We start from the raw sequence: 57,671 nt of genomic DNA on the forward strand, positions 1-57,671 counted from the left end.
CGTACAGGGCGATCGCCAGCCAGGTGACGGGCAGTTGGAGAAGGGCGAGGAGCAGGCCGGCGGGTACGCCGTCGGCGACGGTGCTCGTCATCACGCGCGGGGCGAACGCGGACAGCACCAGGAACAGGGTGAAGTAGCCGAGCGCGGTGAGGGTCGCGGTGCGCCGCTGGAGGCGGTAGGCGCCGCGCAGCACCCGCAGGTCGCTGTGGTGGCCGACCGGCTCCCGGTGCGGCACATGACGGGGTGCCGGCGGCTCCGGCGGCAGCGGCTGCCAGGGGTAGGTGAGGTACGACGGATCGCGCGGGGAAGGGTCCTGGGACATCCCGGTGCTCCTTGCGTGGCTCGGGTCCGTGGCGGCGGACCGCAGGGAGAGGAGGGAGCGGGGTCACGCACCCTACTCGCAAGTAGCCGGGGCTCGCGGTGTTTTTCGCCAACTGGCCGACCGGTATGCGCTTACTGGCCGAGAGGGTCTCTGACCTCGGGTGTTACCCGCGTTAACCGGGAGAGGGGAGTCGGTTCTCGGGGACCGTGTTGACGCAGGGTCAGGTGTCAGTCCGTGAGGACCGGGAAGCGTCGCGGTGCCACGAACAGCAGGACCAGGAACGCCAGTGCGGCAGCGCACGCCGCTCCGAGGTACACCGCGTGGACCGCGTCCGCGATCGCGTGACGGGTGGACTCGGGGGCGGTTCCGTCGTCCAGCGCGCGCGTGACGGAGTCGAGGTCGCCCGCGCCGCCCAGGTGGGCCGCGAGCACCCCGTTGGCGATCGCGCCGAACACCGAGGCGCCGATGGTCTGTCCGGTCTGCCGGCAGAAGAGCACCGACGCGGTGGTCGTGCCCCGCTCCTCCCAGCCCACCGTCGACTGCACGCCGACGATCAGCGGCAGCTGGAACAGGCCGAGCGCGCCGCCCAGCACGAGCATGAGCAGCGTCGGCTGCCAGGCGGCGCCGGGGTAGGGCAGGAAGGGGAAGGCGAACAGGATCAGCGCGGCCGCGCCGATGCCGAGCAGCGCGGTGTCGCGGAAGCCGATGCGCCGGTACACGTGCTGGCTGAACGCCGCCGAGATCGGCCAGCTCAGCGTCCACACCGACAGTACGAATCCGGCGGCCACCGGCGCGAGACCGAGGACCGACTGCGCGTAGGTGGGCAGGAACACCGTCGGCGCCACCATCAGCAGGCCCAGCGCGCCGAGCGCGAGGTTGACCGCCGCGATCGTACGGCGGCGCCACACCCAGCCCGGGATGATCGGTTCCGCGGCCCGGCGCTCGATCCACATCACGAGCCCCACCAGCGCGAGCCCGGTGGCGAACAGCGCGCACGACGGCGCGGACCACCATGCCCACGCCACCCCGCCCTGCACGAGCGCCGTCAGCAGCACGCCCCCGCACGCGAAGACCGCCAGCGCGCCCGCCCAGTCCACCCGCGGGGGCGTGCGCGGCGCGCGCTCCGGCTCGTGCAGATGACGCACTATCAGCCAGAGCGCCGCCGCGCCGATCGGCAGATTGACGAGGAAGATCCACCGCCAGTCCGCGTACGTGGCCAGCACCCCGCCGAGCCCCGGCCCCGCGACCGCGGAGACCGCCCACACCGTGGACAGCTTGGACTGGATCTTGGGGCGCTCCTTGAGCGGGTACAGGTCGGCCGCCAGGGTCTGCACGGTGCCCTGCAACGCGCCCCCGCCGAGGCCCTGCACGATCCGGAACGCGATCAGCGCGGCCATGTTCCAGGCGGCCGCGCACAGCAGCGACCCCAGCAGGAACACCACGGCCCCCGCGACCAGTACCGGCTTGCGGCCGAAGGTGTCGGAGAGCTTGCCGTACACCGGCAGCGTCACCGTCACGGCCAGCAGATAGCCGGAGAACAGCCAGGAGAAGACGGAGAACCCGCCGAGGTCGCCGACGATCTGCGGTACGGCGGTGGAGACGACGGTGGAGTCGAGCGCCGCCAGCGCCATCGCGAGCATCAGGGCGGCCACCACGGCTCCCCGCCGGCCCGTCCCGGCGTCGCGCCCGGCCGCGCGTATCGCGGGTCTCGTGTTCTCCACGCCGGATCCCCTCCTCATGCGTTCCCCTTGCATCTATGTCGCGTGCGACAGCTTCCCATCCGCTCCGACCTGGCGGGAGTGCGCATCCACTTGACCCTCACGCGAGGAGAGGGAGGAGGCTGACCGCACCGGAGGGTGGAGCCGGACCCCGAGAAGGGCTCCACCCGGCGGTGGACTTCCCCTAGGGGGTTCTCCGTACTACGGCTCGGGGAGGGTTCGTACCGCCGGAGGAGGAGACGGCACCCCTGTCGTCCTTAACCTGGCTTTACGCCGCCGGGGGGCGGTTGACCGAACCGGCGGGGGTGGGGTTTTCCCCCGGGAAAGACGGGGCTTCGCACCAGCGCGGAGCGACCCCGCGCACCGCGAGACTCATCGTCGTACCAAACGCTTCGCGGCAGAACGCGGCACCAAGCCGTCCGTTCGCTGACCGACTTAGGAGACATACCGTGACATCGGCTGTGACCATTCCCAGGCACGGGGGTACTGGAGGGCGTACGGCCGTTGCCGCGCGGGCGCGGCAGGTCGTCAAGGCGTACGGGTCCGGAGAGACCCGTGTCGTCGCTCTCGACCACGTCGACGTGGACATCTCGCGGGGGCAGTTCACCGCGATCATGGGCCCCTCGGGGTCCGGCAAGTCCACCCTGATGCACTGCCTCGCCGGACTCGACACCGTGACGAGCGGTCAGATCTACCTGGACGAGACCGAGATAACCGGCCTGAAGGACAAGAAGCTCACCAAGCTGCGCCGGGACCGGATCGGGTTCATCTTCCAGGCGTTCAACCTGCTGCCGACGCTGAACGCGCTGGAGAACATCACGCTCCCCATGGACATCGCCGGGCGCAAGCCCGACAGGGAGTGGCTGGGGCGCGTGGTCGACACCGTGGGGCTCGCGGACCGGCTCAAGCACCGCCCCACGCAGCTCTCGGGCGGTCAGCAGCAGCGCGTGGCCGTGGCGCGCGCCCTCGCCGCGCGCCCCGAGATCATCTTCGGTGACGAGCCGACCGGAAACCTCGACTCCCGCGCGGGCGCGGAGGTCCTCGGCTTCCTGCGCAGCTCCGTCGACGACCTGGGGCAGACGATCGTGATGGTCACGCACGACCCGGTGGCCGCCTCCTACGCGGACCGTGTGCTCTACCTCGCCGACGGCCGGATCGTGGACGAGATGTTCAAGCCGACCGCGGACACCGTCCTGGACCGCATGAAGGACTTCGACGCGCGGGGGCGTACGTCATGACCGTCATGAAGACCTCGATGCGCAACTTCTTCGCGCACAAGGGGCGCATGGCCCTGTCGGCCGTCGCCGTGCTGCTGTCGGTGGCGTTCGTGTGCGGCACGCTGGTGTTCACCGACACGATGAACACGACGTTCGACAAGCTGTTCGCGGCGACCTCGTCCGATGTGACGGTCAGCGCCAAGGGCGCCTCCGACACCGGTGAGACGACCTCCGACAACGGCAAACCGCCGGTCATGCCGGCCTCGGTGGTCAGAAAGGTCCGCGCGGCGAACGGCGTCAAGGCGGCCGAGGGGACGGTCTTCTCGACGTCCGTGACCGTCGTCGACGCCAAGAAGGACAGTCTGTCGCCGTCCAGCGGGGCACCGACCATCGTCGGCAGCTGGAACTCCAACGACGCCCGCACGATGAAGATCACCTCCGGTGCGGCGCCGGAGAACTCCGGCCAGATCATGGTGGACGCCGACACCGCCGACAAGCACCACCTCGGACTCGGCGACGAGATCGGCGTGATCAGCGCGGTCGGCACGCACACCGCGAAGATCTCCGGCATCGCCGACTTCACCGTCACCAACCCCGGTGCCGCGATCTTCTACCTGGACACGAAGACCGCGCAGCGCACGCTCGTCGGGCAGAGCGGTGTCTTCACGAACGTCAACGTGACGGCCGCCTCCGGTGTCACCGACGCGCAGCTGAAGAAGAACGTGACCGGCGAACTCGGCGCCGGCTACCAGGTGCAGACCGCCAAGGAGACCGCCGACGCCAACCAGAAGGACGTCGAGGGCTTCATGAACGTCATGAGGTACGCGATGCTCGGCTTCGCCGGGATCGCCTTCCTGGTCGGCATCTTCCTGATCATCAACACCTTCTCGATGCTGGTGGCCCAGCGCACCCGCGAGATCGGCCTGATGCGGGCCATCGGCTCCAGCCGCGGCCAGGTCAACCGGTCCGTGCTCGTCGAGGCGCTGCTGCTCGGCGTGGTCGGCTCGGTCCTCGGGGTCGGCGCGGGCGTCGGCATCGCGGTCGGGCTGATGAAGCTCATGGGCTCGATAGGCATGCACCTGTCGACCAGCGACCTGACGGTCGCCTGGACGACCCCGGTGCTCGGCCTGGTCCTCGGCGTCGTCGTCACCGTCCTCGCCGCCTACCTGCCCGCGCGGCGGGCCGGCAAGGTCTCCCCGATGGCCGCGCTGCGCGACGCGGGCGCCCCCGCCGACGCCAGGGCGGGCCTCGTACGCGCCCTGCTGGGCCTCCTGCTGACCGTCGGCGGCGGCTACGGCCTCTACCTGGCCGCGGAAGCCGACAAGGCGTCGCAGGGCGCCGCCTGGCTGGGCCTGGGCATCGTGCTCTCGCTGATTGGGTTCGTCGTCATCGGCCCGCTGCTCGCGGGCGCCGTCGTGCGGGTCCTGGGCGCCGTCCTGCTGCGGATGTTCGGCCCCGTGGGGCGGATGGCCGAACGCAACGCGCTGCGCAACCCGCGCCGTACCGGTGCGACGGGCGCCGCCCTGATGATCGGGCTCGCGCTGGTCGCCTGCCTCTCGGTGGTCGGCTCCTCCATGGTCGCCTCCGCCAGCGACCAGCTCGACAAGACCGTCGGCACGGACTTCATCATCCAGTCCGACAGCGGCCAGCGGATCACCCCGCAGGCCGTCAAGGCGGTGAAGGACACGCCGGGGCTCGCGAGGGTCACCGAGTACCGGGTCACCTCGGCCGACTACACCACCCCCGACGGCAAGACGCTCAAGGACACCGACATCACGGCGGCCGACCCGACGTACGCGACCGACCTGCGGACCAAGACCGTCGCCGGTGACCTCAAGGACGCCTACCTTCCCGACTCGATGTCCGTGCACGAGAAGTTCGCCGAGGCGCACGACATCCACCTCGGCTCGAAGATCACCGTCCGGTTCAAGGAGGGGCGCACGGCCCACCTGACCGTCCGCGCGATCACCAGCAGTGACGTCGTCATCGACGCGGGCGCCAAGTACACGTCCATCGCGACGCTCGCCAAGTACGTGCCGGCCGCCAAGATGCCCCTCGACGACCTGGTCTTCGCCACCGCCAAGGACGGGCGGCAGGACAGCGCGTACAAGGCGCTCAAGAGCGCGCTGCACGACTACCCGCAGTACACCGTGCGCGACCAGACCGACTACAAGCAGGCGCTCAAGGACCAGATCGGCCAGCTGCTGAACCTGATCTACGGGCTGCTCGCACTCGCGATCATCGTCGCGGTCCTCGGTGTCGTGAACACGCTGGCGCTGTCGGTGGTCGAGCGGACGAGGGAGATCGGCCTGATGCGGGCGATCGGTCTGTCGCGGCGGCAGCTGCGCCGGATGATCCGCATGGAGTCCGTGGTCATCGCCCTCTTCGGCGCCCTGCTGGGCCTGGGGCTGGGCATGGGCTGGGGCGCGACCGCCCAGAAGCTGCTCGCCCTGCAGGGTCTGAAGGTCCTGGAGATCCCCTGGCCGACGATCATCGGCGTCTTCATCGGCTCGGCCTTCGTGGGCCTGTTCGCCGCGCTGATCCCGGCGTTCCGGGCGGGCCGCATGAACGTCCTGAAGGCGATCGCGACGGACTGACGGGACCTACCGAGAGACCACCGCATACGGGGGTTGCGGGGGAAAGCCCGGCGCCGGAGAGTCCTGGAGACTCTCCGGCGCCGGGCACACGCGTCCCGTGCGTGACTCCCCGGGGCGCGCGAAACGCCGCACAGGTCGTCCACAGGCGGTTGTCCACAGCCCCGGCGCACGTCCACGCGGCGACGTACGCTGGAGACCCCCCGGTCGCAGCCCGCGCCGGGCACTTCGCGTTGCCCACCCCCGGACGAAAGCCGCCTGAATGAGCCTGCACGGTCTGCTCGACGCCGTCGTCAAGGACGCCGCACTCGCGGAAGCGATCAAGGCGGCCGCGGACGGCAACCGCATGCACGTCGACCTGGTCGGCCCCCCTGCGGCCCGCCCCTTCGCGATCGCCGCCCTGGCCCGTGAGGCCGGCCGCCCCGTGCTCGCGGTCACCGCCACCGGCCGCGAGGCCGAGGACCTGGCCGCCGCCCTGCGTACGCTGCTGCCGTCCGAGGGCGTCGTGGAGTACCCCTCCTGGGAGACGCTCCCGCACGAGCGGCTCAGCCCCCGCAGCGACACCGTCGGCCGCCGCCTCGCCGTGCTGCGCCGCCTCGCCCACCCGAGCTCCGACGACCCCGAGACCGGCCCGGTCTCCGTCGTCGTCTCGCCCGTACGGTCCGTGCTCCAGCCGCAGGTCAAGGGCCTGGGTGACCTGGAGCCGGTGGCACTGCGCACCGGGCAGAGCGCCGATCTGAACGACGTCGTGGAAGCCCTCGCGGCCGCCGCCTACGCGCGCGTGGAGCTCGTCGAGAAGCGCGGCGAGTTCGCCGTGCGCGGCGGCATCCTGGACGTGTTCCCGCCCACCGAGGAACACCCCCTGCGCGTCGAGTTCTGGGGCGACGACGTCGAGGAGATCCGCTACTTCAAGGTCGCCGACCAGCGCTCCCTGGAGGTCGCCGAGCACGGACTGTGGGCGCCGCCCTGCCGCGAGCTGCTGCTGACCGACGTCGTCCGCGCACGCGCGCGTGCCCTCGCCGAACAGCACCCGGAGCTGGGCGAGCTGCTGAACAAGATCGCCGAGGGGATCGCGGTCGAGGGCATGGAGTCCCTCGCCCCCGTCCTGGTCGACGACATGGAGCTGCTGCTCGACGTGCTGCCCAAGGGCGCGATGGCCGTCGTGTGCGATCCGGAGCGGGTCCGTACGCGCGCCGCCGACCTGGTGGCCACGAGCCAGGAGTTCCTGCAGGCCTCCTGGGCGGCCACCGCGGGCGGCGGCGAGGCGCCCATCGACGTCGGCGCGGCCTCCCTGTGGTCGATCGCGGACGTCCGTGACCGCGCGCGCGAGCGGGACATGATGTGGTGGTCGGTGTCGCCGTTCGCCGCCGACGAAGAGCTTTCCGCAGACACCCTCAAGCTGGGCATGCACGCCACGGAGACCTACCGCGGCGACACCGCGAAGGCCCTCGCCGACACCAAGGGCTGGCTCGCCGACGGCTGGCGCACGGTGTACGTGACCGAGGGCCACGGCCCCGCCTCCCGCACCGCCGAGGTGCTCGGCGGCGAGGGCATCGCGGCCCGGCTGGACGTCGACCTGGGCGAGCTGAGCCCCTCGGTCGTGCACGTGGCGTGCGGCTCGATCGACTACGGCTTCGTCGACCCGGCGCTCAGACTCGCCGTGCTCACCGAGACCGACCTGTCCGGCCAGAAGGCGGCCGGCAAGGACGGCGCCCGGATGCCGGCCCGGCGCCGCAAGACCATCGACCCGCTCACCCTGGAGGCGGGCGACTACATCGTCCACGAGCAGCACGGCGTCGGCCGCTACATCGAGATGGTGCAGCGCACCGTCCAGGGCGCCACCCGCGAGTACCTGGTCGTCGAGTACGCCCCCGCCAAGCGCGGCCAGCCGGGCGACCGGCTGTACATCCCCACCGACCAGCTGGAGCAGATCACCAAGTACGTCGGCGGCGAGGCGCCCACCCTGCACCGTCTGGGCGGCGCGGACTGGACGAAGACCAAGGCGCGCGCCAAGAAGGCCGTCAAGGAGATCGCCGCCGACCTGATCAAGCTCTACAGCGCGCGCATGGCGGCCCCCGGCCATTCCTTCGCCGGCGACTCGCCCTGGCAGCGCGAGCTGGAGGACGCGTTCCCGTACGCGGAGACCCCTGACCAGCTCACCACCATCGCCGAGGTCAAGGAGGACATGGAGAAGTCGGTCCCCATGGACCGTCTGATCTGCGGCGACGTCGGCTACGGCAAGACCGAGATCGCGGTCCGGGCCGCCTTCAAGGCCGTCCAGGACGGCAAGCAGGTCGCCGTCCTCGTGCCCACCACCCTGCTGGTGCAGCAGCACTTCGGCACGTTCTCCGAGCGGTACTCGCAGTTCCCGGTGAGCGTGAAGGCGCTCTCCCGCTTCCAGACCGACACCGAGGCCAAGGCCACCCTGGAGGGCCTCAAGGACGGCGCGGTCGACGTCGTCATCGGCACCCACCGGCTGTTCTCCTCGGAGACCAAGTTCAAGGACCTCGGCCTGGTCATCGTCGACGAGGAGCAGCGCTTCGGCGTCGAGCACAAGGAGCAGCTGAAGAAGCTGCGCGCCAACGTCGACGTGCTGACCATGTCCGCGACCCCGATCCCGCGCACCCTGGAGATGGCGGTCACCGGCATCCGCGAGATGTCCACGATCACCACCCCGCCGGAGGAACGGCACCCGGTGCTCACCTTCGTCGGCCCCTACGAGGAGAAGCAGATCGGCGCCGCCATCCGCCGCGAACTGCTGCGCGAGGGCCAGGTCTTCTACATCCACAACCGGGTCGAGTCCATCGACCGCGCGGCCTCCCGCCTCCGCGAGATCGTCCCCGAGGCGCGGATCGCCACCGCCCACGGCCAGATGTCGGAATCGGCGCTGGAACAGGTCGTCGTCGACTTCTGGGAGAAGAAGTTCGACGTCCTCGTCTCCACGACGATCGTCGAGTCGGGCATCGACATCTCCAACGCCAACACGCTCATCGTGGAACGCGGCGACACCTTCGGTCTGTCCCAGCTGCACCAGCTGCGCGGCCGCGTCGGCCGCGGGCGGGAACGCGGGTACTCGTACTTCCTGTACCCGCCGGAGAAGCCGCTGACCGAGACCGCGCACGAACGGCTCGCCACCATCGCCCAGCACACCGAGATGGGCGCCGGCATGTACGTGGCGATGAAGGACCTGGAGATCCGCGGCGCCGGCAACCTGCTCGGCGGCGAGCAGTCCGGGCACATCGCGGGCGTCGGCTTCGACCTGTACGTCCGCATGGTCGGCGAGGCGGTCGCGGACTACCGGCGGCAGCTGGAGACCGGGGCGATCGAGGAGGAGCCGCCGCTGGAGGTCAAGATCGAGCTGCCCGTCGACGCGCACGTCCCGCACGACTACGCGCCCGGCGAGCGGCTGCGCCTCCAGGCCTACCGGTCCATCGCCTCCGCCAACTCCGAGGAGGACATCAAGGCGGTCCGCGAGGAACTCACCGACCGCTACGGCAAGTTGCCCGAACCGGTGGAGAACCTGCTCCTGGTCGCCGGGCTGCGGATGCTCGCCCGCGCGTGCGGGGTCGGTGAGATCGTCCTCCAGGGCACCAACATCCGCTTCGCTCCGGTCGAGTTGCGTGAATCGCAGGAGCTGCGGCTCAAGCGTCTGTACCCGGGGACGGTCATCAAGCCGGCCGTCCACCAGGTGCTGGTGCCCCGCCCGAAGACCGCGAAGGTGGGCGGAAAGCCGCTGGTGGGACGGGAGTTGCTGGGCTGGGTCGGTGAGTTCCTGGCGTCGGTGCTGGGGTCGTAGGGCGGCCAGTGCTGGGGCCGTAGGGCGGCCGGTGCCGGGGGCGTGGGACCCTCGGTGCCGGGGTGGTGGGACCGTCGGTCCGCAGGTCGCGGATGGCCGAGGCGCGGCTTATGCCGGATTCCTCGACACCGGCCGCGCCCATTCCCCACCGTTGACGCATGGGCGCCTGCCAGGCGCCCCGTTCATTCCCAGGGGGAGGAATGAACAGCGTCGTCTGACCGCTGACCGCTGACCGGCGCTCGTCCCCGGCGGTTTGGCGCGCCGCGAACCGGCAAGGCGTGCGGTACGGCGTGCGACCGTGGCGTGGTGTGAGCGGGCGCGAAGGCGTACCGCCCGGGCTTCTCCCGGTGCGTCAAAGAGGTTCCGATAAGGGCGAGTTGGTTGTGATCTGCCCTTTTGGGCACCGTTCGGCGCGAACCGTGCGGCGGCTACCGTGAGCCAGGAGAGATCCGCCCGCGTGGAGGCGGAAAGAGGGACGGAAGAGGGGGGCGCACGTGACGCGTCTGAGGGGCGGGGCGGTCATCGCTGTCGTCATGATCTTCGCCGTGGCCGGCTGCAAGGACCTGCAGGAGAAGGGGAGCCCGGGAGCCCAGGGCACGGGCGGCGGGGGCGCGGCGCTGACCGCCGCCGACGCGCTGACCGTCAAGGGCCGGGCGCCGAAGACCGGTTACACCCGGGAGAAGTTCGGCTCCGCCTGGGCGGACACCGACTCCAACTCCTGTGACACCAGGGACGACATACTCAAGCGGGACCTCAAGGAGGTGAAGTTCACCGACGGCGACTGCAAGGTCTCCTCCGGCGTGCTGGACCCGGACCCCTACTCCGGCAAGGACGTCACCTACAAGCGCGGCCGCAGCCTGGTCGACATCGACCACCTCGTCGCCCTCTCGGACGCCTGGCAGACGGGCGCCAAGTACTGGGACGCCAGCAAGCGCATAGCCCTGGCCAACGACCCGCTCAACCTGCTGGCCGTCGACGCGAGCGCCAACCGCGGCAAGGGCGACGGCGACACGGCCACCTGGCTGCCGCCCGAGAAGGCCTACCGCTGCACCTATGTCGCCGCTCAGGTGGCCGTGAAGAAGAAGTACGGGCTGTGGGCCACCGCCGCGGAGAAGGCCGCGATGAAGAAGGTCCTCGCCGGCTGCCCCGGCCAGAAGCTTCCCGCGGGCGGCAACCCGACCAAGGCGCCGTCCCGGTTCAAGGCCCACTGACGCGACGGCGCACGCCCGCCCCTGTGGCGCGCGTCCGCGCCCGCGTGCGCCATCCGTCCGCGCAACCCCGTTCAGCGGCCCGCGCCGGGGTGTGGGCGGCCGCGCCCCGGCGATCGCCACACAACGGTTCGATACAACCCGGACCGCGCGTCGGTGTCGGGCCATATGCTCGAAGCGACCACCGCACGACCGGTGCTGTCCGTCAGCGGACGCACCGGGCGGGCACGTACGCCCTTTTCAGGCAATACAGGAGCGATCATGCAAGGCCAGGGCCATGCGCAGCCGGTGCAGCGGCCGCCGCACGACGCGGTACTGGTCCTGTTGCGCGTGGTGTTCGTGGCGATGGGGGTGTTCAGCGTCGGCTTCCTGGCCTGGGCGATGATGCTGCGGCTGGCGGTGGTGACCCGTAGATCGGCGGACTACGGCCTGCTGGTGGCGGTCGCCGCGGCCGACATCCTCAGCATCGTGCTGCTGGCCACCGAACCCGGTGACGACGTGCACACGGCCGGCGGCTACCTGGGAATCACGCTGCTGTTCGGCACGCTCCTGGCCACGGTCGTCTACTACCTCGCCGCCGACGTACGTCACTTCCAGCGGCAGCGCGAGGCGTACGCGGCGCAGACCACGGCGCACACGTACGGCTACCCGCCCCCCGCGTCCCCGTACACCACGACGACGACGCCCCTGGGCGCGCAGCCGCCGCACACCCCGCCCCCGCACACCGTGCCCCCGGTCCCCGGGCCGGCGCTGTCCCAGCCCCCGATACCCGCGCCGCCCCAGCGTCCGGCGCCCGCACGGATCGAGCAGGTGCGTGCCGAGCTCGACGAGCTCAGCGACTATCTGCGCAAGCACGACGGCCGCGACGAGGGCGGAAGGTGACCGTGGCGACAGGGAGAGTCGTCGCCGACCGCTACCAGCTGTCCACGCTCATCGGGCAGGGCGGCATGGGCCAGGTCTGGACGGCGTACGACCAGCGGCTCGACCGGCGGGTGGGAGTGAAGCTGCTGCGCCCCGACAAGGTGGCGGGCGCGGACGCCGACGAACTGCGCCGCCGGTTCCTGCGGGAGTGCCGGGTGACCGCGCAGGTCGACCACCCCGGCCTGGTCACCGTGCACGACGCGGGCACCGAGGGCGAGGAACTGTTCCTCGTCATGCAGTACGTGGACGGCACCGACCTCGCCGGCCACCTCGCGGAGCACGATCCGTACCCCTGGCCGTGGGCGGTCGCGGTGGCCGCGCAACTGTGCGCCGTGCTGAGCGCCGTGCACGCCGTGCCGATCGTCCACCGCGACCTCAAGCCGCGCAACCTGATGGTCAAGCAGGACGGCACCATCACCGTCCTGGACCTCGGTATCGCCTCCGTGATGGAAACCGACAGCACCCGCCTCACCCACACCGGCACCCCCATCGGCTCGCCCGCCTACATGGCGCCCGAGCAGGCGATGGGCGGCGCGGTGGGCCCGTACACGGACCTGTACGCGCTCGGGGTGCTGCTGCACGAACTGCTCAGCGGAGAGGTGCCGTTCGCCGGCTCCACCTCGCTCGGCGTGCTGCACCGCCATCTGTACGAGCAGCCGGTGCCGGTACGCCGGATCCGCCCCGAGGTGCCCGAGCCGCTGGAGGCGCTGGTGCTGCGGCTGCTCGCCAAGGACCCGCAGCACCGGCCCGCCTCGGCGCAGGAGGTGTACGAGAACCTCGTCCCGCTCCTGCCCGCGCGCGGCATGCACACCGGGGCGCCCCTGGACCCCACGCGCCCCTTCCTGCGCCCGCACGCCCCCTGGCCGGACCGCGCGCGGTTGCCCGCGCCCCAGCCCGCCGCCCCCGTGGCCGCCGTACCGGCAAGACCCGATGTCGTCACCGCCGTCGACGAGGTCAAGCGGCTGCTCGGGGAGGGGCGTATCACCCAGGCCGTCGACATCCTGGGCGCGATCCTGCCGGTCGCCGCCGACCAGCACGGCGAGCGCTCCACGGTCGTCCGCACGCTGCGCAAGCAGTACGCGGCCACCCTGATGGACGACGGCCAGTACCGGCGCGCGCTGCCCGAACTGCGCCGGCTCGCCGACGAACGCGCCGCCGAGGCCGGCCAGGCCGACCCGCAGTCCCTGCGCTTCCGTTACGAGACCGCCCAGTGCCTGGAACAGCTCGGCGAACCGGCCGCGGCGCTCGCCGAGTACCGCGCGCTGCTGCCGTACTACGAGAACCAGTACGTGGCCGGTGATCCGCAGCTCGCGCACGACGTGCGCCGCCGGATCGGGCACCTGCTGCTCGCGCTCGGCGACCGGCCGGCCGGCCAGGACACGCTCACCCGGCTGCTGTTCGACGTGGAACGGCTGCACGGGCCCGGCCATCCGATGGCGGGAGAGGTCCGGCGGACGCTGCAGTGGCTGGGGCAGGTGCGCGGCTAGCTCCCGCGCAGTTCATACTGCACCTACTTCTCGTACGGCTTTTCGCACAGTACAGATACAGACAACAGGGGTGGGGTTCCGGCATGTCCAGCCATCGGCAGTCGAAGAAGCGCAGATACGTCACCTGGGGCGTCGCGGGAACCGCGGTCGTCGCCGGCGCCGGGATCGCCGCGCAGACCTCCATGGCGGCCACCACGTGGCCCGCCCAGAAGACGTACACCGGCCGCGCCTTCGACACCTGCACCGCGCCCTCGCTGGCCGCGATGAAGGCCTGGCACGGCGGCCTCTACGGCGCCGCCGCCGTCTACATCGGCGGCAAGAACCGCGGCTGCGCCCAGCCCAACCTCACCGCCTCCTGGGTCAAGTCCGTCTCCGCGGTCGGCTGGAAGCTCGTCCCGCTCTACGTCGGCGCCCAGCCGTCGTGCCAGAGCGGCTCCAACCCGGAGAAGATGACCACCGCCAACGCCGCCTCCCTCGGCACCAGCGACGCCACCGACGCGGTCGCCAAGGCCGCCGCCCTCGGCATGAAGGCGGGCAGCCCGATCTACCTCGACATGGAGGCGTACGACACGACGAACACCGCGTGCAACAACGCTGTGCTCACCTATGTGCGCGCCTTCGACAAGCAGCTGCGTCTGAAGACGTACCGTGCGGGCTTCTACGGCTTCACCAGCTCCAGCGCCAAGGCCATCGCGAACGCCACGGACAAGACGGACCTGCCGGGCAACCTCTGGTACGCGCTGTGGGACAAGAAGAACACCACCACGGCGGACTGGCCGTTCGGCGCGACCCAGTTCACCGGACACAGCCGGGCGCACCAGTACATGGTGAACAGCAAGGAGACGCGCGGCGGTTACACGATCACCGTGGACCGTGACGCGTGGGACGCCCCGGTGGCGATCACGGGCTGAGCGCGGACCGAGGGCGGCTGGAGGTTCGGGCCGCCTGGCGAATCCCGCGAACCGACCCGCAAACCCTTGCGGAGGGTGGCGCGGCGGTGCCGGATGCGCGTGTGAATCGTTGGTCGAATGGGTTGGCCAGAGCTTGCCCACTGCCTACCATCGATCACCGCAAGACTTTGTGCACCGTCGCACAATCTCCTCGGGAGGCATCCTTGCACCGCCGCCGTCGCACCGCGCTCGTCCTGTCCGCCGCGATCGCCACCGCGGCCCCCTTCCTCACCGCCTGCGGAAGCGACGCGCACCCGGGCGCGGCGGCCGTCGTCGGCGGCCAGCGCATCTCCGTCGCCCAGCTGGAGACCCGGGTGAACGAGGTGCGCCAGGCGCAGCGGGCCGCGGTGCCGGACCAGCAGCAGTACCAGCAGGTTCTCGCCGCCACCAGCAGCCTCACCCGGGACACGCTGCACAACATGGTCCTCGACCAGGTGCTGCACCGGGCCGCCCAGGACGCGGGCATCAGCGTCAGCCGCAAGGAGATCCAGCAGATGCGCACCGGCCTCGAACAGCAGGCCGGCGGCTCCAAGGCGCTCCAGAACGCGTGGCTCCAGAAGTACGGCATCGCCCCCAAGCGTCTGGACGACAACCTCCGCCTCCAGCTGGAGGCCCAGAAACTCGCCCAGCTCCTCGGCACCGACACCACCCAGCCCGCCTTCTGGAAGGCCCTGTCCAAGGCGTCCCAGGAACTCCACGTCGACCTCAACCCCCGCTACGGAGCCTGGGACGTCCAGAAGAGCAGCCGGGTGGATGCCAAGACGCCGTGGGTACGGGAGGTCACGTCGTCGGGGACACCGGTGACGGCGTAGGGCAGGCCGGATCGGCCGGCCGGCGGAAGGAGGCCGGCGAGTGGAGTCGTGCGAGTGGAGGCCGGCGGGTGGAGCCGTGCGGGTGGAGGGCGGCGGGTGTGACGCGAGCGGTCTTACGATCACTTGATCATCCCCGCCCTGTGGACAACGCCCGAGGCCGGCGGCGCGGGTGCGTTACGTTCGGATGGTGAACACCACCAGCTCGGAAGCTCCCGTTCCCACCGTCTTCGACCCCGGCCGGGTCGTCCTGCTCACCACCAGCCACCGGGTCGCCCCAGGCCTGCTGTCCTGGCCCGCCTGGCAGGCGTTGCGCTCGGCGGACCGTGTGCTGTGCGCGGACGGCGCGCACCCGCAGCTGCCCTATCTGCGGGAGGCCGGGACAACCGTGGACGAGGCCGCCCCCACCGCCCAGGAGCTGGTCGACGCCTGCGCCGGCGGTCGGACGGTGGTGGTCGTGGCGACGGGCGAGGGCGAGTCGGCCCTCACCGACGGCCTGGCCCGCCTCGCCGGCTCGGGCCGGGTGTCGATGCCCCAGCTGGAGCTGCTCCCCGCCTCCTACGACCTGCCCGGCGCCCGCCTCCTCGACCTCGTCCAGGTCATGGACCGGATCCGCGCGGAGTGCCCCTGGTCGTCGCGGAAGACCCACGAGGGACTGGCGAAGTACGCCATCGAGGAGGCGTACGAACTCGTCGAGGCGATCGAGACCGGCGACCGCGACGAACTGCGCGAGGAACTGGGCGACGTGCTCCTCCAGGTCATCTTCCACGCGCGCATCGCCGAGGAGGACCCGGACGCCCCCTTCTCGGTCGACGACGTGGCCGGGGGCATCGTCGCGAAACTCATCCACCGCCACCCGCACGTCTTCGGCGACGAGACCGCCTCGACACCGGAGGAGGTCAAGGAGCACTGGCTGCGCACGAAGGCGATCGAGAAGCGGCGCGAGTCGGTGACGGACGGGATACCCCTCGCCCAGCCCGGTCTCGCGCTGGCGTCGAAGCTCGCCTCCCGGGTGCGGACGGCGGGGCTGGAGGTGCCGCTGCCGCAGGCGCAGGGCATCGGGTACGAACTGCTCGCGCTCGCGGTCCGGGCCGAGGCGGAGGGAACCGACCCGGAGGCGGCCCTACGGGCGGCGGCCCGGGCGTACCGGGACGCGGTACGGGTCGCGGAAGGGGTCGGGAACAGGCGGTGATGGACGGTAGGTGAGCGCGTTCCGGCACGAATGGGTGCTGATCGTCGGGTGGGTGACGGAATTCGGCGGCACCGGGGGGTGCGGGCGTTGAGCGGGCTGTGGGAGGCGGCGGCGCCGTTCGTGGCGGCCGGTCCTTCGGGGGGCGTGGTCCGTACCCGGCTCAAGGGTCTGACCGGTGAGGACGAGAGTGCTGTGCCAGGTCGGTGACCACCTCGGGTCACTCGCCAGAACGGTGGATGCGTAGGGACTGCCCAGGATCCCTCCGCCGCCGGCCGCCGGATACCGTCGACAGGTGACCAACCAGCCCACCCCCGATGACACCACCGCTCCCGAGCTGTTCACCTGGGAGTTCGCCGCCGACCCGTACCCCGCCTACGCCTGGCTCCGGGAGCATGCGCCCGTGCACCGGACCCGACTCCCCAGCGGGGTCGAGGCATGGCTGGTCACCCGCTATGCCGACGCCAGGCAGGCGCTCGCCGACCCCCGGTTGTCCAAGAACCCGGCGCATCACGACGAGCCCGCGCACGCCAAGGGGAAGACCGGGATCCCCGGGGAGCGCAAGGCCGAGCTGATGACGCATCTGCTGAACATCGACCCGCCGGACCACACCCGGCTGCGCCGGCTGGTCAGCAAGGCGTTCACGCCGCGCCGGGTGGCCGAGTTCGCGCCCCGTGTGCAGGAGCTGACCGACCGGCTCATCGACGGGTTCGCGGACCGGGGCGAGGCCGACCTCATCCATGAGTTCGCCTTCCCGCTGCCCATCTACGCCATCTGCGACCTGCTGGGCGTCCCGCGCGAGGACCAGGACGACTTCCGGGACTGGGCCGGCATGATGATCCGGCACGGCGGAGGGCCGCGGGGCGGGGTCGCGCGCTCCGTGAAGAAGATGCGCGGATATCTGGCCGAGCTGATCCACCGGAAGCGGGAGGCGCTGACCGCCGAGCCGGCCCCCGGCGAGGACCTCATCTCCGGACTCATCCGCGCCTCCGACCACGGCGAGCACCTCACCGAGAACGAGGCCGCCGCCATGGCCTTCATCCTGCTGTTCGCCGGCTTCGAGACGACGGTCAACCTTATCGGGAACGGCACGTACGCCCTGCTCACCCACCCGGAACAGCGCCGCCGCCTCCAGGACTCCCTGGCAGCCGGCGAGCGCGGACTGCTGGAGACCGGGGTGGAGGAACTCCTTCGCTACGACGGGCCGGTGGAACTCGCCACCTGGCGGTTCGCCACCGAGCCGCTCGGCATCGGCGGGCAGCGCATCGCCCCCGGCGACCCGGTCCTCGTCGTACTCGCCGCCGCGGACCGGGACCCGGAGCGGTTCGCCGAGCCGGACACGCTCGACCTGGCACGGCGGGACAACCAGCACCTCGGGTACGGCCACGGCATCCACTACTGCCTCGGCGCCCCGCTCGCCCGCCTCGAAGGGCAGAGCGCGCTCGCGACCCTGCTCACCCGCCTCCCGGACCTGCGACTCGCGGCGCCGGAGAGCGAGTTGCGCTGGCGCGGCGGCCTCATCATGCGCGGACTGCGCACGCTCCCCGTGAAGTTCACCCCCGACGGCCGATGAGCCCCACAGGCGCCCGCCAGGCCCCGCCGGCGCCCCACCGGCCCTCCACCTTGCCCCCCCGTCGGCGCCCCGCCGGGCCCTCGTCGGCCCTCCACCACGCCCCCGACCACGGCCCGACCGTGCCTCCACCGGCGCCCCACGAATCCCCCCACCTGGCCCTCCACCCGTGAAGATGACCAGCGTTCAACTCTGTGATCTTCACGTGATCTACGCGGCATTAACTTGTGACAAGTGATCGTCTGCCTATACGTTCACCCATCAGTGCGGCGCCCCGGCGGGACCCGTCGCGCCGGTCACCGCTGTCGCTCGAAAGGTTTCCGCATGCTCTCCGGGAACGGTCGTCACCGTCGCCCCCGTCAGGCTCCGGCTCTCCTCGTCGCGGCCGGCGTGACCGGCTCGGCCATCGCCATCCCACTCCTGGGTGCGGCGAGCGCCAACGCGGCCGACGGCAGCACCTGGGACAGGGTGGCCGAGTGCGAGAGCGGCGGCTCCTGGAGCATGGACGCCGGCACCGGCTACTACGGCGGTCTGCAGATGTCCCAGGACGACTGGGACGAGTACGGCGGCCAGGAGTACGCCGCCACGCCGGACCAGGCGAGCCGTTCGCAGCAGATCTCCGTCGCCGAGAGGATCCTCGCGGACCAGGGCACCAAGCCCTGGCGGACCTGTGCCCTGATCGCCGGGCTCTCCTCGGACGACGCCTCGGTGAACGTCGACACGGGCCTCGACGGATCGGGCGACACGTCCGGCTCCTCCGACTCGTCCTCCGGGTTGTCGGATTCATCCTCTTCATCTGGTTCTTCGGATTCATCCGGTTCATCGGATTCCGGCTCGTCCGACTCCTCGTCGGATTCCTCGGGTGTCACGGACTCCGACTCCGCCACCCCGTCCCCGAGTGCGAGTGGCGACTCCGGCAAGGGCGCCCCTGCCGACTCCACGAAGGTGGACAAGTCGGGATCTAAGGGGTCCAGCGCCTCGAAGGCGAGCGAGAGCCCCGTCGTGCCCGAAGCCGATGAGTCGGACAATTCATGGCAGACGGGCAGCTCTTGGGATCTGGTCGACACGGGGGCCGTCGGTAGCGGCGGCAAGCATCGTGGCGGCTCGGCGGACGAAAGCGTGACAAACGGTCAGAGTGTGACTTCTTCCGGCCGTCACGCCTCCCGGGACGCCGGCACCTACACCGTCCGGGACGGCGACACTCTCGCCTCCATCGCCGACTCCCTTGACCTCGACGGCGGATGGCGTGCGCTCTATGCCGCGAACAAGGCGGACATCGGCGCCGACCCGAACGACATCGCCCCCGGTCAGACCCTGAAACTCAGCAGCGAAACGGTCGAAAAGTAGCGGGAGTTGGCACTTCGGACCGCCCTACTTCGAAGTTAAATGTCCGGTTTGGTGAAAGTGTGGGATGAGTCTCAGAAGCCCTGATCATCTTTGAAATTCACCTGATCGCCTGTTTACGGTCAAGGCCGCTCGTCACCACGAGCCCCGGCCGTCGCAACGCCGAGTCCTGCCAGCGGCTGCCCGGGAACAGTCGTCGCGTCAAGCGCCGTAGGCAGGAGCGGGGGACCCAAGGTAAGTGCCGGGACCGGTAGTTGAGACTGCCGTGTCCGGCTCGGGGTGAAGCCGCGCACCGTGAGGTGTGCGGCCGGGCAACTCAACCGGCCCGAACCCGACAGCTCACCTCGCAGGCGTCGGTGAGGGGATCCTTCATGCTGTTTTCCGGCAAGGGCAAGCACCGTCGTCCGTCCAGGGCCACCCGCGCCGCCGCGCTCGCCGGCGTCACCGGTGTCGCCATCGCCGCTCCGCTGATGGCCTCCGGCACCGCCTCCGCCGCCACCGCCTCCGAGTGGGACACCGTCGCCCAGTGCGAGTCCGGCGGCAACTGGGCCATCAACACCGGCAACGGTTACTACGGCGGTCTGCAGTTCTCCGCCTCCACCTGGGCCGCGTACGGCGGTACGCAGTACGCCGCACAGGCCAACCAGGCCACCAAGGCGCAGCAGATCGAGACCGCCGAGAAGGTCCTCGCCGCGCAGGGCAAGGGCGCCTGGCCGGTCTGCGGCACGGGCCTGTCCGGCGCCACCTACACCGGCAGCAGCACCAGCTCCTCCTCTTCCTCCTCCGGCTCCAGCTCCGCGAACAGCGGCACGAGCAGCCGTACGACCGACACTCAGGCCGCCTCCCGCTCCGCCGAGCGTCCGGCCGCCAAGAAGACCGTCACCACCCCGACCGGCAAGAAGGTCAAGAAGGGTGATGGCGAGTACAAGGTCGTCAAGGGCGACACGCTCAGCTCCATCGCCGAGAAGCACCAGGTCAAGGGCGGCTGGCAGGCGCTGTTCAAGCTGAACAAGGACATCGTCGACGACGCCGACTTCATCTACCCGGGCCAGCAGCTGCACCTGAAGTAGGGCGCCCGAAGCGAGCCGAAGCAAGCCGAAGCAATACGAGGGCGCCAGCTGAACCACAGCGCCCGCACAGCCGTGGTCCCCATAGTGGAGACCACGTGAGGGTCACCCCCGTCCCCCACGAGCCCCCGCCCCGGTGCGTTCTCCCCCGTACGCACCGGGGCGGGGTTTCTCTTTGCCGCCCTCGCGCCGCCCTCGCGCCGTCCTCTCGCGGTCCTCGCGCCGTCCTCTCGTGGTCGTCTCGCGATCCTCCCGCGGTCTTCTTCTTGACCCGCTCTTCTTCCGTTCTTCATCGGACCCCCCTTTGTTCCGCACATGAACAATGAGTACCGTCTGTGTGTCCACGGGCCGGTCGGTCGACCGATTGACGGGCCCGGGGCGGTTAGGCTCTAGTCGCAAGGCTGAGCAAGGGCCGACAAGGCCCGCGTGCGCCCGCACAACCAGCGTCAGATCCCAAGAAGGAGATGCTCGTGCCGTCCATCGACGTCGTCGTAGCCCGGGAAATCCTGGACTCCCGAGGCAACCCCACGGTCGAGGTCGAGGTCGGCCTCGACGACGGCAGCACGGGTCGTGCCGCCGTCCCCTCCGGCGCCTCCACCGGCGCCTTCGAGGCCATCGAGCTCCGTGACGGCGACCCCAACCGCTACCTCGGCAAGGGTGTCGAGAAGGCCGTCCTCGCCGTGATCGAGCAGATCGGCCCGGAGCTGGTCGGCTACGACGCCACCGAGCAGCGCCTGATCGACCAGGCGATGTTCGACCTGGACGCCACCGACAACAAGGGCTCGCTCGGCGCCAACGCCATCCTCGGCGTCTCCCTCGCCGTCGCCCACGCCGCCTCCGAGGCCAGCGACCTGCCGCTGTTCCGCTACCTGGGCGGCCCCAACGCGCACCTGCTGCCGGTGCCGATGATGAACATCCTCAACGGCGGCTCGCACGCGGACTCCAACGTGGACATCCAGGAGTTCATGATCGCCCCGATCGGCGCGGAGTCCTTCTCCGAGGCGCTGCGCTGGGGTGCCGAGGTCTACCACACCCTGAAGAAGGTCCTGAAGAACAAGGGCCTGTCCACCGGCCTCGGCGACGAGGGCGGCTTCGCCCCGAACCTGGAGTCCAACCGCGCCGCGCTCGACCTCATCCTCGAGGCGATCAAGCAGGCCGGCTACGTCCCCGGCGAGCAGATCGCGCTCGCGCTCGACGTCGCCGCGTCCGAGTTCTACAAGGACGGCAAGTACGAGTTCGAGGGCAAGTCCCGCTCGGCCGCCGAGATGACCGAGTACTACGAGGAACTCGTCGCCGCGTACCCGCTGGTCTCCATCGAGGACCCGCTGTTCGAGGACGACTGGGCCGGCTGGAAGGTCCTCACCGACAAGCTCGGTGACAAGGTCCAGATCGTCGGCGACGACCTCTTCGTCACCAACCCGGAGCGCCTGGCCCGCGGCATCGAGGACGGCGCCGCCAACGCCCTGCTCGTCAAGGTGAACCAGATCGGCTCGCTCACCGAGACCCTGGACGCCGTCGAGCTGGCCCAGCGCAACGGCTTCAAGTGCATGATGTCCCACCGCTCCGGCGAGACCGAGGACGTCACCATCGCCGACCTCGCCGTCGCCACCAACTGCGGCCAGATCAAGACCGGCGCCCCGGCCCGCTCCGAGCGCGTCGCCAAGTACAACCAGCTGCTGCGCATCGAGGAGATCCTCGACGACGCCGCGGTGTACGCCGGCCGCAGCGCCTTCCCGCGCTTCAAGGGCTGACCCGTCAGGGGCGGCCGGCCCGCTGGGGGCCGACGGTCCGTCAGGGGTCGCTGACCCGTTAAGGGTCAAGGCTGCGCCAGTCGTACGTACGTCCCCGTACCGGTCCCGTACCGTGTGCGGGGACGTACGCGCGTGTGAACGGGAGGCGGGGACATGGCCGTGAAGGACCGGGACCGGTTCTCCACCGCGACCAGGCTGAAGCTGCTCGGCGAGCAGACGGCGGCCCGGGTCTACCGCTCCCAGACCAAGCGGCAGGCCCGCCGCTCCCGGCTGACCGGCCGTGCCGCGCTGCTCGCGATCGTGCTGTGCACGATGATCGTCGCGCTCGCCTATCCGATGCGGCAGTACGTCTCCCAGCGTGCCGAGATCGCCGACCAGGAACGCCAGCAGCAGCAGGCCCGGCAGCGGGTCGAACAGCTGCGGGACGTCAAGGCCCGGTGGCAGGACGACGCGTACGCCGAGCAGCAGATCCGGCAGCGGCTGCACTATGTGATGCCGGGGGAGACCGGCTACATCGTGATCGACCCCGCTGCCGCCAGGCAGGCGCACGCCTACCTCGGGGCGGCCGACCGCCCCTGGTACGCGAACGTCTGGGACGGCGTCGACAAGTCCGACGCGTCCGACCAGTGAACCGACAGAAAGCCACACAGAACACAGTCATGCAAACGCCTCCGCCCTCCACTCCGCGCACCGAGCCGACCGACGCCGACGTCGAGGCCTTCAAGCAGCAGCTCGGGCGGCCGCCGCGCGGGCTGCGGGCGATCGCGCACCGGTGCCCGTGCGGGCAGCCGGACGTCGTGGAGACCGCGCCGCGGCTGCCGGACGGCACGCCGTTCCCGACGCTGTACTACCTGACGTGCCCCAAGGCCGCGTCCGCCATCGGCACCCTGGAGGCCAACGGCGTGATGAAGGAGATGACGGCGCGGCTGGAGAGCGATCCGGAGCTGGCGGCGGCGTACCGGGCCGCGCACGAGGACTACATCCGGCGCCGGGACGAGATCGAGGAGCTGACGGGGTTCCCGAGCGCCGGCGGGATGCCGGACCGGGTGAAGTGCCTCCACGTGCTGGTGGCACACTCGCTGGCGGCGGGGCCGGGCGTGAACCCGCTCGGCGACGAGGCGATCGCCATGCTGCCCGAGTGGTGGGCCAAGGGCGCCTGCGTGATCACCGGCGAGTGACGTCCGCCAAGGGTCTCTGTCCCCTGGACGGTTCCCTCAAGGGTCTCCGTCCCCTGGACGGTTCCCCCAAGGGGCTCCGCCCCCGGACCGCCGAGACCTTTGCACACCCACCAGCCGACTCGGTCCGTCACACGGTCACGTACAGAGTGAGGAACACCCAGCCATGACGCGCGTCGCCGCCATCGATTGCGGTACCAACTCCATCCGGCTGCTCGTCGCCGACGCGAACCCGGAGACCGGGGAACTCGTCGATCTGGACCGGCGGATGGTGATCGTGCGGCTCGGGCAGGGGGTCGACCGGACCGGGCGGCTCGCTCCGGAGGCGCTGGAGCGGACCTTCGCCGCCTGCCGGGAGTACGCGGCCGTCATCAAGGAGTACGGGGCGCAGCGGCTGCGGTTCGTGGCCACCTCCGCCTCCCGGGACGCCGAGAACCGGGACGAGTTCGTGCGCGGGGTGCTGGACATCCTCGGCGTCGAGCCGGAGGTCATCAGCGGTGACCAGGAGGCCGAGTTCTCCTTCACGGGTGCGACGAAGGAGCTGACGGGCCGCGACGACCTCGCCAAGCCCTTCCTCGTCGTGGACATCGGCGGCGGTTCCACCGAGTTCGTCGTCGGGGACGAGGGGGTGCGGGCCGCGCGGTCCGTGGACGTCGGCTGTGTGCGGATGACCGAGCGCCACCTGGTGCACGGGGGACAGGTCAGCGACCCGCCGACCGACACGGAGATCGCCGCCATGCGGGCCGACATCGAGCGCGCCCTCGACCTCGCGGAGCGGACCGTGCCGCTGCGCGAGGCCCACACCCTGGTCGGACTGGCCGGATCGGTCACCACCCTCTCCGCCATCCACCAGGACCTGCCGGAGTACGACTCCGCCGCCATCCACCACTCCCGCATCCCCTACGCCCGGGTCCGGGAGATCACCGAGCGGCTGCTGGGCTCCACCCACGCCGAGCGGGCCGCGATCCCCTCCATGCACCCCGGGCGCGTCGACGTCATCGGCGCCGGCGCTCTCGTACTGCTGTCGATCATGGAGCGGGTGGGCGCGGCGGAGGTCGTGGTGAGCGAGCACGACATCCTGGACGGCATCGCCTGGTCCATCGCCTGACCCTTCCGACCGGCCTTTTCGGAACCGGCCTTCCGACAGGACTCTCCGGCCGCCTCGCCGACCCTCTCCGAATGCCTTGCCCGACCCTTCCGACCTCCTCGGATGAGCGTGTGGGGTGGCGGGTGAGCGTCCCGGACGGCCCGTGACACGCCGTGCCACGACACCCCCTCGGAAAACTTCGTGAAGTTCTTCACAAGGATTTCGGTGCAGGTGAGGGGTCCAACGGGTCCCGTTGGCCCGTTCGGGGGCTCAGTGGCCCCGAGTGCGTGCTCAGGAGAGCGTTCCGGGGGTGTTTCCGGAGGTGCTCGCGTGGGTGACATCCGGTGCCCCCGCGGTGCCCCCGGAAGCCCGGAGGAGCAGCTCACGCGGCATTGACAACGGGTCGTATCGGAAGTGGGTTCCCACTGTTGACCATGACCTGTGTCACGTGGGCCGCGGAGTGTAGCACGACCCCTGTGGAACCTTGTGAAGGGGCGCACGAGCGGCCCCCCTGGGGCGGGTGGATACTCGATGCCATGAGCACCACGGAGCGTCCCAGGATCCTCGTAGTAGGCGGTGGGTACGTAGGCCTGTACGCAGCTCGGCGCATTCTCAAGAAGATGCGCTACGGCGAGGCGACCGTCACGGTCGTCGACCCCCGGTCGTACATGACCTACCAGCCCTTCCTCCCCGAAGCCGCCGCCGGCAGCATCTCCCCTCGGCATGTCGTCGTCCCGTTGCGACGCGTGCTGCCGAAGGCGGAGGTCCTCACCGGCCGGGTCACCACCATCGACCAGGACCGCAAGGTCGCCACGATCGCCCCCCTCGTGGGCGAGGCGTACGAGCTGCCCTTCGACTACCTGGTCATCGCACTCGGCGCGGTCTCCCGTACCTTCCCGATCCCCGGCCTCGCCGAACAGGGCATCGGTATGAAGGGCATCGAGGAGTCCATCGGTCTGCGCAACCACGTCCTGGAGCAGCTGGACAAGGCCGACTCCACGACCGACGAGGACATCCGCCGCAAGGCGCTCACCTTCGTCTTCATCGGTGGCGGCTTCGCGGGCGCGGAGACCATCGGCGAGGTCGAGGACATGGCCCGCGACGCGGCGAAGTACTACAAGAACGTGTCCCGTGAGGACATGCGCTTCGTTCTCGTCGACGCCGCCGACAAGATCCTTCCCGAGGTCGGTCCCAAGCTCGGCCTGTACGGCAAGGAGCACCTGGAGAGCCGCGGTGTGGAGATCTACCTCTCCACCTCGATGGACTCCTGCGTCGACGGCCACGTCGTGCTGAAGAACGGCCTTGAGGTCGACTCCAACACGATCGTGTGGACCGCCGGCGTCAAGCCGAACCCGGCGCTCGCCCGCTTCGGTCTGCCGCTCGGCCCGCGCGGCCACGTGGACACCGCCCCCACCCTCCAGGTCCAGGGCACCGACTACATCTGGGCCGCGGGCGACAACGCCCAGGTGCCGGACGTCGCCGCCCGCAAGGCCGGTGTCGAGAACGCCTGGTGCCCGCCGAACGCGCAGCACGCGCTCCGTCAGGCCAAGGTCCTCGGCGACAACGTGGTCTCCGGCATGCGGGGCTTCCCGCAGAAGGAGTACAGCCACGCCAACAAGGGCGCGGTCGCCGGTCTGGGTCTGCACAAGGGCGTCGCGATGATCGTCCTGGGCAAGACGAAGATCAAGGTCAAGGGCCGTCTCGCCTGGTACATGCACCGCGGCTACCACGGTATGGCGATGCCTACCTGGAACCGGAAGATCCGCATCTTCGCCGACTGGACGCTGGGCATGTTCCTCAAGCGCGAGGTCGTGTCCCTGGGCGCCATGGAGAACCCCCGCGAGGAGTTCTACGAGGCCGCCAAGCCGGCTCCGGTCGCCGCCCCGAAGGCCGAGGAGAAGGCCAAGGCCTCTTAGCCGAAGCCTTCTGGGCCAGGGCCTCCCGGGCCGAGGCCCGCGGGCCTCGGCCGCCGGAGCACCTCGAGGATCTCCCGCGACACCACCCGAAGGACCTCCCGCCATCCGTGGTGCGGGAGGTCCTTCGGCGTTCCCGGGCCCACCCGTAACTGCATGGCCACTACAGCTGTTTTGCCCAGTCGTAACTCCTTTGCGGGACTGCGATGCTGACCTCACGGTGTTTACGTGGTAACCGGCATCCGGGATCGTCGTCTTGGAGGTGTACGCCATGGCCGACGCCGCGTCGCGGCTGAGGAGTGTTGCCGAGCAGGTGCTGGGAGTTCCGCTCCCGGTACGGCTGCGGGCCTGGGACGGATCACAGGCCGGACCGCCGGACGCCCCGGCGATCGTGATCCGCAACCGTCGTGCCCTGCGTTATCTGCTGTTCAAACCAGGTGAACTGGGCCTGGCCCGGGCCTGGGTCGCCGGCGACCTGGACATCGAGGGCGACCTGTACAGCGCCCTGGCGGTGATGTCCGGACTGATCTGGGAGCGCGGGGAGGACGACCGTACCCTCGCCCAGGCCCTGCGCGACCCCGAGGTGCGGGCGGCCGCCCGGGAGCTGCTGAAGCTCGCCGGACCGCCCGTCCCGCCGGCCCCGCCCCGCGAGGAGGTGCGCAGACGCCGCCATCTGCACACCCGTCGCAGTGACAAGCAGGCCATCAGTCACCACTACGACGTGGGGAACGACTTCTACGAGATCGTCCTCGGGCCGTCGATGGTCTACTCCTGCGCGTATTGGGGGGCCGTCGAAAATGCGGACACCCTGGAGACCGCCCAGCGCGACAAGCTGGAACTCGTCTGCCGCAAGCTCGGCCTGAGGCCCGGTCAGCGGCTGCTCGACGTCGGCTGCGGCTGGGGCTCGATGGCGATCCACGCGGCCCGTGAGCACGGCGTGAGCGTCGTCGGGGTCACCCTCTCCCAGGAGCAGGCCGCGTACGCCCGTAAGCGGGTCGCGGACGAGGGTCTGACCGACCGGGTGGAGATCAGGGTCCAGGACTACCGGGACGTCAGGGACGGGCCGTACGACGCGATCTCGTCGATCGGGATGGCCGAGCACGTGGGAGCGGAGAAGTACCTGGCGTACGCGAGTGATCTGCACGCGCTGCTGAAGCCGGGCGGGCGGCTGCTCAACCACCAGATCGCGCGGCGCCCGCAGCGCGACGAGGCGGCTTACCACGTCGACCCGTTCATCGACGCCTACGTCTTCCCGGACGGGGAACTCGCCCCGGTCGGCACCACCGTCACCCAGCTGGAACGGGCCGGGTTCGAGGTGCGGGACGTGGAGTCGATCCGCGAGCACTACGCCCACACGCTGCGCCGCTGGGTGGTCAACCTGGAGGCCGACTGGGCGCGGGCGGTACGGCTCACCACCCCCGGCCGGGCCCGCGTCTGGCGGCTGTACATGGCCGCCTCGGCCCTCGCCTTCGAACACAACCGGATCGGCGTCAACCAGGTGCTGGCCGTCAGGACCCCCGAGTCGGGGGTGTCGGGACTGCCGCTGCGCGCCCGTACCTGGAACCGGTAGGCCGGCAGGACGGCGAAGGGGCCCCGCACGCGTGGTGCGGGGCCCCTTCGCCGTGTCGGCGACTGCTCGGGCCCGGACTGCTCGGGCCCGGGCTACTCGGACTTGATCGCCGACAGCATGTTCAGCCGTGCCGCGCGCCGGGCCGGCCACAGGGCCGCCAGGATGCCGACCAGGCCGGCCAGGACCAGGAAGAGCGCCATCCTGGACCACGGCAGGACCAGTTCGTACGTCGGCATCCTCGCGCCGACCAGCCGGCCCGCCGCCCAGCCGAAGAACACGCCCAGGCCGAGGCCCAGCACTCCGCCGAAGAGCGAGATGACCAGGGACTCCAGCCGGACCATCCGCTTGACCGCCGTGCGGTCCAGGCCGATCGCGCGGAGCATGCCGATCTCCTGCTGCCGTTCGAAGACCGACATGGCCAGGGTGTTGACGACACCGAGGACCGCGACGATCACCGCCATCGCGAGCAGGCCGTAGACCATGTTCAGGATCAGCGTGAACGCCTGGGCGATGGAGTCGGACAGGTCCTGCTTGTCCTGGACCTTGATCGCCGGGTTGGAGCCGAGGACCTTCTCCAGCTTGTCCTTGGCCGCGCCCGACGCGCCGTCCGTCGTCTTGACCATGACCTGCATGTCGGCGGGGTCGGTCTGGTGCGGCGTGAGGGCGGTGTTGTCGAGCATGATCCCGTGGATCACCTCGTTGCCCTCGTAGATGCCGGCGACGGTCATCTTCTGCGCCTTGCCGTCCTCGTAGTGGACGGTGAAGCTCGAACCCGCCTTCCAGCCCTGCGACTTGGCCTTCTCGGCGTCCACGACGACGTCCGAGCCGCCGACCTTGAAGGAACCGCTGTCCACTGTGAGGTCGGTCAGCTTGCCGATCGCCGAGCCGTTGACGCCGGTCAGGAACTCGGTCTTGCCGTCGATCCGGGAGATCGCGTTGCGCAGCGGGCTGCTCGCGGTGACACCGTCCGTGGCCGCGACCTTCTTCGCCACGTCGGGGGAGAGCGCGTTTCCGTTGGCCATCGAGACGATGTAGTCCGCGCGGATCGCCGAACTCGCCATCTTGTCGATCGACTTCTGCAGGCTGCCCGCCATCACCGTCATGCCGGTGATCAGGGTCAGTCCGATCATCAGCGCCGAGGCGGTCGCGGCGGTACGGCGCGGGTTGCGCACCGAGTTCTGCCGGGCCAGCTTCCCGGCGACCCCGAACCCGCGCAGCAGCGGCGCGGCGGCCGCGATCAGCGGACGGGACAGGAGCGGGGTGAGCACGAAGACGCCGATGATCAGGAGGACCGCGCCCAGGCCCATCGGCGCCTGCCCGTCGGAGCCGCTCATCGTGGTCGCCGCCAGGATCACCGCGACGCCCGCCGCCGAGAACAGCGCGCCGATCGTGTTGCGCAGCACCAGCGACTTGGTGGTCGGCGCCGAGTGCAGCGCGCTCATCGCGGCGACCGGCGGGATCTTCGCGGCCCGGCGGCCGGGCAGCCAGGCGGCCAGCATGGTGATGACGACGCCGACGGCGAGCGCGGCGGCCACCGTGCCGGGGCTGACGACCAGCGGGCCGTCCGGGACGCTCGCGCCGAACGAGCCCATCAGCGCGCGCAGTCCGGCGCCGATGCCGATACCGGCGACCAGACCGGCCACCCCGGCCACCGCGCCGACCACGAACGCCTCGATCAGTACCGAGCGGGTCACCTGGCGACGGGAGGCGCCCACCGCGCGCAGCAGCGCCAGCTCCTTGGTGCGCTGGGCGACCAGCATGGTGAAGGTGTTGGCGATGATGAACGTGCCGACGAACAGGGCGATGCCGGCGAAGACCAGCAGGCCCTGACGCAGGCCGCTCATGCCGGCGGCGATGGCCTTCGCCTGGTCGTCGGCGAGCCGGTGGCCGGTGGTGGTCTCCACGAGCTTCTTCGGCAGCGCCCGGTCCAGCTGGGCCTTGAGGGCGGCCTGGCCGGTGCCGGACTTCGCGGTCACGTCGATCTCGTCGTACGCGCCCTTCTTGCCGAACAGCCGCTGCGCGGTCGCCGTGTCGAACAGGGCGAGGCTGCCGCCGGCCGTGACATTGCCGTCGTCGGTGGTGAAGATGCCGGCGACGGTGGGCGTGAGGACCGGGCCGTTCACCGAGATACGCACGGTGTCGCCGACCTTGTAGCCGGCCCGCTCGGCGGTCTTGGAGTCGATCAGCACCTCGTTGGCACCACTCGGCGCGTGGCCGCCGGTCAGCGGGTATCGGGCGTCCTTGGTGCCCCAGTAGTTGCCGCCCTCGGACTGCCAGCCGCCGCCGATCAGCTTGCCGTCCTTGTCGGCGATCGCGGTGAAGCCGGAGACGACCCCGGTGGCGGAGGCGGCCCCGGGGACCTTCGCGGCCCTGTCGAGCAGCGCCTGGGTGAGGTCGGGGGTCTTGCCGACCTGATCGCCCTTGGAGTCCTGGTACTTGGCCTGTACGGCCACGTCGACGCCGTCGAAGCCCTTGGCGGAGCTGTTCTGGTAGGCGTCCGAGATGGTGTTGGTGAAGACCAGGGTGCCGGAGACGAACGCGACGCCGAGCATGACGGCGAGCACGGTCATCAGCAGCCGTGCCTTGTGCGCGAGGACGTTGCGCAGGGCGGTGCGGAACATCAGCTGGTCCGGCCCTTCGCGTCGAACTCGGGGGTCAGGGGCCGCGCGGCGGAGCCGCTGGTGTCAGCGCCCCCGGGGAACTGGCGCATGAAGTCCAGGACCGTTTCGGCCGTCGGGCGGTACATCTCGTCGACGATCCGGCCGTCGGCGAGGAAGACGACACGGTCCGCGTACGCCGCCGCCACCGGGTCGTGGGTGACCATGACGACCGTCTGGCCCAGCTCCCGCACGGAGTTGCGCAGGAAGCCCAGCACCTCGGCGCCGGAACGGGAGTCCAGGTTCCCGGTCGGCTCGTCACCGAAGATGATCTCCGGCCGGGAGGCGAGGGCGCGGGCGACGGCGACGCGCTGCTGCTGGCCGCCGGAGAGCTGCGCGGGCCGGTGGCTCAGCCGGTCCTTCAGGCCGACCATCTGGATGACGCTGTCGAGCCACTGCGGGTCCGGCTTGCGGCCCGCGATGTCCATCGGGAGCGTGATGTTCTCCAGCGCGGTCAGCGTCGGCAGCAGGTTGAACGCCTGGAAGATGAACCCGATCTTGTCCCGGCGCAACTTGGTGAGCTGCTTGTCCTTCAGGGTGCCGAGTTCGGTGTCGCCGATCCGCACGGAGCCGGAGGAGAAGGTGTCGAGGCCCGCCACGCAGTGCATCAGCGTGGACTTGCCGGAGCCCGACGGCCCCATGATCGCGGTGAACTCGGCCTGCCGGAACTCGACGGTGACCCGGTCCAGGGCGACGACCTGCGTCTCACCCTGTCCGTAGATCTTCGACAGCTCCGTGGCGCGAGCGGCCACGGAGGTGGTCCGCCGGTCGGCGATGGGTGTGGTGGACACGGAAGGGTGCTCCTGTCGGGACGACGGCGTTCAGGGGGACGTGACCATCGTCCCGGCCGTACGGGCCCGTGTAGTCAGCCGCAGTTCCGGTTCCGGGGGCCGACCGAGGGGGGACCGGAGCGTGCCGAGTCATACCTGGGGATGACGGCGGACCCTTAGATCGACCGACCGACCGACCGACCGACCGAAGCGAAGCGAACCGGTCCGGTCCGGTCCGGACCAGATCCGGAACCGGTCGCTCTCATCTGTCCAGAACAGGTGGAGCCCCCTTGTTCGGACGGTGAAATTCCGTCATTCCCCGTACGCGCGCATCCACCGCGCGTAACGCTACTGGCAAGTGCGGATGGCTCGTTCCGGGGGCTGATGCACCCTCAGACGTCAATAAAATAAGACAACATCGGGTCGCCTGTCCGCTGTTCGAGGGACGCCTCCCGATAGGCTCGGAATCTCGTTGCGGAGCCCATGGCCTGCCCGGATGGTGGAATGCAGACACGGCGAGCTTAAACCTCGCTGCCCCTCGCGGGCGTACCGGTTCAAGTCCGGTTCCGGGCACTTTCGCTGCCATTTGCGCCTGCCCTACCGATAAGGTCGGTCGGCGCTGTCCCTCGTGCCGGTCGCGACAGGCGGAGCGCTTCGGTCTCGCCGACGAAGGCCCGGAGGTCGCCGACGTCTTCTGTGCGGCGGTCAACGTCGAGGGGGCGATGCCCCCTCGGGCGGGTGAAGGGGCGGGACGTGATCGCCCACGATTCGAACGACGGCGCGCGGTACCGCCTCCCCGTGGAGTAGGCCGACGCGGCCGAGATCGTCGCCGGACGCTGAGCCCGCGTCGAACGCAACCGCGTTCTCGCTTTTGCGGCGTCACCTAATCAACCGGACATTCGGGGCAGGCGTCGGATCTCCGGGGGTGAACCGTTGTGTCGTCGCTCGGACACCGCTCCTTGTCGGACAGTCCGACAGTCGTTCCCGCACGCGACGCGCCGGAATTGCGTCAAAGTTCCGTCCTGTCCCCGGTCGACCTTCATGGTTCCGGCCAACTGCCCGGAGCGGCCGGTGGGCGGTCGTCGTTTCGGTGGGTCTGGGATTGCGCCCTTCCGTGCGGGATCGCGCCGGTTGAAATCGCGCCATCGGAGAGCCACGGCTCTCAGCACGGGGTCCTATCGTCTGAATGTGTCGCTCCGTCATCCACCGGCGCGACACCAACGGGGACATGGGGGAAACATGATCCGCTTCTCGGCGACCGTGGACGACATCGCAAGGGTTCGATTCTCGCCTTCGCCACTGGGGGAGGCCGTCTACAGCATCCGCATGCTCGCCTCGGCGGAACGCAGAAGGCGGCACCAGCCGTGGGTCGATGACGTCCGCGCGAAGCTGAGGACCCTGGATCTTCTGCCGCTACGCGCGTTGATCCCGCCCACCGGATACGTCCCGGACTTCCTCACCCCGCCGCCGGACGGCTCCGGGCCGCGGAGGATCACCGAAGAGCTGGAGATGGTGCGCGCGACCCCGAGTGAGCACTTCGTCGCCGAGGTGTCCTGGATGGCCGCCGACCCCGGCACGCCCGTGACCTGGCGACAGGAGGCGGCGTCGCTGCACCGGCAGATGCTGGCTCAGCCGGCGCAGGCCATCGCCCGGATCACCGAACAGCTTCAGACGTACTGGGACCTCGCGCTGGAGCCGCACTGGCGGCGGCTGCACGGCGGATTGCAGTCCGACATCCGCTCCCGTATGCAGGTGATCGAGAGTTCCGGGGCGGCCCCCGTGTTCTCCTCCCTCCACCCCCGCATCGCCTGGAGGGACCAGGAGCTCACCGTGCGCAGCGCCTACGACTACCAGAAGGACCTGGGCGGCCGGGGCATCGTGCTCGTACCGAGCGTGTTCTGCGGGCCGGAGGTGCTCACCATGACGCCGCCGCAGCAGTCGATGATCGTCTACCCCAGGCCGGGCGTCGAGGAGTTGTGGCACCGCTACGCCACGGACCAGCCGAGCCCGCTGGCCGCGCTGCTCGGCGGCGTCCGCTCCGCGGTGCTCGAGGCCCTGCTGGTGCCCGCCTCCACCGGCGATCTCGCCGAGGCGATCAACGTCACCCCCGGCGCCATCAGTCAGCACGTCGCCGTGCTGCGCGAGTGCGACCTGGTGACGAGCCGACGCCACGGCCGCCGCGTCATCCACTCGCTCACCGAGACGGGCGAGGCGCTCGTGCGGGGCGCCGTCGCGCCCGGTGGTGGACGCCTCTCGGCCTGACCGGGGCTCGCGAGACCAGCCGGCCGAACCGTCGAGGACGTGTGCCCCGGCTCGGTTTTAGCGGGGGCTAAAAGCGTTGGGGGCGCCCTCACGGGTGTGTTTGGCTCACAGTGCGACGTTGACCGAGACGAACTCGGGCCCTTGGCCGTCCAGGGGGCGGGAGACGGACGGCCGAGGGACCGGCTGTCGTGAGCCCGTCTCTCCCACGACTTCCACGTCTTCATCCATGTCATCCTCCCGGACCGACCCGAAGGGAACATCTGGTGCCCGCAACCATGTCCGAGGACAATCGCTTTCACGACGTAGTCGTAGTCGGAAACGGGTCACTCGGCCTGTCCCTCGGCCTCACCCTGGCCCGTCGCAACCTCAGCGTGGCCGTACTCGGCCGCCCGCACCGTCCCAAGGCGGCGTCCTCGGCCGCGGGGGCGATGCTCGGCACGTTCGGTGAGGTCACGACCACCCTGCTCAAGAGCGACTACGGCCGCACCAAGCTCGACTGGGCCTACCAGGCCAGCAAGCTGTGGCCCGAGTGGCTGGCCGGCCTGTCGCCCGACTCGGACGGCACCGACCTGCTGACCGCCGACGGCACCGTCGTCATGCTGAACACCGTCGGCGTGCCCGACATCGACACGCAGAACTTCAAGGCGATCCGCAACACCCTCATCGAGTACGGCGAGAAGTTCGAGGACATCGACCCGGAGGACATCGAGTGGCTCGACGCCGAGCCCACCGCACGTCCCCTGCAGGCGATGTTCCTGCCCAACGAGCACGCCGTGAACGCCCACGCGCTGCTGGCGCAGTTGGAGGAGGCGTTCCTCGCCGCCGGCGGCACGCTGATCCCGGAGCAGGCGGTGCGGGTGGACCACGCCGACGGCCGGGTGCGCGGTGTCGAGCTGGACTCCGGGACCGTGCTGGCCACCGAGCAGCTGGTGCTGGCCGCCGGGTCCGCGTCACAGGCCGTACTGGACACGGTCCCCGACCAGGCGGCCCGCATTCCCCGGCTGATCAGCGGCTACGGTGTCTCGGCCCTGGTCGACACCGAGGACGGCACCGCCCCGCGCAGCGTCATCCGCACACCCAACCGTGCCTTCGCGTGCGGGCTGCACGTCGTCCCGCGTGGCGCCGGACATGTCTACGTGGGCGCCACCAACATCATCTCGCCCGAGCCGCGCGAGACCCCGCTCATCTCCGACGTGCTCTTCCTGCTCAACTGCGGCAACCGCCAGGTCCGCCGCAACCTGGGCGAGAGCGGGGTGCGCGCGATCCAGGTCGGCAACCGGCCCGTCGCGCTGGACGGCATGCCGCTGCTCGGTGAGACGGAGCTGGCCGGCCTGTGGATGATGACCGGCACCTACCGCGACGGACTCACGCTCTCCCCCCTGCTCGCCCGGGAGATGACCGCCCTCCTGCTCGGCGAGGAGCCCGGCATCGAGCTGGACCTGTTCCGCCCGGTCCGGTCGCCGATCCAGCCGCTCAGCCGCGAGGAGATCGTGGAGGCCACCGTCACCCACATGCTGGCCACCGGCTACGAGTCCAACTGGACCGTGCCCGTCGAGTGGCCGTTCACCATCGAGCACTACCTGCGGGTGGCCTACACCCGGATCGCCGACGAGTTCGACCCGGCCTTCACCCCGCCGCCGGAGCTGCTCGCCTCCTCGCGCATCCACCCCTCCATCGCCCAGGCGCTGCGCGACTACTACGCGGTCAGCCACGCAGCCGCCGCCAGTTGACACGAACACGGGGAAAGGACCGACGGACAGTGGTCGACCAGTCACTCGCACACCACGTCGAGGACGAGCACCTCGACGCCCTGCTCCGGGAAGCGGAGCGCACGCTCACCGAGGCCCGGGTGTGGAGCCCGCGCGAGGACGCGGAGGCCCTGGCGGCCCATGTGCTGGGTCTTCCGGGCGGCTCCCCGGAGCCGGCGGAGCAACCGGTGTCCGCGGCCGCCGCGGCGGAACTGCGCGCCCTCGTGGCGCGCCGGGCCGCCCGGATCCCGCTCGGTCATCTCACCGGGCGGGCCCGGCTCGGCGGCATCGAAGTCACGGTCACCGAGGACGTGTTCGTACCGCGGTTCCCCACCGAACTCCTGCTGGCGTGGGGCCTGTCGGCGGTGCGCGAGAAGCGGGCGCCCGTGGTGGTCGACCTGTGCACGGGCTCGGGGGCGCTCGCCCTGGCCTTCGCGCACGCCCGCCCCGACGCCGAGGTGCACGCCGTCGACCTGGACCCGGCCGCGCTCGCCTGCGCGCGACGCAACGCCGCCGCGCGGGCGGCGGCCGGCGACACCCCGGTCACCGTGCACGCGGGGGACGTCACGGACCCGGAGCTGCTCGCCGCGTTCGACGGCCGCGTGGACCTGGTGCTCGCCAACCCGCCGTACGTGCCGGTGGGTACGGAGCTGCTGCCGGAGTGGGGCGAGCATCACCCCCGCCAGGCCGTCTTCGCCGGTGCCGACGGACTCGACGTCATCCGGGCCGTCGTCGACTGCGCGGCGCGGCTGCTCCGTGACGGCGGCGGCCTGGCGATCGAGCACGGGGACGCGCAGGCCGACGTGGTGCCGGGACTGCTGGCCGGAACCGGTGCGTTCGCGGGCACCGAGAGCCACCGCGACCAGGAGGACCGCCCCCGTTCCACGACGACGTACCGGACGGCAGACGATGGGAGCAGGAGCATGACGACGACCTCGACCGCCGAGGCCGGACTGGCGGGACTGCGCGCCGAACTCGACCAGATCGACGTCCGGTTGCTGGACACCCTGCGAGCCCGTATCGAGTGCTGTGTACAGATCGCGGAGCACAAGCGCGAGCACGCGGTGCCGATGATGCAGCCGCACCGGATCGGCATCGTCCAGGAACGCGCCGCCCGCTACGGCGCCGAGCACGGTGTCGACCGGACGTTCCTGCGCCGCCTCTACGACCTGATCATCGAGGAGACGTGCCGGGTGGAGGACCTCGTCATCGGCGGGGAGCCCGCCGCGCGGCAGTCGGCCACGGGTGACGGATCATGACCACTCGCCCGGTGCGCACGCTCCTCATCGACAACTACGACTCCTTCACCTACAACCTCTACCAGCTGCTCGGCGAGGTGAACGGGCAGCCGCCGACCGTGGTGCGCAACGACGTCGACTGGTCCGCCCTGCACCTGGGCGACTACGACAACATCGTCGTCTCGCCCGGGCCCGGACGCCCGGACCGCCGACGGGACTTCGGCGTGAGCGCCCGCGCGATCCGCGAAGCCGGACTGCCCGTGCTCGGCGTCTGCCTCGGCCACCAGGGCATCGCCGAACTGTTCGGCGGTACGGTCGAGCACGCGCCCGAACCGATGCACGGCCGGGTCTCCGCGGTGCGCCACGAAGGCGAGGACATCTTCGAAGGGCTCCCGTCGCCCTTCTCCGTGGTGCGCTACCACTCGCTGGCCGTCACCGCGCTCTCCGACGAGCTGGAGGGCCTCGCCTGGACCGAGGACGGCGTCCTGATGGGGCTGCGCCACCGCACCGAACCGGTGTGGGGCGTGCAGTTCCACCCCGAGTCCATCTCCACCGAGTACGGGCGCGAACTGCTCGGCAACTTCCGCGACCTGACCCGGAGCCGCCGCGAGCGGGTCGCCGCCGCGGCGCCCCCGCCGCCGTACCACCTGCTGGTGCGCCGACTGGCCGGCGCGCCCGACACCGTGACCGCCTACGCGGAGCTGTTCGCCGGCAAGCGGCACAGCTTCTGGCTGGACAGCGGTTCCCACGAGGACGGCAACGCCCGCTTCTCCGTGCTGGGGGACGGCACGGGTCCGCTCGCGGAGTACGTCACCTACCGGGTCGCCACCCGGACCGTGCGGGTGGAGCGTCCCGGCCGGCCGGACGAGGAGCTGTCGCAGGGGTTCTTCGACTACCTCGGCGGAGAGCTGCGCCGACGCGCCCTGCCCGCCGACGACTCGCTGCCGTTCGCCTTCAACCTCGGCTACGTCGGCTACCTCGGCTACGAGCTCAAGGCCGAGACCGGGGCCACGGCCGTGCACGAGTCGCTCACCTCCGACGCCGCGCTGCTCTTCGCGGACCGGGCGATCGTCGTCGACCACACCGAGCAGACCACGTACCTGCTGTGTCTGGGCACGGCGCCGGACGACCCGGACGCCCTCAAGTGGCTGGACAGCACCGCGGGCCGGCTCGACGTGCTGCCCGCGGAGGTCCGACGGCAGCGGCGCCCCCTGGTCGACGCGCTTCCGCTGGCCGCGGCGTCCCTGGTGCCGCGACACGGCCGGGAGGACTACCTGGCGCGGATCGACGAATGCCTGGAGGAGATCCGCAACGGTGAGTCGTACGAGATCTGCCTCACCAACATGGTCACCACCTCCACGGTGCTCGACCCGCTGGACACCTACCGGCTGATGCGCGACATCAGCCCCGTCCCGTACGGTGCCCTGCTGGACCTGCCGGGTGTGGCGGTGCTCAGCGCGTCGCCGGAGCGTTTTCTGTCCATCGGCGTCGACGGGATCGCCGAGTCCAAACCGATCAAGGGGACCCGGCCGCGCGGCGCCACGCCGGAGGAGGACGCCGCGCTGGCGGAGGAACTGCGCGCCAGCGCGAAGGACCGCGCCGAGAACCTGATGATCGTGGACCTGCTGCGCAACGACCTCAACACCGTGTGCGAGGTCGGCTCCGTCCACGTGCCCAAGCTCTTCGACGTCGAGACGTACCCGCCCGTGCACCAGCTCGTCAGCACCGTGCGCGGCACGCTGCGCCCGGGCACGTCCGCGGTGGACTGTGTGCGGGCCTGCTTCCCCGGCGGATCGATGACCGGGGCGCCCAAGCTGCGCACCCTGGAGATCATCGACCGGCTGGAGGCGGGCCCGCGCGGCGTCTACTCGGGCGCGCTCGGCTGGTTCTCGCTGAGCGGTGCCGCCGATCTCAGCATCGTCATCCGGACCATCGTGGCTTCCCCGGAAGGGGCGTCCTTCGGCGTCGGCGGGGCCGTGATAGCCCTGTCCGACCCGGCCGAGGAGTACGAGGAGACGCTGGTGAAGTCCCGGACGATGACGGCGGCGATCGCCGGCAGCGCGCCCGGCGGCGGAACGGGGGCCGCATGACCGCGCACCCGCCCGCACCGGCCGTGCCCAGGATCCGGCGCTGCGTCGTGGCCGGCGGATCCGGCGCGGTGGGGCGCCTGTTCACCGAAGTGCTCGCCGACACCGGTCTCGACGTCTGTGCCGCCGACCCGGAGGCGCCCGGCACCGCCCGGCCGGACGTCCGCCTGCTCAAGGGCGACATCACGGCGCCGGACGCCGCGCTGCGCGCCGAACTGGCCGCCTGCGACCTGCTCGTGCTCGCCGTGCCCGAGCCGGTGGCGCTGGACGCGGTGAGCGCCCTGGCCGGCGTCCTGCCGCGGCGCGCACTGCTCGCGGACACACTGTCGGTGAAGTCCCGGATCGCCGAGGCGGTCACGGCCCGTCTGCCGGAGCATCAGGCGGTCGGCCTCAACCCGATGTTCGCCCCGTCGCTCGGCCTGCCCGGGCGTCCGGTGGCCGCGGTCGTCCTACGCGACGGGCCGCTGGTCGGGGAACTGCTCGGCCTGGTCGCCGACGGCGGGGCACGCGTCGTACGGATGGACGCCGAGCGCCACGACCGGCTGGCCGCCGTGTCCCAGGCCCTCACCCATGCCACCGTGCTCGCGTTCGGCCATGCCCTGACCGAACTCGGCGCGGACATCGGGGAACTGGCCGCCGTCGCGCCCCCGCCGCACACCACCCTGCTGGCGCTGCTCGCCCGGATCGCCTCCGGCACCCCGGAGGTCTACTGGGACATCCAGTCCGCCAACCCGTACGCCGCAAACGCCCGCGAAGCGCTCGCCCACGGCGTGGACCGGTTGCGCGAGCTCGCCGGCGACGGCGACGAGCGGGACTTCGAGCGTCATCTGCACCAGCTGTCCGGTGTGTTCGGCGACCGGCTCGAGCACTTCGGGGACGTGTGCGCCGGGCTGTTCGCGGAACTGCCCGCAGCCTCCCCCGCCGACCCCGAGGAGAACGCGTGATCACCGATGAGCTGAGCACCACCAGGCCCGCCAACTGGGTCGCCGCCCGTATCGACAAGACCACCGACTCACTGGACCGCGCCTTCGACGAAGGGCTCACCGGGCATGTCATCAGCGGACGCGCCGGCAAGGAGGTCGAGCTCGCGGACGGCAGCCGTGCCGTCGAGTTCGTCTCCTGCTCCTACCTGGGCCTGGAGGAACACCCGGATCTGGTCGCGGCCGCGCAGGACGCGCTGAGCCGGTTCGGCGTGCACTTCTCCTCCTCGCGCAACCGGATGCGCCCGGTCTATCTGGGGGAGCTCGAGGAACTGCTGAGCGAGATCTACGGCGGCCGGCCGGTGGTGCCCTTCACCTCCGTCAGCAATGTCCACCTCGGAGTGCTGCCGCTGCTGGGCAACGGCACGCTCCCCGGCTATCCCGTCACCGGCGACGGCCCGGTGTTCCTGATGGAGAAGACCGCCCACGCCTCGATGCAGGTGCTGCGCGGGGTCCTGGAGCAGATCGGCCCCGTGCACCGGTTCGACCTGGCGGACCCGCGGACCCTGGAGGCCCGGCTGGCCGACGCGCGGGCGCAGGGCCGCACCCCGATCGCGCTGGTCGACGGCGTCGGCTCGATGGGCGGCCTGATCGACGTCGACTCCCTCGCCCGGTCGTTGGGGGAGGCCGGCGGGCTGCTGTACGTCGACGACGCGCACGGCATCTCCATCGACGGCCCCCACGGCGCCGGTTACGCCTACGAGGCCTTCACCGACGGACTGCCCGGCAACGTGGTGCTGGTCGGCTCGCTGTCCAAGGCCTTCGGTGGCGCGGGCGGCTTCGTCGTGCTGCCCGGCGAGGAGGACGTGCGGGTACTGCGCAAGTTCGCCAACCCGCTGGTCTTCGGGCACTCCATCATGCTGCCGCTGCTCGCCGCGGACGTGGCCGCGGCCAAGCTGCACCTGAGCGGCGAGGTGGCCCGGTTGCAGGAGCGGCTGTGGGGGAACGCCGCTCTGTTCGACGAGCTGACCGACGGCCGGCTCGTCAGCGCCGGGCAGCGCTCGCCCGTCCGCGGGGCCCATTTCGCCACCGAGCAGGCGGCGTTCGAGGCCGCGAGGCGGCTGCGCTCGGCCGGGGTCCTGGTGCTGCCCGCCTTCTTCCCGACCGTCGCGAAGGGCACCGGGCTCATACGCTTCGCGCTCTCCGCGCTCCACGAGACCTCCCAGCTGAAAGCGGCTGTGGAGGCACTCGGCCCGATCGCCTCATGACCGTCCCCCCACAGCAACGGTGAGCCCACGACCCGGCGGGCCCGCCCAAGGAGTCACATGAACACGAAGAACCTGGTCCCTCCGGCCGGACCGGCGCGTACGCTCGCCCTGGCCCAGTTGATCAGCAGGACCGGTGACGGCGCGTACTACGTGACGGCGGCCCTGTTCTTCACCCAGGTCGTCGGGTTGTCCGCGGCCCAGCTGGGCCTCGGGCTGACCATCGCCTGGACGGTGGCGCTGGCCTTGAGCGTGCCGCTGGGGCATCTGGCCGACCGCCGCGGGGCGCGGGGGACGGCGGTGTTCTTCTTCCTGTGCGCGGCGGTCGCCGTCGGTTCGTACCTGGTGGTGCGTTCCTTCCCGCTGTTCGTGCTCTCCGCGTGCCTGTACGCGGTGGGGCAGCGCAGCGGCTCCGCGGCCCAGCAGGCTCTGCTCGCCGGGGTGGTGCCCAAGGAGAACCTCACCAAGGTCCGCGCCGTCCTCCAGGCCAGCTACAACGCCGGGCTCTCCCTGGGTGCCGCGCTCGGCGGCGTGGTGCTGCTCTTCGACACGCGTGGGGCCTATCTCGCGGCGTTCGCGCTCAACTCCGTGGCGTTCGCCGTGGCCGCCGCGGTGCTGTGGCGGGTGCCGCCCATCGCCCCCGCCCCGGCGCCCGCCGACGGCGAGCGGACGAAGACGGTGTTCCGGGACCGGCCCTACGTCGCCGTCAGTCTGCTCAACCTGGTCCTCGTGCTGCACGTGCCGCTGATCGACGTGGCGCTGCCGCTGTGGATCGTCGGGCACACCGAGGCCCCGAAGTGGGTGCTGTCGGTGATGTTCGTGCTCAACACGCTCGCCGTCGTGGTCCTCCAGGTGCGGGTGGCGCGCGGGGTGACCGACCTGGCGAGCGGGGCGCGGTACGTGGTGCGCGGCGGGCTGCTGCTCGGCGCCGGCTGCGTCGTCTTCGCCTTCTCCGGCAGCGGTGACTCCGCCTGGTCGGCGGTGCTGCTGCTGGTCGCCGCCGCGGCGGTGCAGACGGTGGGCGAGATGATGCAGATGGCCGGCAGCTGGGAGATCAGCTTCGGGCTCGCCCCGGACGGCAAGCACGGCCAGTACCAGGCGTTCTTCGGGTCCGGGCTGACGGTGGCCGAGATCGTGGGCCCGCTCGCGCTGACCGGGCTCCTCGTCTACTGGGGCGCGCCCGGCTGGATCCTGCTCGGCGCCCTCTTCGTCGCGGCGGGCCTGGCGATGGTGCCGGTCGTGCGATGGGGGGAGCGCACCCTGGCCGGCCAGGGGGAGGCGGTACCGGACCACGCCGACGCGGCCGAGCACCAACTGACCAGGGACTGACCACCGACCGACCAGGAACCGAAAGGAAGGGAGACGGACGCATGGGCTCGGACGCGGGCACGACCGCGGCGGCGGGCGGCGGCAGCCGTACGGTGCTGCTCATCGGGGGGCGGTTGGAGACCGTCCGCAAAGCCCGGCGGCTCGGGCTGGACGTCGTCAACGTGCAGCGCCCCGACGAGTACCGGCCCGAGTACGCCGACCTGGTCCGCGCGGCACTGCTCGTCGACTACACCGACTGGTCCGTCCTGCGGCCCTTGGTGACGGCCGCGCACCAGGTCTTCGGTTTCTCGGGCGTGGCGACCATCACCGAACCCGGTGTGGAGCCCGTCGGCCTCATCTGCGACACGCTGGGCCTGCGCGGCAACGGCCACCGGTGCGCCCGGTTGCTGCGCGACAAGGCGGAGATGCGGGAGCACCTGGCCGGCCGGCCCGGCGCGGTAGCCGCCGCCGTGGCCGAGGACCGGGCCGCGCTGGAGGGTTTCGGGGCCCGGCACGGCCATCCCTTCATCGTCAAGCCGGTGGACGCGGCCGCCAGCTTCGGGGTGCGTCTGGTCGAGACGCCGGACGCGGTCGAGGACGCCTGGCAGGCGATCACCGCCCTGCGCGGCAGCACCGAGCACCCGTTCGCCGCGTACTTCCCGGTGGGGCGCTTCCTGATGGAGGAGTACCTGGACGGGCCGGAGTACAGCGTCGAGTCGCTCAGCTTCGACGGCCGGCACATCCTGCTCGCGGTCACCGAGAAGAGCACCGTCGCCGGCTTCGTCGAGGCCGGGCACGCCCTGCCGGCCCGCCTGCCGGCCGCCGACGAGCAGGCCGTACGAGACTGTGTCACCGCCTTCCTCGACGCCGTGGAGCTGCGCCACGGTCCCGCGCACACCGAGGTGAAGCTGACCTCCCGCGGTCCCCGTGTGATCGAGTCGCACGGGCGGCCCGGCGGCGACCGGATCATGGAGCTGGTCGAGGCGGCGTACGGCGTCGACATCGAGGCGTACACCGTCGGCTGGGCCGCCGGGGCACTGCCCGCGATCGAGGCGCCCCCGAAGGCCCGCGCCGCCGCCGCGACCTGTTTCCTCACCGCTCAGCCGGGCCGGGTCACCGGCATCGAGGGCGTCGAGGAGGCACGGGCGCACGAGGGCGTCGTCGGGCTGGACGTCACCGTCGACGTGGGCGGCACCGTACGCCCGCTGCAGGCGAGTTGGGACCGGGTCGGCCAGGTCCTGGTCACCGGCCCCGACACCGCGGCGGCCCTGGCACTCGCCCAGCAGCTCGCCGGAAAGATCACCGTGACCACCGAGCCGAACCCAGACTGACAATCGGAAGAAGTAGCACCATGTCAGAACACATCCTGATCTTCGGTAACGGATATGACATCCCCGGCCGCATCCGCGCCCGTGGAAAGAGACTGGGCCGCGCCTACACCACGAGCGTGCTGTGCCGGCTCGAACACCTGGCCAAGGTGGAGGAGGCCGAGGGGCACGCCCGGATCGTCGCCGTCCGCGCCGACGCGCCCGTCGAGGAGTGGATCGAGCTGGCCCGCGCGGTCCACGCCACGCAGTCGGTGACGCGCATCGCGGCCTTCGGCGACCAGTGCCAGGAGGCGGCGGCCGACGCGGCCCGGGCGCTGGGCATCGCCACGCACGCGCCGGAGACCGTGCGGCTGGTCTTCGACAAGTTCGCCATGCGGCGGCGGCTGGCCGAGGCCGGCGTGGAGTCGATCCCCGCCGCCGAGGTGCCCGACGTGGACGCGCTGCGCGCCTTCGCCGCCGAGCACGGCTACCCGTGTGTGGTCAAACCCCGCCGGGGCACGGCCAGTACGGGAGTGTCGATGATCCGCTCGGCCGAGGAGGCACCGGCCGCGTTCGCGCGGGCCCTGGGCAAGGAGGGGGCCGCCGGCGGCGCCGATGACGCGGAGGCGGCTTCCGAGGTCGTCGTGGAGGCCTTCCTCCCCGGAGCCCAGTACAGCGTGGAGGCCTTCTCGGAAGGCGGTGAGCACGTGGCCGTCGCCTTCACCCGCAAGTACTCGGACCCGGCCAGCCTGGTGGAGCTCGGTCATGTGATGCCCGCGCCGCTCGACGCCGGGCAGGAGGAGGAGATCCGCGCGCACCTGGCCCGGGCACTCGACGCGCTGGGTGTGGAGTTCGGGCCCACCCACACCGAGGTGGTGCTCACCGGACAGGGGCCCCGGATCATCGAGACCCACCTGCGGGTCGGTGGCGACGAGATCTGGAACATGGTCACCGACGCCACCGGTGTGGACCTGGTCGAGTACCAGCTGCGCCAGTGCACGGGCGAGCGGGTGCTCCCCGAACTGCGCGCCGCGCTGGCCGGCGCCCGGCGCGGGCGGCGCGGCGAGGCGATCTGGTTCGCCGGGGCGCCCGCCGCGGGCGTCCTCGTCGAGGTCACCGGTGCGGACGGGCCGCACCCCGAAGGTGTACGGGTCGAGGTGCTGGGCCGGGCCGGGGACCGGCTGCACGGCCTGCGCAGTTCCGACTCACGGCTGGCCCAGGCCCGGGCCGGCGCCGACACCCCGGACAAGGCGCTCGCACTGGCCCAGGAGGCCATCGGACGACTGGAGTTCGTCACCCGGGTCACTGCCGAGGAGCCCGATCTGCTGTGAGCGCACCGGTGGAGTCCAGGCGTCAGTCGGCACCGCGCGGCACGTGCCGGCCACGTGCCGTCCCGTCGGACGCGGAAGCGGACGAACCGGCGCGCGCGGACGGGGGTGCCACACCCGCCGAACCGGCGCGCGGGGACGGGAGCGACATACGCGCCCTGCTGGAGAACCTCGACGGGCAGATCGTCGCGATGGTGCTGCGCCGGGCCGCACTCGCCCGGCACTACCACGCACTGCGGCGCACGGCGGGGCTGCCGCAGTCGGAGCTGGCGTGGGAGAACCAGGTGCTGCGCCAGTACACCGAACCGCTCGGAACCAAGGGCACCGACATCGGGCGGGCTGTGCTGGCCCTGTCCCGGGCCGCCCCGCGGCGGCCCGGGACGAATGAAACGAACGGAGGCTCACCACGGAAAGAGAATCCATCCGTCCGGACAACCGAAAGCGCCCGCGGAGACCCGCCGCAATAAGCGGCCGAAGTCTCCTGACGGGCGCCCGCACCGCAGTGTGACGCGGCGGTCAGAACCCCATGAATTCAGGGTGTTCGGTCAGTTTGAGGAAATGGTCGGCCGGATTGTCGATCAGCTTTCTCCGGTCCAGGTCGATCAGGCCGGCGACGCTGGACAGTTCGGCCGCCAGTACGCCGTCGGACCGGATGATCTGCTGCTCGACGTGGAAAATCTTGCCGTCGCCCCACACCCACTTACAGGTCACGTCGACCTCGTCTCCGCCGCGCAGTTCATTGCGGAACCGCATGGTGTTCTCCAGCACGGCGGGGCCAATTCGGGTGGACAGCAACTTGTCCTGAGAAATGCCCGCGGCGCGTAGGCTCTCCCATCGTGCGTGCTCGCAATACTGCAGGTAGATGGCCTGGTTGAGGTGTCCTTGTGCGTCGAGCTCGTACCCTCGCACGACGATTCGCACCTGAAACGGCTCTGCCATACTCGACGGCCCTCCTTTGGGTATTTCTCCACTTCATACCCCATGTGCGATCTCCGTGCAACCATGCGTCGGTCGCCTGGGACGGCGTTGAATGTCGAAGGAATGGAGTATTCCGTTCATGAAAAGCGAGTCTCTTCGGTAAGAGTTTCCCATGTGAGCCGGCTCACATCATTATTTCGGTTGACTCGGAGGGGTGCGGCGGTGTTAGCGTCGATGTCGAACCCGGCCGGGACAAGAATTGAATTCATGAATTCAATTTCCCGGCCCTCCAGAATAGCCGTCAAGATGCCTAATGGAAAGCGAATCCGATGGCGGACTTAATCGGCATCCTGACAAGGATGTCCCGTAAACGTCCCGACGAGTCGGCGATCTCCCACAACGGGCACGAACTGAGCTACGCGGAGCTGCTGCTCCAAGTCCGTGCGACAGCGGCGCGGCTCGGCCCGTCGCCGGGGGCCGTCGGCGTCCTGACCGACCGGTCGCCGGCCACCGTCGTCGCCATGCTGGGCGTACTCGCCGCCGGCGGCACCTACTGCCCCGTCGATCCGGCCTTCCCCGCCGCCCGTCAGCGGGCACTGATGGAGTCCGCCGGCTGCACGACCGTGATAGCGGCGCGGCCCGGGGCCTCGGTGCCCGAGGGCACGCGGGGCGTCCTGCGCGTCCTGGCCGCCGATCCGGGCCCGCGGGCCGACGACGGTCCGGCCGCCTACCTCGAACCGGCCGACCGCGAACCGGCCGACCGCGAACCGGCCGACCGCGAACCGGCCGACCCCGAACCGGTCGATCCCGAACCGGTCGATCCCGAACGGCCGGCGTACATCCTCTTCACCTCCGGCTCCACCGGTGCGCCCAAGCCGGTCCTCACCCCGCGGCGCGCCATCGACGCCTCGGTCGGCTCACTGCGCGGCCTCTTCGGCCTCGTGCCCACCGACCGCGTCCTGCAGTTCGCGTCCCTCAACTGGGACACCTGCTTCGAGGAGATCCTCCCCACCCTCACCGCCGGCGCGACCCTGGTCTTCCACGACGAGGCCTACACCGGCTCGCTGCCCCGGCTGCTCAAGGCCGTCGCCGCCGAGCGCGTCACCATGCTCGACCTGCCCACCGCCTTCTGGCACGAACTCGTCCGGCACCTCGCGGAGGACGGGGCGGCACTGCCCGACTCCGTGCGGACCGTCGTCATCGGCGGCGAGGCCGTCAGCCCGGCCCGCCTCGCGGACTGGCGCGCCCTCGGCACCGGACACATCCGGCTGATCAACACCTACGGCTGCACCGAGACCACCCTGATCACCCATGCCGCCGACCTGCACGGCCCCCACGCCCCGGGCGACGGCGCCTGGTGGGGAGAGGGCGGCCGGGTGCCCATCGGCGCCCCGCTGCCGCATGTGCGCGACGACATCGGCGACGACGGCGAACTCCGGATCTCCGGACCCGCGTTGGCCCTCGGCTACCGCAACCTGCCGGAGGTCACCGCCGAGCGCTTCGTCACCCTCGGGGGCCCGGGCGAACCCGAGCGCTGGTTCCGCACGGGCGACCGGGTCGGCCGGCGGCCCGATGGCCTCCTCGTCCACGAGGGGCGGCTCGACGCGGAGATCAAGGTGCGCGGAATCCGCGTGGACCCCGCGGAGGTAGAGGCGCACCTGACCGCCTACCCCTCGGTCGGCACCGCCGCCGTCGTGGGTGCGCACAGCGCGGGCCGGACCATCATGGCCGCCTATCTCGTGGCCGAGTACGACGACGCGGCCGACACCCTCGCCCGTGACGTCCTGGCGTATCTGCGCGAGACGGTGCCGGACCATCTCATACCGCACCGGGTCACCGTCGTTCCCGAGCTCCTCTACACCGCCAGCGGCAAGGTCGACCGCGCCGCGACCCACCACCGCCACGCTTCCGCGGCCGCGCCGCCGCGGTCCCGGGGCTGAGCGACGTACCGCACCGGCCGGCGGCACGGCGGCCAGCGGTGCCCGCGCACGACGCAGGCGTCGACGAGGGCCACGAGCACCGGCCCGGACCACGTCCGGCAGCACGGCACCGGCCCCGCCCCCGACATCAACGGCACTGACGCAGCACCGGCACGCACTGGCACTGATGCAGCACCTGCACTGACGCAGCACCGGCACGCACCGGCACCGACGCGGCGACGGCACTGATGCAGCACCGGCACGCACCGGCACTGAAGCAGCCACGGCACTGATGCAGCACCGGCACTGACGCAGCGACGGCACCGATACAGCGACGGCACACCCGCATCAACGGCACCCCTGCACCAACGGCACCCACGCCACCAACGGCATACAGAAGAGGACAGTCGATGAGCTCTGACGACATAGTCGGGATCTTCCAACGCGTGCTGGAGACGGACGGCATCTCCGCGGACTCCGACTTCTTCCTGCTGGGCGGGGACTCCCTGCTCGGGACGCGCGTCCTGAGCGCCGTCGCCCGGACGCACGGCGTGGAGCTGTCGTTCGAGGACCTCCTCGACGCACCCACCCCGGGCGCGCTGGCCAAGAAGATCGCGGGCGCGGCCCGATGAGGGTCCTCGTCGTCGGCGCGGGCCTGGCCGGCCTCACCGCCGCCAACGATCTCGCCGCACAGGGCGAGGACGTCCAGGTGCTGGAGGCGCGCGACCGCGTCGGCGGCCGGATGCACGGCATCGAGGTGGCGGAGGGCAGCTGGGCCGACGCGGGCGCCGCCTACCTGGGCGAGCGCCACACCGAACTGCTGGCGCTGATGGCCGAGACGGACCTGAAGGCCGTGTCGACCACCATGGACGGTGCCAGCCGGTTCGCCCTGGGCCAGGACGCGCGCACTCCGGACGCGCAGAGCGTGCCGGGCCGCTTCCCGCCGCTGAGCGGGGTCGCGCTGGGCGAGCTGTTCGACCTGCTGGACGAGGTGACGCGCACGATACGCGTCGACGCGCCCTGGCTGACCCCGGACGCGGAGCGACTGGACGCGACCACGGCCGCCGAGTGGGCCGAGGAGAACCTCCGCCACCCCGACGCCCGGCTGTTCTTCCCGCTGTTCCTCGGCGAGATGATGGCGGCCGCCCCCGCGGACGTCTCCGTCCTGCACATGGCGTTCTACCTGCGCTCCGGAGGCGGCCTGCGCTACCTCAACGCCTTCGCCGGCGGCGCCCAGGAGTCCCGGATCGACGGTGGCGCGCACCGGCTGTGCGAGGCGCTGGCCGCCCGGCTCGGCGACCGCGTCCGGCTCGCCGAACCGGTGCTGGCCGTGGAGCAGGACGACGACGGCGTCACGGTACGGACCGAGGGTGGCGCGTACCGCGGCGACACCGTGATCATCGCCGTACCGCCGGTCCTCGCCGACCGGATCGACTTCCGCCCGGGCCTGCCCGCGCCGCGCTCCAGCGACCGCACGGCACCCGGCTGCGCGGTGAAGGTCCACCTCGTCCACCCCTCGCCGCTGTGGCGGGACATGGGTCTGTCCGGGTGGTCGGTCAGTTCGGACGGACCGCTGCTGTCCACCGTCGACGACTCGCCCCCCGGCGGTGTGGGCGTCCTCACCGGCTTCGTCACCGGCGAGGAGGCCAGGCGGTACGCGGCGCTGCCGCCGGCCGAGCAGCGCGCCGCGGCCGTCGCCCAGGCCGCCCGCCTCTTCCCCGGGCTGCCCGAGCCCATCGGCTTCCACGTCACCAACTGGCTGGACGAGCCCTACAGCCGCGGCTGCTACGCGGCCCTGTTCGGTCCCGGCGACTGGATCGCCCAGGGGCCCGGCCTGACCCGCCCGCACGGCCGCGTCCACTGGGCCGGCACGGAGACCAGCACCGAGTTCTTCGGGCTGATGGAGGGCGCCATCCGCTCCGGCCACCGGGCTGCCGCCGAGGCCGCCGACGATCACCTCACCGCAGGGAGCGCACTGTGACCGACCTCAGCCCCGTCGCCCCGCTGTCCGTACGACAGCAGTTCATGACCGACCCCACCCTGGGCGCCGGCAACTTCCTCCAGAAGGCGCTGGAGGCCAACCCCCACAACACCGTGCCGTACGCGTACAGCCACTCCACGGACCACCGGGGCCAGGTCGTCCTGCGCGGCCACAGCCTCACCGACCTCGCCGCCCTGCGGGACCGGTACGCCCGCTGGTACTGGGCCAACGGCGTCAAGCAGGGCGAGCCCGTGGCGGTGTTCGTCGCCGAGGGCCTCGAACCGCTGCTCCACTATCTGGCGCTGACCGCCCTCGGCGCGATCCCGGCGATGATCAACAACGCCATGCCGGAGCGCACCGCCGTCCGCTACATCGACCACGTCGGCGCGCTCGGCCTGGTGGCCGACGACCCGACCCGGCTGGTCGCGGCCTACCGTGCCGACGGCAACCGGCGCCGGCCGCGGTTCATCGTGCCGAACGCCGAGATCCGCGCGTACGACCCGGAGCACGGCGCGCTGCCGGACGCGTACCCGTACCAGCACGACGCCGACGAGGTGGTCGCGCTCATCCACTCCTCCGGCACGACCGGCACGCCGAAGTCGACGATGCTCGCCCACCGGCAGTTCTGGGAGGGCAAGCAGCCGCGCATGGAGCGGTTCCCGGCCCAGCCCGAGGACCGGCTGATGTCCCTCATGCCGCACACCCACGCGGGCGGGCTCAGCTACTTCCTGACCGCCACCCTCCTCGGGCTGCCCACCGTCGTCATGGGCGACTGGCGCAGGGCGGCAGTCGAACCGGTCATGGAGGCCTTCCAGCCGACCATGGTCGCCTCCTTCCCGCGCACCTTCGTCGAGCTGGCGACGGGCGAGCTGCCGGTCAGGGGCGCCGCCAAGGTGCACAGCTGGTTCAACACCGGCGACGGCGCCCACTACGGCCACATCAGGCGGCTGGTGCAGCTCGGCGAGCGCCCCGCGGGCCTGATCAAGCCCTGGCTGCTGCCCCGCGACCGCAGCAGCGAAGAGCCCCTGCCCGGCTCGCAGTTCATCGACGGACTCGGCTCGTCCGAGATGGGCATGGCCCTCTTCGGGCAGGTCACCACGCCGGAGTCGGCGCGCAACGACCGCTGCGTCGGCAAGCCCACCGAGGTCGTCACCGCGGCCGCGGTCCTGGACGCGGAGGGCGCGGAGGTGCCCGTCGGCACGGTCGGTCTGCTGGCCGTCAAGACACCCTCGCGCACCCCTGGTTACTGGAACGACCCCGCCCTGACCCGCAGCTTCGAGCTCGACGGCTACTGGCTGACCGGTGACGTCGCCCGCAAGGACGAGGACGGCAACTTCTACCACCTCGACCGGACCGTGGACGTCATCGACACCGAGGACGGCCCCGTCTACAGCCTCCCCATCGAGGAGGTGCTGCTCGCCGACTGCGCCGACGTGGTCCAGGACTGCGCCGTCGTCGGAGTGCCCGCGGCGGACGGCCGGGGACACCTGCCGATCGCCGTGGTACGCCTCCAGCCCGGGGTGGCGGAGCCCTCCGCCGGCGAACTGCGCGAGCGGACCGGCAAGGCACTCGGCGCGGCCGGGCTGACGCAGCTCGCCGCGGTGATCGTCGCGCGCGACCTCGCCGACTACCCCACCGGGGTCACCGGCAAGTCCCTCAAGCGGGAGCTGCGGACCCGCTGGGCGACCCTGCTCACCGACCCCGGCCGCGCCTCGGGCGAGGGCTGAGGTCCCGGACCGTCGCAGACCCGGTCCCGATCTGTCCGAAGTCGTCACATCGAGCGAAGGATGAACTCCCGCATGCTGGAGAGCGACGGCACAACCCTGTGTGTGATCGGTGCCGGGCCGCGAGGTCTGTCCGTCGTGGAGCGCGTCTGCGCCAACGCGACGGTCACCGGACAGCGGGCGGTGCTGCACCTCGTCGATCCGTACCTGCGTCTGGGCAGTCGTGTCTGGCGGGTGAACCAGCCCCCGATGCTGCTGATGAACACGGTCGCCTCACAGGTGACGATGTTCACCGACGAGAGCGTGACCTGCGAGGGTCCCGTCTCGCGGGGCCCGAGCCTGTACGAGTGGGCGAAACTGCTCGAGCGGCTGGAGCCGTTCGTTCCCTACCCGCCGCACGTGTACGAGGAGGCCGGACGGCTCGGCCCGGACTCCTACCCGTCCCGGGCCCTGTACGGGCGCTATCTGGGCTGGGTGTTCGACCGGCTGGTGCGCACCGTCCCCGAGCACATAGCGATCGAACCGCACGGCGCGCAGGCCGTCGCGGTCCGCGACGAACCCGGCGGAACGCAGACCGTCACGCTGGACAACGGCACCCGGCTCTCCGGCCTGGACGCCGTCGTCCTGGCCCTGGGCCACGTCGACATGCCGCTGACCGGGCAGGAGCGGGAACTGGACGCCTTCGCCGCGGAGCACGGCCTCGGATACATCCCGCCCGGCAATCCGGCGGAGGCCGCACTGGAGCGGATCGCCCCGGGGGAACGGGTCGCCCTACGGGGCATGGGGCTGAACTTCTTCGACCACATGGCCCTGCTCACCACCGGGCGCGGCGGCTCCTTCGCCCGCGAGCACGGGACGCTGCGCTACCAGCCGTCCGGCGACGAACCCGTGCTGATCGCCGGCTCCCGGCGGGGAGTGCCTTACCACGCCCGTGGCGAGAACCAGAAGGGAGCCACCGGGCGGCACCACCCGCTGTTCCTGACCGAGCAGGTCATCGGGCGGCTGCGGGCGCGGCGCGGTGCGGGCGAGCCGGTCGAGTTCGGCCGGGATGTGTGGCCGCTGGTCGACCTGGAGGTCCGGGCCGTCTACTACCACGCGCTGATCGCACAGGAGCGTGGCCGGTACGACGCGGACGTCTTCCTCGGCGAGTACCGCGCGGCCGTCGGCCCGGACGCGGGCGGCGGCGCGGCCGGCCCGCGGGGCGAGGGGCCGCTGCTCCGGCGCTTCGGCGTGTCCGACGCCCTGCGCTGGCAGTGGGACCGCGTCTCGCGTCCGTACGGAGACCGGGAGTTCACGGACCCGGCGGACTTCCACGACTGGCTGCTCGGCCATCTGCGTCAGGACGTCCGGGAGGCGCACCGCGGCAACGTCTGGGGTCCCCTGAAGGCCGCCCTCGACGTGATGCGCGACCTGCGCAACGAGGTGCGGCTCGTGGTCGACCACTCGGGCATCACCGGCGCGTCCTACCGCGACCAACTGGAGTCCTGGTACACGCCGCTCAACGCCTACGTCTCCATCGGTCCGCCGCTCGGACGCATCGAGGAGATGGCCGCGCTCATCGAGGCCGGCGTCCTGCACGTCGTCGGCCCCGGCATGACGGTGAGCCCGTCGCCCGAGGGCAAGGCGTTCGTCGTGAGCTCCCCCCGGGTCCCCGGCTCCGAGCGGGAGGTGTCGACGCTCGTCGAGGCACGCCTGCCGCAGGTCGACGTGCGCACCACGCGGGATCCGCTGCTGCGGGACCTCGTGGAGCAGGGGGCCGCGCGCCCCTACGCGATCGCCGGCCCCGCGCGGCTCCGCCACCGCACGGGCGGGCTGACGGTCACCCAGAAGCCGTACCGGCTGGTGGCGGCATCCGGGGCCGTGCACCCGCGCCGCTTCGCCTTCGGTATCCCGACCGAGTCGGTGCACTGGGCCACCGCGGCGGGCATCAGGCCGGGCTCGGACTCGGTCATCCTCGGCGACGCGGACGCCATCGCCCGGGCCTGCCTGGCGGCGGGCACGGGGACCCGCTTCGCCCAGCCCGTCGCCACCGTGGAAGGAGACTGACGATGGACCCGGAGTACCTGCGCGGCGAAGACGTCCTCAGCCGCGACGCCGGTGTGCTGTCCCCGGTGTGGGCCGGCAGCGGCGAGGAGCTGTCCGACGAGGCGTGGGTGGCGGCCATGCTCGACGTGGAGGTGGCGCTCGCGCGGGCCCAGGCGCGGCTCGGGGTGGTGCCCGAGTGGGCCGTCGCCCCGATCGAGGCCGCCGTGCGGTCCAGGCCCGTCGACGTCGCCCTGCTCGCCCGCCGTGCCCGGGGCTCGGCCAACCCGGTCGTCGAACTCGTGCGCACCCTCACGGACGCCGTCGCCGGCCCGGACCCGGCGGCCGCCGAGTTCGTGCACCGCGGCGGTACCAGCCAGGACGTCCTGGACTCCGCCGCCATGCTGCTCGCGGCCCGGGCCCTGACCCGGATCGACGCCGACCTGGGCCGGACGGCCGACGCGCTGGCGGAACTGGCCGCCGCACACGCCGCGACGCCCATGGCCGGCCGTACGCTCACCCAGCACGCGGTCCCGGTCACCTTCGGGCTCAAGGCGGCCGGCTGGCTCACCCTGGTACTGGACGCGAGCGACCGGGTCCGCCAGGTGCGTGCGGCACTGCCCGCCCAACTCGGCGGCGCCGCCGGGACCCTCTCCGCCTACTACGAGTACGCGCGCCTGGCCGGCGTCGACCCGGCGGGTCACGCGGCCGCGCTGACCGCCGAGTTCGCCGCGGAGCTGGGCCTGCGCGCACCCGAGGCGCCCTGGCACACCGTGCGCACTCCGCTCGCCGACCTCGGCTGGGCCGTGGTCGCCGTCACCGGCGGCCTCGGCAAGTTCGCGACCGACGTCCTGGGGATGACCCGTACCGAGGTGGACGAGGTGGCGGAGCCGGGGGCCGAGGGCAGCGGCGCGTCCTCCGCGATGCCACAGAAGCGCAACCCCGTGCTCGCCACGATGATCGTGTCCGCGGCCCGGCAGGCACCCGCCCACGCCCTGGTCCTCGGGCAGAGTCTGCTCGCCGAGGACGAACGCTCCCCGGGAGGCTGGCAGTCGGAGTGGCAGCCGCTGCGCGAGGCGCTGCGGCTGGCCACGGGCGCCGCCCGCACCGCGGCCCGACTCGCGGAGGGGCTCGCGGTCTTCCCCGCCCGCATGCTCCGCAATCTGGACCTGACCGGCGGCGCCGTCGTCTCGGAGCGCCTGAACGCGGTGCTGGCGCCGCTGCTCGGCAAGGCGGCCGCGAAACGGCTGCTGGCCGACGTCGCGCGCGAGGCCGTCACCACCGGCCGCCCGTTCGCGGACGTCCTGGCGGCTTCGCCCCACCTGGCTGCCGAACTCCCCGACGGCACCAAGCTCGCCCATTTGCTCGACCCCGCCAACTACCTAGGGGCGGCCGAGGAGGTCGTGGAGCGCGTGCTCCACCGCCACCGCAACCGGCCCACGTCGAACGCTGAGGATTGAGATGGAAGCCCTGAGGGAAACGGTGCCGGGCGTACTGGAGGCCCAGCAGCCGTACGAATACGAGCGCACCATCCTCGTGGAGCCCGACTGGCGGCGCCTGCCGGGCTGGCGCGACATCACCCCGGAGCAGTGGCGCGACGCCCAGTGGCAGCGTGCCCACTGTGTGAAGAACCCCCGGCAACTGCGCGCTGTGATGGGCCCGTTGCTCCAGGACCGCTTCTACGAGGACCTGGAGGAGGACCGCCGGCGCTTCGCCACGATGTCCATGCTGCTGACACCGCACATGCTCAACACCATGGCGCCGCACGCGCCGACCGAACCGGTGGTGTTCACCGAGACCTTCCTCGCCGACCCGGTCCGCCGCTACATGCTGCCGGTGGCGAGCGACCGCGACCCGGAGTGGCCCAGTCATCCCTACGCCGAGCGGGACTCGCTGCACGAGACCGAGATGTGGGTGGTGGAGGGCCTGACCCACCGCTATCCGACCAAGGTCCTCGCCGAACTGGTCTCCACCTGCCCCCAGTACTGCGGCCACTGCACCCGCATGGACCTGGTGGGCGGTTCCACCCCGCAGGTGGACAAGCTCAAACTCACGCTGACACCGGCCGACCGCCAGGACCAGATCGTCGACTACCTCAAGCGCACGCCGGGGGTGCGCGACGTCGTCGTCTCGGGCGGGGACGTGGCCAACGTCCCCTGGCCGCGCCTGGAGTCGTTCCTGATGCGCCTGCTGGACCTGGAGAGCGTCCGGGACATCCGGCTGGCCACGAAGGCCCTGGCCGGACTGCCCCAGCACTGGCTGCAGCGGCAGGTGGTCGAGGGCCTGGAGCGGGTGGCCCGTACGGCCGCCCGACGGTCGGTCAACCTCGCCGTGCACACCCACGTCAACCATGTCCAGTCGGTCACCCCGCTGGTGGCAGAGGCGGCCCGGACGGCCCTGGACGTCGGCGTCCGGGACATCCGCAACCAGGGCGTGCTGATGCGCGGCGTCAACACCACGCCCAAGGCGCTGCTCGATCTGAGCATGGCCCTGCAGGGCGAGGCGAACATCCTCCCCTACTACTTCTACATGTGCGACATGATCCCCAACGCCGAGCACTGGCGGGTCGCGGTCTGGGAGGCCCAGGAGCTGCAGCATCGGATCATGGGCTACCTGCCGGGCTACGCCACTCCGCGGATCGTCTGCGACGTGCCGTACGTCGGCAAGCGCTGGGTCAACCAACTCGCCGACTACGACCGTGAGCTGGGTATCTCCCACTGGACCAAGAACTACCGCACCGGGATCGAACTCGACGACCCGGACGCGCTCACCCGCCGTTACCCGTTCTACGACCCGATCTTCACTCTGAACGAGTCGGGGCGGCTCTGGTGGCGCGAGAACGGACACAGGAAAGAAGGCTGACGATGACCATCCAGGAGAGCATCCGCGACCTGAACCGCCGTGCGGTGGTGCGCAGCGCGGAGATCGTCGCGGAGGTCCGGAGCGACGAGTGGGACGTCCCGACGCCCTGCGCGGGCTGGACGCTGCGCCGGCTGCTGGCCCATATGACCGCGCAGCACCTGGGGTTCGCCGCGGCCGCCGGGGGTGAGACCTCCGATGCGTCGGTGTGGGAGGAGAAGCCGTTGCCGGACCCGGGGCGCGCCTACGCCGACGCCGTCGGAACGGTCCTCGACGCGTTCGCCGCCGACGGCGTCCTGGAACGTGAGTTCTGGCTGCCGGAGATCCACCCGAAGATGCGCTTCCCCGCCGCCCGCGCCATCAGCTTCCACTTCCTGGACTACGTGGTGCACGGCTGGGACGTGGCCGCGTCCCTGGGGATCCCGGCGGCGTACGACGCGGACCTCCTCGACGCCGCGGCCGAGGTGGCCCGCACGGAGGTGCCCGAGGGACCCGGACGGGAGCGCCCGGGTGCGGCGTTCCGGCCGCCGCTCACCCTGACGGGGCGGGAGAGCGCCGAGGACCGCCTGCTCGCGGTCCTCGGCCGTGACCCGGCGTGGTCGCCGAAGTGACCTGCTCAGTCCGGCTGCCGGACCGGTCGGCCCAGCGTGTGGCTCTGGCCCCGGAACTCCGCGATGACCGTCCCGTCCGGCCGGCGCACGGTGACGTCGTACACACCGCTGCGGCCGAACCGGCTCCGCTCGACCGCCTCGGCGGTCAGTTCGTCGCCGGGCTCGGCCGGGCGCAGGAAGGTGACCTGGGCGCCCTGCGCCACGGTCGCCGGGCCGTGGGTGTTGCAGGCGAAGGCGAAGGCCGCGTCGGCCAGCAGGAACAGAAAGCCCCCGTGGGCCGTTCCGTGGCCGTTGACCATGGTCTCGGCGACCCGCATCCGCACGGTCGCCCGGCCCGGACCGGCGTCCTGCAGGGCGATGCCCAGCAGCTGACACGTCCGGTCCGTGGCGTACAGCTCCTCGGCCCGCTGCCGCGCGGCGAGTTCCGCGTCGTCCGTCCGGACCGTCCGCGTGCCGGTGGTCTCCGTCCCCGTCATCGAATTCCCCTTATCTGCTGGCGTCGAGGAGCAGCATGACATCGTCCGGACCATGGCTGCAGGAATTGAGAGAAATCCCGCCGTCCGAGCGCAGGGCACTGCTCGAGTCGCTCGTAGTGCTGGAGTTCAAGCGCGAACTCATGATGGACGAGACGGACGTACTGCCCCATGACCAGAGCTATTTCGAGCTCGGTCTGAACTCGCTGGGCGCCACGGACATCAGGCAGCGTCTGGAAAAGGAGATCGGCCGTCCGGTCGACTCCGCCCATCTCTTCAACCATCCGACGGTGGGGCACCTGGTCGACTTTCTGGTCGCCGAGGTCATCCCCGAGTTCTTCGCGGCCACCGCCGCCCCACCGGCCGCCCCGGCGACCGACGAGCAGGCGGGCCCGTCCACGAAGGACCTGGTAGACGACATGCTCAAGGAGCTGTACCTGTGACCGACACCCGCACCGACACCCTGGTCAAAGAGCTGCTCCTGGAGAAGTACGAGCCCATAGCCGTCGTCGGCATGGGCATCCGTTTACCGGGTGGCAACGAAAGCCTCGACCAATTCTCCGAGTTCCTCCGCGACGGGCGCGCG

At 71.2% G+C, this 57,671-nt stretch carries 44 protein-coding genes, 1 tRNA gene and 1 riboswitch (2 of these 46 cut by a window edge); of the genes, 39 read left to right on the top strand and 6 right to left on the bottom strand.

Features of this window, described 5'->3' with window-relative positions; genetic code table 11:
• Nucleotides 1–322: the 5' portion of a DUF485 domain-containing protein gene (locus tag ABZ642_RS31440; protein ID WP_360489970.1), read on the bottom strand. The gene continues 89 nt to the left of window position 1, outside the view; the window shows 322 of its 411 coding nt (coding positions 1–322); its start codon is at nt 320–322; its stop codon lies beyond the left edge, outside the window.
• Between the two features lie 227 nt (nt 323–549).
• Complete coding sequence (locus tag ABZ642_RS31445; protein WP_360489972.1) at nt 550–2,043, bottom strand: MFS transporter; 1,494 nt, start codon at nt 2,041–2,043, stop codon at nt 550–552.
• A 446-nt stretch (nt 2,044–2,489) separates the two neighbouring features.
• Between ABZ642_RS31445 and ABZ642_RS31450 the strand changes: the two genes are divergently transcribed.
• The 18 genes from ABZ642_RS31450 to ABZ642_RS31535 all read left to right on the top strand — a co-directional run bounded on the left by ABZ642_RS31450 (nt 2,490) and on the right by ABZ642_RS31535 (nt 27,688).
• The gene (locus ABZ642_RS31450) at nt 2,490–3,278 is read left to right on the top strand and encodes an ABC transporter ATP-binding protein (RefSeq protein WP_360489974.1); all 789 of its coding nucleotides are present in this window, start codon (nt 2,490–2,492) and stop codon (nt 3,276–3,278) included.
• Nucleotides 3,275–5,854, top strand: coding sequence for an FtsX-like permease family protein (locus ABZ642_RS31455; RefSeq protein WP_360489976.1), 2,580 nt, complete (start codon nt 3,275–3,277; stop codon nt 5,852–5,854). The genes ABZ642_RS31450 and ABZ642_RS31455 overlap by 4 nt, the downstream gene beginning before the upstream one ends.
• Nucleotides 5,855–6,113: 259 nt before the next feature.
• On the top strand, nt 6,114–9,647 hold the full coding sequence (gene mfd / locus ABZ642_RS31460) for a transcription-repair coupling factor (protein WP_360489978.1): 3,534 nt from the start codon (nt 6,114–6,116) through the stop codon (nt 9,645–9,647).
• Between the two features lie 494 nt (nt 9,648–10,141).
• Nucleotides 10,142–10,858 (top strand): HNH endonuclease family protein, encoded by a 717-nt coding sequence (locus tag ABZ642_RS31465; RefSeq protein WP_360489980.1) that lies wholly within the window; start codon nt 10,142–10,144, stop codon nt 10,856–10,858.
• A gap of 258 nt (nt 10,859–11,116) precedes the next feature.
• Nucleotides 11,117–11,737: a hypothetical protein gene (locus tag ABZ642_RS31470; RefSeq protein WP_360489982.1), complete on the top strand. Its 621-nt coding sequence runs from the start codon at nt 11,117–11,119 to the stop codon at nt 11,735–11,737.
• Nucleotides 11,738–11,775: 38 nt separating this feature from the next.
• A complete protein-coding gene (locus ABZ642_RS31475; RefSeq protein ID WP_360490090.1) occupies nt 11,776–13,263 on the top strand; it encodes a protein kinase in 1,488 nt (495 codons plus the stop codon).
• Between the two features lie 83 nt (nt 13,264–13,346).
• Entirely contained in the window at nt 13,347–14,174 is an 828-nt protein-coding gene (locus tag ABZ642_RS31480; RefSeq protein ID WP_360489984.1) for a glycoside hydrolase domain-containing protein, read from the top strand.
• A gap of 203 nt (nt 14,175–14,377) precedes the next feature.
• Complete coding sequence (locus ABZ642_RS31485) at nt 14,378–15,025, top strand: SurA N-terminal domain-containing protein (RefSeq protein ID WP_360489986.1); 648 nt, start codon at nt 14,378–14,380, stop codon at nt 15,023–15,025.
• A 184-nt stretch (nt 15,026–15,209) separates the two neighbouring features.
• Nucleotides 15,210–16,214: a nucleoside triphosphate pyrophosphohydrolase gene (locus ABZ642_RS31490; protein WP_360489988.1), complete on the top strand. Its 1,005-nt coding sequence runs from the start codon at nt 15,210–15,212 to the stop codon at nt 16,212–16,214.
• A gap of 292 nt (nt 16,215–16,506) precedes the next feature.
• Nucleotides 16,507–17,784, top strand: coding sequence for a cytochrome P450 (locus ABZ642_RS31495; RefSeq protein ID WP_360489990.1), 1,278 nt, complete (start codon nt 16,507–16,509; stop codon nt 17,782–17,784).
• Nucleotides 17,785–18,105: 321 nt separating this feature from the next.
• Nucleotides 18,106–19,128: a transglycosylase family protein gene (locus ABZ642_RS31500; RefSeq protein ID WP_360489992.1), complete on the top strand. Its 1,023-nt coding sequence runs from the start codon at nt 18,106–18,108 to the stop codon at nt 19,126–19,128.
• A 193-nt stretch (nt 19,129–19,321) separates the two neighbouring features.
• A riboswitch (cyclic di-AMP (ydaO/yuaA leader) is annotated at nt 19,322–19,493 on the top strand.
• 3 nt (nt 19,494–19,496) lie between these two features.
• On the top strand, nt 19,497–20,195 hold the full coding sequence (locus tag ABZ642_RS31505) for a transglycosylase family protein (protein WP_360489994.1): 699 nt from the start codon (nt 19,497–19,499) through the stop codon (nt 20,193–20,195).
• 461 nt (nt 20,196–20,656) lie between these two features.
• Nucleotides 20,657–21,943 (top strand): phosphopyruvate hydratase, encoded by a 1,287-nt coding sequence (eno, locus tag ABZ642_RS31510; RefSeq protein WP_360489996.1) that lies wholly within the window; start codon nt 20,657–20,659, stop codon nt 21,941–21,943.
• Nucleotides 21,944–22,096: 153 nt separating this feature from the next.
• Complete coding sequence (locus ABZ642_RS31515; protein ID WP_360489998.1) at nt 22,097–22,573, top strand: septum formation initiator family protein; 477 nt, start codon at nt 22,097–22,099, stop codon at nt 22,571–22,573.
• A gap of 29 nt (nt 22,574–22,602) precedes the next feature.
• The gene (locus ABZ642_RS31520; RefSeq protein ID WP_123976446.1) at nt 22,603–23,121 is read left to right on the top strand and encodes a DUF501 domain-containing protein; all 519 of its coding nucleotides are present in this window, start codon (nt 22,603–22,605) and stop codon (nt 23,119–23,121) included.
• 163 nt (nt 23,122–23,284) lie between these two features.
• Nucleotides 23,285–24,226: a Ppx/GppA phosphatase family protein gene (locus tag ABZ642_RS31525; protein ID WP_360490000.1), complete on the top strand. Its 942-nt coding sequence runs from the start codon at nt 23,285–23,287 to the stop codon at nt 24,224–24,226.
• A gap of 515 nt (nt 24,227–24,741) precedes the next feature.
• Entirely contained in the window at nt 24,742–26,121 is a 1,380-nt protein-coding gene (locus tag ABZ642_RS31530) for an NAD(P)/FAD-dependent oxidoreductase (RefSeq protein ID WP_360490002.1), read from the top strand.
• A 268-nt stretch (nt 26,122–26,389) separates the two neighbouring features.
• A complete protein-coding gene (locus ABZ642_RS31535) occupies nt 26,390–27,688 on the top strand; it encodes a cyclopropane-fatty-acyl-phospholipid synthase family protein (RefSeq protein WP_360490004.1) in 1,299 nt (432 codons plus the stop codon).
• A gap of 92 nt (nt 27,689–27,780) precedes the next feature.
• Here ABZ642_RS31535 and ABZ642_RS31540 read toward each other — a convergent pair whose 3' ends face one another.
• Both ABZ642_RS31540 and ABZ642_RS31545 read right to left on the bottom strand, forming a co-directional pair.
• On the bottom strand, nt 27,781–30,309 hold the full coding sequence (locus ABZ642_RS31540; RefSeq protein ID WP_360490006.1) for an FtsX-like permease family protein: 2,529 nt from the start codon (nt 30,307–30,309) through the stop codon (nt 27,781–27,783).
• A complete protein-coding gene (locus ABZ642_RS31545; protein ID WP_360490008.1) occupies nt 30,309–31,136 on the bottom strand; it encodes an ABC transporter ATP-binding protein in 828 nt (275 codons plus the stop codon). The genes ABZ642_RS31540 and ABZ642_RS31545 overlap by 1 nt, the downstream gene beginning before the upstream one ends.
• A gap of 469 nt (nt 31,137–31,605) precedes the next feature.
• Between ABZ642_RS31545 and ABZ642_RS31550 the strand changes: the two genes are divergently transcribed.
• The 11 genes from ABZ642_RS31550 to ABZ642_RS31600 all read left to right on the top strand — a co-directional run bounded on the left by ABZ642_RS31550 (nt 31,606) and on the right by ABZ642_RS31600 (nt 45,045).
• Nucleotides 31,606–31,688: transfer RNA gene (locus tag ABZ642_RS31550), tRNA-Leu, on the top strand.
• A 666-nt stretch (nt 31,689–32,354) separates the two neighbouring features.
• Nucleotides 32,355–33,377, top strand: coding sequence for a DUF5937 family protein (locus ABZ642_RS31555; RefSeq protein WP_360490010.1), 1,023 nt, complete (start codon nt 32,355–32,357; stop codon nt 33,375–33,377).
• A gap of 275 nt (nt 33,378–33,652) precedes the next feature.
• Nucleotides 33,653–35,107: an FAD-dependent oxidoreductase gene (locus tag ABZ642_RS31560; protein ID WP_360490012.1), complete on the top strand. Its 1,455-nt coding sequence runs from the start codon at nt 33,653–33,655 to the stop codon at nt 35,105–35,107.
• 29 nt (nt 35,108–35,136) lie between these two features.
• Nucleotides 35,137–36,384, top strand: a complete 1,248-nt coding sequence (gene prmC, locus ABZ642_RS31565; protein WP_360490014.1) for a peptide chain release factor N(5)-glutamine methyltransferase — start codon at nt 35,137–35,139, stop codon at nt 36,382–36,384.
• Nucleotides 36,381–38,453, top strand: coding sequence for an aminodeoxychorismate synthase component I (gene pabB, locus ABZ642_RS31570; protein WP_360490016.1), 2,073 nt, complete (start codon nt 36,381–36,383; stop codon nt 38,451–38,453). The genes prmC and pabB overlap by 4 nt, the downstream gene beginning before the upstream one ends.
• Nucleotides 38,450–39,394 carry a prephenate dehydrogenase gene (locus ABZ642_RS31575; protein ID WP_360490018.1) on the top strand — a complete coding sequence of 315 codons (945 nt, stop codon included), beginning with the start codon at nt 38,450–38,452 and terminating at the stop codon, nt 39,392–39,394. Before pabB ends, ABZ642_RS31575 begins: the two co-directional genes overlap by 4 nt.
• Nucleotides 39,391–40,638, top strand: a complete 1,248-nt coding sequence (locus ABZ642_RS31580) for an aminotransferase class I/II-fold pyridoxal phosphate-dependent enzyme (protein ID WP_360490020.1) — start codon at nt 39,391–39,393, stop codon at nt 40,636–40,638. Before ABZ642_RS31575 ends, ABZ642_RS31580 begins: the two co-directional genes overlap by 4 nt.
• A gap of 57 nt (nt 40,639–40,695) precedes the next feature.
• Nucleotides 40,696–41,964: an MFS transporter gene (locus ABZ642_RS31585; RefSeq protein WP_360490022.1), complete on the top strand. Its 1,269-nt coding sequence runs from the start codon at nt 40,696–40,698 to the stop codon at nt 41,962–41,964.
• A 41-nt stretch (nt 41,965–42,005) separates the two neighbouring features.
• Nucleotides 42,006–43,274 (top strand): ATP-grasp domain-containing protein, encoded by a 1,269-nt coding sequence (locus ABZ642_RS31590; RefSeq protein ID WP_360490024.1) that lies wholly within the window; start codon nt 42,006–42,008, stop codon nt 43,272–43,274.
• A 20-nt stretch (nt 43,275–43,294) separates the two neighbouring features.
• Nucleotides 43,295–44,581, top strand: a complete 1,287-nt coding sequence (locus ABZ642_RS31595) for an ATP-grasp domain-containing protein (RefSeq protein ID WP_360490026.1) — start codon at nt 43,295–43,297, stop codon at nt 44,579–44,581.
• Complete coding sequence (locus ABZ642_RS31600) at nt 44,578–45,045, top strand: hypothetical protein (RefSeq protein ID WP_360490028.1); 468 nt, start codon at nt 44,578–44,580, stop codon at nt 45,043–45,045. The genes ABZ642_RS31595 and ABZ642_RS31600 overlap by 4 nt, the downstream gene beginning before the upstream one ends.
• Nucleotides 45,046–45,094: 49 nt before the next feature.
• On the opposite strand, the gene ABZ642_RS31605 is transcribed toward ABZ642_RS31600, so the two are convergent.
• Complete coding sequence (locus tag ABZ642_RS31605) at nt 45,095–45,517, bottom strand: acyl-CoA thioesterase (protein ID WP_360490030.1); 423 nt, start codon at nt 45,515–45,517, stop codon at nt 45,095–45,097.
• Between the two features lie 338 nt (nt 45,518–45,855).
• On the opposite strand from ABZ642_RS31605, the gene ABZ642_RS31610 reads away from it, so the two are divergent.
• The 8 genes from ABZ642_RS31610 to ABZ642_RS31645 all read left to right on the top strand — a co-directional run bounded on the left by ABZ642_RS31610 (nt 45,856) and on the right by ABZ642_RS31645 (nt 56,612).
• Nucleotides 45,856–47,436 carry an AMP-binding protein gene (locus tag ABZ642_RS31610; RefSeq protein WP_360490032.1) on the top strand — a complete coding sequence of 527 codons (1,581 nt, stop codon included), beginning with the start codon at nt 45,856–45,858 and terminating at the stop codon, nt 47,434–47,436.
• Nucleotides 47,437–47,825: 389 nt separating this feature from the next.
• Nucleotides 47,826–48,047 carry an acyl carrier protein gene (locus ABZ642_RS31615; RefSeq protein WP_360490034.1) on the top strand — a complete coding sequence of 74 codons (222 nt, stop codon included), beginning with the start codon at nt 47,826–47,828 and terminating at the stop codon, nt 48,045–48,047.
• Nucleotides 48,044–49,396 (top strand): FAD-dependent oxidoreductase, encoded by a 1,353-nt coding sequence (locus ABZ642_RS31620; RefSeq protein ID WP_360490036.1) that lies wholly within the window; start codon nt 48,044–48,046, stop codon nt 49,394–49,396. Before ABZ642_RS31615 ends, ABZ642_RS31620 begins: the two co-directional genes overlap by 4 nt.
• A complete protein-coding gene (locus tag ABZ642_RS31625; RefSeq protein WP_360490038.1) occupies nt 49,393–51,123 on the top strand; it encodes a class I adenylate-forming enzyme family protein in 1,731 nt (576 codons plus the stop codon). The genes ABZ642_RS31620 and ABZ642_RS31625 overlap by 4 nt, the downstream gene beginning before the upstream one ends.
• 72 nt (nt 51,124–51,195) lie before the next feature.
• Nucleotides 51,196–53,166: an FAD/NAD(P)-binding protein gene (locus ABZ642_RS31630; RefSeq protein ID WP_360490040.1), complete on the top strand. Its 1,971-nt coding sequence runs from the start codon at nt 51,196–51,198 to the stop codon at nt 53,164–53,166.
• 2 nt (nt 53,167–53,168) lie between these two features.
• Nucleotides 53,169–54,602: a lyase family protein gene (locus tag ABZ642_RS31635; protein ID WP_360490042.1), complete on the top strand. Its 1,434-nt coding sequence runs from the start codon at nt 53,169–53,171 to the stop codon at nt 54,600–54,602.
• Between the two features lies 1 nt (nt 54,603).
• On the top strand, nt 54,604–56,004 hold the full coding sequence (locus ABZ642_RS31640; protein ID WP_360490044.1) for a lysine 2,3-aminomutase: 1,401 nt from the start codon (nt 54,604–54,606) through the stop codon (nt 56,002–56,004).
• Nucleotides 56,005–56,006: 2 nt separating this feature from the next.
• Nucleotides 56,007–56,612, top strand: coding sequence for a TIGR03086 family metal-binding protein (locus ABZ642_RS31645; RefSeq protein ID WP_360490046.1), 606 nt, complete (start codon nt 56,007–56,009; stop codon nt 56,610–56,612).
• A gap of 5 nt (nt 56,613–56,617) precedes the next feature.
• Here the strand turns inward: ABZ642_RS31645 and paaI are convergent, their stop codons facing one another.
• Nucleotides 56,618–57,088 (bottom strand): hydroxyphenylacetyl-CoA thioesterase PaaI, encoded by a 471-nt coding sequence (gene paaI / locus ABZ642_RS31650; RefSeq protein ID WP_360490048.1) that lies wholly within the window; start codon nt 57,086–57,088, stop codon nt 56,618–56,620.
• Between the two features lie 35 nt (nt 57,089–57,123).
• On the opposite strand from paaI, the gene ABZ642_RS31655 reads away from it, so the two are divergent.
• Nucleotides 57,124–57,528, top strand: a complete 405-nt coding sequence (locus ABZ642_RS31655) for an acyl carrier protein (RefSeq protein WP_360490050.1) — start codon at nt 57,124–57,126, stop codon at nt 57,526–57,528.
• A protein-coding gene (locus ABZ642_RS31660) for an SDR family NAD(P)-dependent oxidoreductase (RefSeq protein ID WP_360490052.1) crosses the window boundary here: on the top strand, nt 57,525–57,671 show its beginning. It continues 6,324 nt past the right edge of the window; 147 of the gene's 6,471 nt are visible here — the first part of the coding sequence; it begins with the start codon at nt 57,525–57,527; the stop codon falls past the right edge of the window. The genes ABZ642_RS31655 and ABZ642_RS31660 overlap by 4 nt, the downstream gene beginning before the upstream one ends.

Source organism: Streptomyces sp. NPDC007157, assembly GCF_040634235.1.
Taxonomy (GTDB): domain Bacteria; phylum Actinomycetota; class Actinomycetes; order Streptomycetales; family Streptomycetaceae; genus Streptomyces.

What these genes read in the sequence shown, in the direction of transcription:
- ABZ642_RS31645 (WP_360490046.1), top strand. Translation starts at nt 56,007, where the DNA reads ATGACCATCCAGGAGAGCATCCGCGACCTGAACCGCCGTGCGGTGGTG.
- ABZ642_RS31585 (WP_360490022.1), top strand. Translation starts at nt 40,696, where the DNA reads ATGAACACGAAGAACCTGGTCCCTCCGGCCGGACCGGCGCGTACGCTC.
- ABZ642_RS31655 (WP_360490050.1), top strand. Translation starts at nt 57,124, where the DNA reads ATGACATCGTCCGGACCATGGCTGCAGGAATTGAGAGAAATCCCGCCG.
- paaI (WP_360490048.1), bottom strand. Translation starts at nt 57,088, where the DNA reads ATGACGGGGACGGAGACCACCGGCACGCGGACGGTCCGGACGGACGAC.
- ABZ642_RS31595 (WP_360490026.1), top strand. Translation starts at nt 43,295, where the DNA reads ATGTCAGAACACATCCTGATCTTCGGTAACGGATATGACATCCCCGGC.
- ABZ642_RS31490 (WP_360489988.1), top strand. Translation starts at nt 15,210, where the DNA reads ATGGTGAACACCACCAGCTCGGAAGCTCCCGTTCCCACCGTCTTCGAC.
- ABZ642_RS31530 (WP_360490002.1), top strand. Translation starts at nt 24,742, where the DNA reads ATGAGCACCACGGAGCGTCCCAGGATCCTCGTAGTAGGCGGTGGGTAC.
- ABZ642_RS31590 (WP_360490024.1), top strand. Translation starts at nt 42,006, where the DNA reads ATGGGCTCGGACGCGGGCACGACCGCGGCGGCGGGCGGCGGCAGCCGT.
- ABZ642_RS31520 (WP_123976446.1), top strand. Translation starts at nt 22,603, where the DNA reads ATGCAAACGCCTCCGCCCTCCACTCCGCGCACCGAGCCGACCGACGCC.
- ABZ642_RS31620 (WP_360490036.1), top strand. Translation starts at nt 48,044, where the DNA reads ATGAGGGTCCTCGTCGTCGGCGCGGGCCTGGCCGGCCTCACCGCCGCC.
- ABZ642_RS31575 (WP_360490018.1), top strand. Translation starts at nt 38,450, where the DNA reads ATGACCGCGCACCCGCCCGCACCGGCCGTGCCCAGGATCCGGCGCTGC.
- pabB (WP_360490016.1), top strand. Translation starts at nt 36,381, where the DNA reads ATGACCACTCGCCCGGTGCGCACGCTCCTCATCGACAACTACGACTCC.
- ABZ642_RS31640 (WP_360490044.1), top strand. Translation starts at nt 54,604, where the DNA reads ATGGAAGCCCTGAGGGAAACGGTGCCGGGCGTACTGGAGGCCCAGCAG.
- ABZ642_RS31555 (WP_360490010.1), top strand. Translation starts at nt 32,355, where the DNA reads ATGATCCGCTTCTCGGCGACCGTGGACGACATCGCAAGGGTTCGATTC.
- ABZ642_RS31480 (WP_360489984.1), top strand. Translation starts at nt 13,347, where the DNA reads ATGTCCAGCCATCGGCAGTCGAAGAAGCGCAGATACGTCACCTGGGGC.
- ABZ642_RS31455 (WP_360489976.1), top strand. Translation starts at nt 3,275, where the DNA reads ATGACCGTCATGAAGACCTCGATGCGCAACTTCTTCGCGCACAAGGGG.
- ABZ642_RS31540 (WP_360490006.1), bottom strand. Translation starts at nt 30,309, where the DNA reads ATGTTCCGCACCGCCCTGCGCAACGTCCTCGCGCACAAGGCACGGCTG.
- ABZ642_RS31605 (WP_360490030.1), bottom strand. Translation starts at nt 45,517, where the DNA reads ATGGCAGAGCCGTTTCAGGTGCGAATCGTCGTGCGAGGGTACGAGCTC.
- ABZ642_RS31615 (WP_360490034.1), top strand. Translation starts at nt 47,826, where the DNA reads ATGAGCTCTGACGACATAGTCGGGATCTTCCAACGCGTGCTGGAGACG.
- ABZ642_RS31560 (WP_360490012.1), top strand. Translation starts at nt 33,653, where the DNA reads ATGTCCGAGGACAATCGCTTTCACGACGTAGTCGTAGTCGGAAACGGG.
- eno (WP_360489996.1), top strand. Translation starts at nt 20,657, where the DNA reads ATGCTCGTGCCGTCCATCGACGTCGTCGTAGCCCGGGAAATCCTGGAC.
- ABZ642_RS31515 (WP_360489998.1), top strand. Translation starts at nt 22,097, where the DNA reads ATGGCCGTGAAGGACCGGGACCGGTTCTCCACCGCGACCAGGCTGAAG.
- ABZ642_RS31635 (WP_360490042.1), top strand. Translation starts at nt 53,169, where the DNA reads ATGGACCCGGAGTACCTGCGCGGCGAAGACGTCCTCAGCCGCGACGCC.
- ABZ642_RS31630 (WP_360490040.1), top strand. Translation starts at nt 51,196, where the DNA reads ATGCTGGAGAGCGACGGCACAACCCTGTGTGTGATCGGTGCCGGGCCG.
- ABZ642_RS31470 (WP_360489982.1), top strand. Translation starts at nt 11,117, where the DNA reads ATGCAAGGCCAGGGCCATGCGCAGCCGGTGCAGCGGCCGCCGCACGAC.
- ABZ642_RS31610 (WP_360490032.1), top strand. Translation starts at nt 45,856, where the DNA reads ATGTCCCGTAAACGTCCCGACGAGTCGGCGATCTCCCACAACGGGCAC.
- mfd (WP_360489978.1), top strand. Translation starts at nt 6,114, where the DNA reads ATGAGCCTGCACGGTCTGCTCGACGCCGTCGTCAAGGACGCCGCACTC.
- ABZ642_RS31535 (WP_360490004.1), top strand. Translation starts at nt 26,390, where the DNA reads ATGGCCGACGCCGCGTCGCGGCTGAGGAGTGTTGCCGAGCAGGTGCTG.
- ABZ642_RS31525 (WP_360490000.1), top strand. Translation starts at nt 23,285, where the DNA reads ATGACGCGCGTCGCCGCCATCGATTGCGGTACCAACTCCATCCGGCTG.
- ABZ642_RS31505 (WP_360489994.1), top strand. Translation starts at nt 19,497, where the DNA reads ATGCTGTTTTCCGGCAAGGGCAAGCACCGTCGTCCGTCCAGGGCCACC.
- ABZ642_RS31500 (WP_360489992.1), top strand. Translation starts at nt 18,106, where the DNA reads ATGCTCTCCGGGAACGGTCGTCACCGTCGCCCCCGTCAGGCTCCGGCT.